Source organism: Maribacter sp. 1_MG-2023 (assembly GCF_030547005.1).
Lineage (GTDB): Bacteria > Bacteroidota > Bacteroidia > Flavobacteriales > Flavobacteriaceae > Maribacter.
The window spans coordinates 1-57,671 of record NZ_JAUOPN010000019.1; the positions used below are offsets into that span (position 1 = coordinate 1).

General features: G+C 34.4%; 51 protein-coding genes and 1 pseudogene (1 of these 52 running past the window's edge). 20 read left to right on the forward strand and 32 right to left on the reverse strand.

Annotated features, from left to right (window positions below; translation table 11 throughout):
• The 4 genes and pseudogenes from Q4500_RS16685 to Q4500_RS16700 all read right to left on the reverse strand — a co-directional run.
• Window positions 1-1,400 (reverse strand): annotated as a pseudogene (locus Q4500_RS16685) (hypothetical protein); the annotation flags it as partial.
• 435 nt (window positions 1,401-1,835) lie between these two features.
• Window positions 1,836-3,689, reverse strand: a complete 1,854-nt coding sequence (yidC, locus tag Q4500_RS16690; RefSeq protein ID WP_303600728.1) for a membrane protein insertase YidC — start codon at window positions 3,687-3,689, stop codon at window positions 1,836-1,838.
• Window positions 3,690-3,758: 69 nt separating this feature from the next.
• The gene (locus Q4500_RS16695) at window positions 3,759-5,396 is read right to left on the reverse strand and encodes a CTP synthase (protein WP_303600729.1); all 1,638 of its coding nucleotides are present in this window, start codon (window positions 5,394-5,396) and stop codon (window positions 3,759-3,761) included.
• Window positions 5,397-5,446: 50 nt separating this feature from the next.
• Window positions 5,447-5,689: a DUF3820 family protein gene (locus tag Q4500_RS16700; protein ID WP_303600730.1), complete on the reverse strand. Its 243-nt coding sequence runs from the start codon at window positions 5,687-5,689 to the stop codon at window positions 5,447-5,449.
• A gap of 48 nt (window positions 5,690-5,737) precedes the next feature.
• Between Q4500_RS16700 and Q4500_RS16705 the strand changes: the two genes are divergently transcribed.
• Window positions 5,738-6,607 (forward strand): hydroxypyruvate isomerase family protein, encoded by an 870-nt coding sequence (locus tag Q4500_RS16705; RefSeq protein WP_303600731.1) that lies wholly within the window; start codon window positions 5,738-5,740, stop codon window positions 6,605-6,607.
• Between the two features lie 118 nt (window positions 6,608-6,725).
• Here the strand turns inward: Q4500_RS16705 and Q4500_RS16710 are convergent, their stop codons facing one another.
• The 4 genes from Q4500_RS16710 to guaA all read right to left on the reverse strand — a co-directional run bounded on the left by Q4500_RS16710 (window position 6,726) and on the right by guaA (window position 11,402).
• On the reverse strand, window positions 6,726-7,259 hold the full coding sequence (locus Q4500_RS16710; protein ID WP_303600732.1) for a DUF922 domain-containing protein: 534 nt from the start codon (window positions 7,257-7,259) through the stop codon (window positions 6,726-6,728).
• Complete coding sequence (locus tag Q4500_RS16715) at window positions 7,247-7,651, reverse strand: OsmC family protein (RefSeq protein WP_303600733.1); 405 nt, start codon at window positions 7,649-7,651, stop codon at window positions 7,247-7,249. Before Q4500_RS16715 ends, Q4500_RS16710 begins: the two co-directional genes overlap by 13 nt.
• On the reverse strand, window positions 7,652-9,802 hold the full coding sequence (locus tag Q4500_RS16720) for a LysM peptidoglycan-binding domain-containing protein (RefSeq protein ID WP_303600734.1): 2,151 nt from the start codon (window positions 9,800-9,802) through the stop codon (window positions 7,652-7,654).
• 67 nt (window positions 9,803-9,869) lie between these two features.
• Window positions 9,870-11,402 carry a glutamine-hydrolyzing GMP synthase gene (gene guaA, locus Q4500_RS16725; RefSeq protein ID WP_303600735.1) on the reverse strand — a complete coding sequence of 511 codons (1,533 nt, stop codon included), beginning with the start codon at window positions 11,400-11,402 and terminating at the stop codon, window positions 9,870-9,872.
• A 74-nt stretch (window positions 11,403-11,476) separates the two neighbouring features.
• Here guaA and Q4500_RS16730 point away from each other — a divergent pair, with 74 nt between their 5' ends.
• Together Q4500_RS16730 and Q4500_RS16735 are read left to right on the forward strand one after the other, a co-directional pair.
• Window positions 11,477-12,202: an SIMPL domain-containing protein gene (locus tag Q4500_RS16730; RefSeq protein WP_303600736.1), complete on the forward strand. Its 726-nt coding sequence runs from the start codon at window positions 11,477-11,479 to the stop codon at window positions 12,200-12,202.
• Between the two features lie 369 nt (window positions 12,203-12,571).
• Entirely contained in the window at window positions 12,572-13,117 is a 546-nt protein-coding gene (locus Q4500_RS16735) for a pyridoxamine 5'-phosphate oxidase family protein (protein WP_303600737.1), read from the forward strand.
• Here Q4500_RS16735 and Q4500_RS16740 read toward each other — a convergent pair.
• Together Q4500_RS16740 and bshC are read right to left on the reverse strand one after the other, a co-directional pair.
• A complete protein-coding gene (locus Q4500_RS16740) occupies window positions 13,114-14,487 on the reverse strand; it encodes a glycosyltransferase family 39 protein (protein WP_303600738.1) in 1,374 nt (457 codons plus the stop codon). The genes Q4500_RS16735 and Q4500_RS16740 overlap by 4 nt on opposite strands.
• Window positions 14,488-14,490: 3 nt before the next feature.
• The gene (bshC, locus tag Q4500_RS16745) at window positions 14,491-16,095 is read right to left on the reverse strand and encodes a bacillithiol biosynthesis cysteine-adding enzyme BshC (protein ID WP_303600739.1); all 1,605 of its coding nucleotides are present in this window, start codon (window positions 16,093-16,095) and stop codon (window positions 14,491-14,493) included.
• Between the two features lie 171 nt (window positions 16,096-16,266).
• Between bshC and Q4500_RS16750 the strand changes: the two genes are divergently transcribed.
• From Q4500_RS16750 to Q4500_RS16770, 5 genes are all read left to right on the forward strand, one after another.
• Window positions 16,267-18,720 (forward strand): M14 metallopeptidase family protein, encoded by a 2,454-nt coding sequence (locus Q4500_RS16750; RefSeq protein WP_303600740.1) that lies wholly within the window; start codon window positions 16,267-16,269, stop codon window positions 18,718-18,720.
• Window positions 18,721-18,728: 8 nt separating this feature from the next.
• Window positions 18,729-18,923, forward strand: coding sequence for a DUF4177 domain-containing protein (locus tag Q4500_RS16755; protein ID WP_303600741.1), 195 nt, complete (start codon window positions 18,729-18,731; stop codon window positions 18,921-18,923).
• A 275-nt stretch (window positions 18,924-19,198) separates the two neighbouring features.
• Window positions 19,199-21,523: a DUF2339 domain-containing protein gene (locus Q4500_RS16760; protein WP_303600742.1), complete on the forward strand. Its 2,325-nt coding sequence runs from the start codon at window positions 19,199-19,201 to the stop codon at window positions 21,521-21,523.
• Entirely contained in the window at window positions 21,507-22,733 is a 1,227-nt protein-coding gene (locus tag Q4500_RS16765) for a DUF3999 family protein (RefSeq protein WP_303600743.1), read from the forward strand. Before Q4500_RS16760 ends, Q4500_RS16765 begins: the two co-directional genes overlap by 17 nt.
• 218 nt (window positions 22,734-22,951) lie before the next feature.
• Window positions 22,952-23,767, forward strand: a complete 816-nt coding sequence (locus tag Q4500_RS16770) for a lipid A deacylase LpxR family protein (RefSeq protein ID WP_368389779.1) — start codon at window positions 22,952-22,954, stop codon at window positions 23,765-23,767.
• Between the two features lie 137 nt (window positions 23,768-23,904).
• Here the strand turns inward: Q4500_RS16770 and rimO are convergent, their stop codons facing one another.
• Entirely contained in the window at window positions 23,905-25,215 is a 1,311-nt protein-coding gene (rimO, locus tag Q4500_RS16775) for a 30S ribosomal protein S12 methylthiotransferase RimO (protein WP_303600744.1), read from the reverse strand.
• 51 nt (window positions 25,216-25,266) lie between these two features.
• On the opposite strand from rimO, the gene Q4500_RS16780 reads away from it, so the two are divergent.
• Together Q4500_RS16780 and Q4500_RS16785 are read left to right on the forward strand one after the other, a co-directional pair.
• Window positions 25,267-26,454: a serine hydrolase gene (locus Q4500_RS16780; protein ID WP_303600745.1), complete on the forward strand. Its 1,188-nt coding sequence runs from the start codon at window positions 25,267-25,269 to the stop codon at window positions 26,452-26,454.
• Window positions 26,455-26,537: 83 nt separating this feature from the next.
• Window positions 26,538-27,140: a nitroreductase family protein gene (locus Q4500_RS16785; protein ID WP_303600746.1), complete on the forward strand. Its 603-nt coding sequence runs from the start codon at window positions 26,538-26,540 to the stop codon at window positions 27,138-27,140.
• A gap of 9 nt (window positions 27,141-27,149) precedes the next feature.
• On the opposite strand, the gene Q4500_RS16790 is transcribed toward Q4500_RS16785, so the two are convergent.
• From Q4500_RS16790 to Q4500_RS16860, 15 genes are all read right to left on the reverse strand, one after another.
• Complete coding sequence (locus Q4500_RS16790; RefSeq protein WP_303600747.1) at window positions 27,150-27,995, reverse strand: metallophosphoesterase; 846 nt, start codon at window positions 27,993-27,995, stop codon at window positions 27,150-27,152.
• 15 nt (window positions 27,996-28,010) lie between these two features.
• Window positions 28,011-29,690, reverse strand: a complete 1,680-nt coding sequence (locus Q4500_RS16795) for an amidase family protein (protein ID WP_303600748.1) — start codon at window positions 29,688-29,690, stop codon at window positions 28,011-28,013.
• A 4-nt stretch (window positions 29,691-29,694) separates the two neighbouring features.
• A complete protein-coding gene (locus tag Q4500_RS16800) occupies window positions 29,695-30,519 on the reverse strand; it encodes a DUF2911 domain-containing protein (protein WP_303600749.1) in 825 nt (274 codons plus the stop codon).
• A gap of 59 nt (window positions 30,520-30,578) precedes the next feature.
• Entirely contained in the window at window positions 30,579-31,535 is a 957-nt protein-coding gene (ftsY, locus tag Q4500_RS16805) for a signal recognition particle-docking protein FtsY (protein WP_303600750.1), read from the reverse strand.
• An 87-nt stretch (window positions 31,536-31,622) separates the two neighbouring features.
• Window positions 31,623-31,775, reverse strand: a complete 153-nt coding sequence (locus Q4500_RS16810) for a DUF4295 domain-containing protein (RefSeq protein ID WP_071340023.1) — start codon at window positions 31,773-31,775, stop codon at window positions 31,623-31,625.
• 36 nt (window positions 31,776-31,811) lie between these two features.
• On the reverse strand, window positions 31,812-31,994 hold the full coding sequence (gene rpmG / locus Q4500_RS16815; RefSeq protein ID WP_027067805.1) for a 50S ribosomal protein L33: 183 nt from the start codon (window positions 31,992-31,994) through the stop codon (window positions 31,812-31,814).
• 21 nt (window positions 31,995-32,015) lie between these two features.
• Window positions 32,016-32,255 carry a 50S ribosomal protein L28 gene (gene rpmB / locus Q4500_RS16820; protein WP_027067806.1) on the reverse strand — a complete coding sequence of 80 codons (240 nt, stop codon included), beginning with the start codon at window positions 32,253-32,255 and terminating at the stop codon, window positions 32,016-32,018.
• Window positions 32,256-32,324: 69 nt separating this feature from the next.
• Window positions 32,325-33,575, reverse strand: a complete 1,251-nt coding sequence (locus Q4500_RS16825; protein WP_303600751.1) for a competence/damage-inducible protein A — start codon at window positions 33,573-33,575, stop codon at window positions 32,325-32,327.
• Window positions 33,575-33,913 carry an Hpt domain-containing protein gene (locus Q4500_RS16830; protein ID WP_303600752.1) on the reverse strand — a complete coding sequence of 113 codons (339 nt, stop codon included), beginning with the start codon at window positions 33,911-33,913 and terminating at the stop codon, window positions 33,575-33,577. Before Q4500_RS16830 ends, Q4500_RS16825 begins: the two co-directional genes overlap by 1 nt.
• Window positions 33,913-34,524 (reverse strand): fumarylacetoacetate hydrolase family protein, encoded by a 612-nt coding sequence (locus tag Q4500_RS16835; RefSeq protein WP_303600753.1) that lies wholly within the window; start codon window positions 34,522-34,524, stop codon window positions 33,913-33,915. Before Q4500_RS16835 ends, Q4500_RS16830 begins: the two co-directional genes overlap by 1 nt.
• 6 nt (window positions 34,525-34,530) lie before the next feature.
• The gene (locus tag Q4500_RS16840; protein ID WP_303600754.1) at window positions 34,531-35,445 is read right to left on the reverse strand and encodes a carboxypeptidase-like regulatory domain-containing protein; all 915 of its coding nucleotides are present in this window, start codon (window positions 35,443-35,445) and stop codon (window positions 34,531-34,533) included.
• Window position 35,446: 1 nt separating this feature from the next.
• Window positions 35,447-36,223 (reverse strand): 3'-5' exonuclease, encoded by a 777-nt coding sequence (locus Q4500_RS16845; RefSeq protein ID WP_299800851.1) that lies wholly within the window; start codon window positions 36,221-36,223, stop codon window positions 35,447-35,449.
• Window positions 36,224-36,460: 237 nt separating this feature from the next.
• The gene (locus Q4500_RS16850; protein WP_303600755.1) at window positions 36,461-37,885 is read right to left on the reverse strand and encodes a dihydrolipoamide acetyltransferase family protein; all 1,425 of its coding nucleotides are present in this window, start codon (window positions 37,883-37,885) and stop codon (window positions 36,461-36,463) included.
• Window positions 37,886-37,975: 90 nt separating this feature from the next.
• On the reverse strand, window positions 37,976-38,596 hold the full coding sequence (recR, locus tag Q4500_RS16855; protein WP_303600756.1) for a recombination mediator RecR: 621 nt from the start codon (window positions 38,594-38,596) through the stop codon (window positions 37,976-37,978).
• Window positions 38,597-38,704: 108 nt separating this feature from the next.
• Window positions 38,705-40,015, reverse strand: coding sequence for a M20/M25/M40 family metallo-hydrolase (locus Q4500_RS16860; protein ID WP_303600757.1), 1,311 nt, complete (start codon window positions 40,013-40,015; stop codon window positions 38,705-38,707).
• 173 nt (window positions 40,016-40,188) lie between these two features.
• Here Q4500_RS16860 and Q4500_RS16865 point away from each other — a divergent pair, with 173 nt between their 5' ends.
• The gene (locus Q4500_RS16865; RefSeq protein WP_303600758.1) at window positions 40,189-41,676 is read left to right on the forward strand and encodes a sodium:solute symporter; all 1,488 of its coding nucleotides are present in this window, start codon (window positions 40,189-40,191) and stop codon (window positions 41,674-41,676) included.
• Here the strand turns inward: Q4500_RS16865 and Q4500_RS16870 are convergent.
• From Q4500_RS16870 to Q4500_RS16885, 4 genes are all read right to left on the reverse strand, one after another.
• A complete protein-coding gene (locus tag Q4500_RS16870; protein ID WP_303600759.1) occupies window positions 41,673-42,032 on the reverse strand; it encodes a CoA-binding protein in 360 nt (119 codons plus the stop codon). The genes Q4500_RS16865 and Q4500_RS16870 overlap by 4 nt on opposite strands.
• 393 nt (window positions 42,033-42,425) lie before the next feature.
• Entirely contained in the window at window positions 42,426-43,436 is a 1,011-nt protein-coding gene (locus Q4500_RS16875; RefSeq protein ID WP_303600760.1) for a 3-oxoacyl-ACP synthase III family protein, read from the reverse strand.
• Between the two features lie 114 nt (window positions 43,437-43,550).
• Window positions 43,551-44,864: an AarF/ABC1/UbiB kinase family protein gene (locus Q4500_RS16880; RefSeq protein WP_303600761.1), complete on the reverse strand. Its 1,314-nt coding sequence runs from the start codon at window positions 44,862-44,864 to the stop codon at window positions 43,551-43,553.
• Window positions 44,865-44,879: 15 nt separating this feature from the next.
• Window positions 44,880-45,533, reverse strand: coding sequence for a TetR family transcriptional regulator C-terminal domain-containing protein (locus Q4500_RS16885; protein WP_303600762.1), 654 nt, complete (start codon window positions 45,531-45,533; stop codon window positions 44,880-44,882).
• A 370-nt stretch (window positions 45,534-45,903) separates the two neighbouring features.
• On the opposite strand from Q4500_RS16885, the gene htpG reads away from it, so the two are divergent.
• The 5 genes from htpG (at window position 45,904) to Q4500_RS16910 (ending at window position 52,288) form a co-directional block, all read left to right on the forward strand.
• The gene (htpG, locus tag Q4500_RS16890; protein WP_303600763.1) at window positions 45,904-47,793 is read left to right on the forward strand and encodes a molecular chaperone HtpG; all 1,890 of its coding nucleotides are present in this window, start codon (window positions 45,904-45,906) and stop codon (window positions 47,791-47,793) included.
• A gap of 94 nt (window positions 47,794-47,887) precedes the next feature.
• Window positions 47,888-49,306: a hypothetical protein gene (locus tag Q4500_RS16895; protein ID WP_303600764.1), complete on the forward strand. Its 1,419-nt coding sequence runs from the start codon at window positions 47,888-47,890 to the stop codon at window positions 49,304-49,306.
• 154 nt (window positions 49,307-49,460) lie between these two features.
• Entirely contained in the window at window positions 49,461-50,093 is a 633-nt protein-coding gene (locus Q4500_RS16900; protein ID WP_303600765.1) for an MOSC domain-containing protein, read from the forward strand.
• A 19-nt stretch (window positions 50,094-50,112) separates the two neighbouring features.
• On the forward strand, window positions 50,113-51,906 hold the full coding sequence (locus tag Q4500_RS16905) for a DUF885 family protein (RefSeq protein ID WP_303600766.1): 1,794 nt from the start codon (window positions 50,113-50,115) through the stop codon (window positions 51,904-51,906).
• Window positions 51,907-51,928: 22 nt separating this feature from the next.
• Window positions 51,929-52,288, forward strand: coding sequence for a MauE/DoxX family redox-associated membrane protein (locus Q4500_RS16910; protein WP_303600767.1), 360 nt, complete (start codon window positions 51,929-51,931; stop codon window positions 52,286-52,288).
• A 52-nt stretch (window positions 52,289-52,340) separates the two neighbouring features.
• Here Q4500_RS16910 and Q4500_RS16915 read toward each other — a convergent pair whose 3' ends face one another.
• A complete protein-coding gene (locus Q4500_RS16915) occupies window positions 52,341-52,925 on the reverse strand; it encodes a hypothetical protein (protein ID WP_303600768.1) in 585 nt (194 codons plus the stop codon).
• A gap of 215 nt (window positions 52,926-53,140) precedes the next feature.
• Here Q4500_RS16915 and Q4500_RS16920 point away from each other — a divergent pair, with 215 nt between their 5' ends.
• A complete protein-coding gene (locus Q4500_RS16920) occupies window positions 53,141-54,013 on the forward strand; it encodes an AraC family transcriptional regulator (protein ID WP_303600769.1) in 873 nt (290 codons plus the stop codon).
• A gap of 160 nt (window positions 54,014-54,173) precedes the next feature.
• A complete protein-coding gene (locus Q4500_RS16925; protein WP_303600770.1) occupies window positions 54,174-54,509 on the forward strand; it encodes a TIGR03643 family protein in 336 nt (111 codons plus the stop codon).
• Here the strand turns inward: Q4500_RS16925 and Q4500_RS16930 are convergent.
• Window positions 54,452-55,225, reverse strand: a complete 774-nt coding sequence (locus Q4500_RS16930; RefSeq protein ID WP_303600771.1) for a S1/P1 nuclease — start codon at window positions 55,223-55,225, stop codon at window positions 54,452-54,454. The genes Q4500_RS16925 and Q4500_RS16930 overlap by 58 nt on opposite strands.
• 88 nt (window positions 55,226-55,313) lie before the next feature.
• Between Q4500_RS16930 and Q4500_RS16935 the strand changes: the two genes are divergently transcribed.
• Both Q4500_RS16935 and Q4500_RS16940 read left to right on the forward strand, forming a co-directional pair.
• On the forward strand, window positions 55,314-57,572 hold the full coding sequence (locus Q4500_RS16935) for a transglycosylase domain-containing protein (RefSeq protein ID WP_303600772.1): 2,259 nt from the start codon (window positions 55,314-55,316) through the stop codon (window positions 57,570-57,572).
• Window positions 57,573-57,658: 86 nt separating this feature from the next.
• Window positions 57,659-57,671, forward strand: the 5' end (the start) of a protein-coding gene (locus tag Q4500_RS16940) for an SPFH domain-containing protein (RefSeq protein ID WP_303600773.1). Its footprint extends 839 nt past the window's final position; 13 of the gene's 852 nt are visible here — the first part of the coding sequence; its start codon is at window positions 57,659-57,661; its stop codon lies off the right edge, out of view.

Below are 57,671 nucleotides of genomic sequence, written 5' to 3' on the forward strand. Positions count from 1 at the left end.
GGTGTAAAGGTGTATTCCGTGGTCTGCGTATTATCAAGTGCCGGTGACCATGTTCCTTCTATCCCATTAGTGGAAGTCGTTGGAAGTGCGGCTAATGTTTCGCCCTCACATATTGCAGCGACAGGGTCGAAGGTCGGAACTACTTTATCCCCGACCTCAATGGTCAAGCTAGTCGTTTCGGCACACTCGCCATCCACCGGTGTAAAGGTGTATTCCGTGGTCTGTGTATTATCAAGTGCAGGTGACCATGTTCCTTCTATCCCATTAGTGGAAGTAGTAGGAAGTGCCGCCAATACTTCGCCCTCACATATCGCTGCTATCGCATCGAATGTTGGGCTAACTGATTCTGTTATATTTATTACAATTGTTGCAGAAGGTCTACAATTAGCATCTGTTAAATCCGAATCATTAGTATCTAGAATGGCATAAGCATAATATGTACCAGGATCTAAATTAGAAATACCTTCAGTAGAAGTAGCTGTACCCCCAGTTGGAGAAACTATTGCTCCTATCTGCGTACCACCTACATAAGGATTAGATTGTTGACTGGTGAAATATACGAACCTAATATCTATATTATCAACATTTGAATTAACGGATAATATTTGTCCTTGTTCATCTTCACAAGTTGTTATATCTAGAGATTCATCAGATAATGTGGGACAGATAAAGCAAATAGGTGTTGTTATACTGGTTGAAGTTGTACAACCTTCGGCATCGGTGACGGTAACATTATAAGTAGTTTCATTATCTAAGTCAACTAAGTCTTCGGACATTGCATTAAATTCACCAGGTCCTGACCAAGAATAAGATAAAGGTGCTGCTCCCCCACTTACAACTAAATCTACATCGCTTAAATTATTAGAATTACATGATGCCGTAGCTACTGCATTTAAAGGGGGAACAATATTAATAACTGGGTTTGCATAACAGTATTTACCATTCGGATTATTTTGAGGTGTAACAGGACTTTCCCCATTTGCAGCTGTCCAAACTAAAAGAATATTATCAAGAACTAATTGACTTCCACATGTAAAGGTAACTTCACCATAATCCAATACTTGTTGATTACCTGACTGTTCACTGTTCTTAAGAACTGGACCAGATGACCTAGCAATTTTACAAACTGCCACCGAACCATCTGGTCGTGTTTCGGTTAAATCTGCAAAAACACCAAGGAATCTATCGCCACTATTTGTATTGTGATTAATGGAAATGGAAAAATTAGCAGTTATTTCATCACCAGATATACAACTATTACATACTTCGCCAGTATCGAGGAATGCCCCAACAATTTGAATATCATTCGCTGGACATTGGCCAGGAGTGTATTCCGAATTTAATCTCAAATCTTGTTGATCAAAAGGGTCTGGGTCTTGTGGGCAAAATGATTGCGCCACAGCACTAAGAGATGTAAAAAGTAAAAAAGTAAAAAAAAGTAAAGTTTTTCTAAATGAAAAAAAAGTAAAGTTCCCCATGGTATAGTATTTATTGATTTAAATACCATATCATAAAAGATTTCGATGTTATAAATAAGATGTGGGGTTCTTAATTATATAAGCATCTTTCAACAATAAGAAATATATGAACGTGGTCGATAAAAAGATTTTATTTAATTTTTCATCAGAAGGATTGTATTAAAACTGAAAAATTAACCAATGACCCTTACTTTCTTATTTTCAAAACATCATATCAATATCTTAATTTTTTAACATTATTTTAAATAAAACATAATTTATTCGATAAAATACACAGATAATCCACAAAAAACAGAAAAGCCCTTTCAATTTTGAAAGGGCTTTTCTGTTTATACTTTATAAGTAAAAGAAGTTTTATTATTTTTTCTTCTGTGTTTCTGCTTGTTCCATCATCTCACGCATCTTCTTTTGAAACTTGTTCTCTTTCTTCGGTTTCTTCTTGTTCTCTTGTATCTGGGCATGAATTTTATCATTATCGAGAATAACATTCTTAATGACCAACATGATACCTATTGTAATGGTATTAGAAACAAAGTAATACAAACTCAATCCACTCGCATAGTTATTGAAGAAGATCAACATCATGAAAGGCATTAGGTACATGATAAACTTCATGTTCGGCATACCTGGTTGTGTTGGCATGTTCTGACCTGTTGTCATCATCATGTAAAAGAATATAGCGATAGATGCTAATATTGGAAACAAACTAACGTGGTCACCATAGAAAGGAATAGAGAATCCTTCTGGGAATTGATAAACCGTATCAAAAGAAGAAAGGTCATCTGCCCATAAAAATGATTTCTGACGTAGCGCAAATGATGTTGGGAAAAACATAAAAAGTGCATAGAAAATAGGCATTTGTATTACCGCAGGTATACAACCACTCATGGGGCTTACCCCTGCCTTACCATACAGTTTCATGGTTTCTTGCTGCTTTTTCATCGCATTGTCTTTGTACTTCTCCCCTAGCTCTGTGATCTCTGGCTTTAACACCTTCATTTTAGCTTGAGATAAATACGACTTATACGTTACAGGTGACATTGCCAAACGAACTAATATTGTCATAATTATAATCGCTATACCGTAAGGAAAATAACTACTAATCAATCCGTAAAAAGGTGTAAACACATAACGGTTGATCCAACCGAAAATACCCCATCCAAAAGGAATAGAATCTACCAGGCCTAAATCTTCATATTTAGATAAAGTATCAACATCTGTAGGACCAAAATACCAGTGTAAATCTTTAGATATTTCTCCACCTTCCAATTCTACTGGTAAAGCAGATGCATATTCTTTAGTAAAACCAAAAGTTCTACTTTCCTCTTCTACTAAATTAACAGAAGTAAGATCACCACCTTTAAAAGGCTCATCTGCTGCTAGAATACTACTAAAAAAATGTTGTCTGTATGAAATCCATTTTATATCTTCTTCAGTTTCCTCGTCATCACTTCCTTCAGAAAGCTTACTTATTTTACCATCTTCATGATTATAAGTTAAACGCGTATACCTGTTCTCGTACTCTATACTTTTTGAGTGGCGTATCCCTTTTAATTTCCAATCTAAGGTTACTGGCTTACTTGTGCTAATAACATTATCCAAACCTTTTGACTTGATCGTAAAATCTACCAAATAATCGTTCGGTTTAATAACATATCTATATTCAAGATATTGATTACTAGATATCTTTGCTTTCAATGATAATACCTTATTACCATTGTCTTCTGTCATTGTAGGCTCAAAATATAAATCTTGAGTATTCAACACTCTATTATCAGATGTAGAGAAATCTAAACCAAAAGAGGCATTACCATCTTTTACCAAATACACTGGTACAGAATCATAAGTAACGAATTGTTTCATTTTCGCCTCTACTATCTGTCCACCTTTATTGCTGATTCTTAATAAAAGAACACCATTCTCTAATGTAGTAATATCATTAGAAGGTTTTGTAAAACCAAATGCACCAAGTTTACCTTGGTAATTGGCAACTGCAGTTGAATCTTGTAAATCTAACTGAGGTACATCATTAATAACAGTTTCTGTTTCTGAATTTTCTGATGCCTTCGCAGCCTCTACTTGTTCTTGCTTTGCCTTTTCTGCCTCTAACTCTTCTGGAGTTGGTTGATTTTGGTAAAACATGAAGATCAGTATTCCAAAAATAAGCACGAAGCCAATTATGGATTGTACATCAAATTTCTTTTCTTCCATGTGGTATTTCTAATTAATTGGGAATATTTTGAATTTTTAAGAAAGCAAATATATGTCCAAATATGGGGTTTATGCCAATGTGGCATTAGTTTGTGACTTTTTATGCTCTAAAGCCGCCTTAACGAAGCCCACAAATAAAGGATGCGGATTAGCTACAGTACTCTTATACTCTGGGTGATACTGCACGCCAATAAACCAAGGATGGTCTTTTGCCTCTACAATCTCAACCAAATTAGTCTCTTTATTGAAACCTGTTGCCATAAGACCTGCATTCTCTAATTGCTCTAAATAAGCATTGTTGAATTCATACCTATGACGATGACGCTCAGATATTTGAGAAGCACCGTTGTACATTTCTTTAACCAAACTACCATCTTTCAAATCACAGTCCCACGCACCTAAACGCATAGTACCACCTTTATCGGTTATGGTCTTTTGCTCTTCCATAATGCTAATTACAGGATCAGGTGTGTTTTCATCCATCTCTGTAGAATTTGCATTTGTAAGTCCTAATACATCACGCGAATATTCAATAACCGCCATTTGCATACCTAGACAGATACCCAAAAACGGAATTTTATTAACTCGTGCGTATTCAACAGCTTTCACTTTACCTTCAATACCACGTTCACCAAAACCTGGTGCTACCAAAATAGCATCCAATTCTTTTAATTTACTTTCGTAGTTGGCAGCTGTAATATATTCTGAATGAACAGACTTTACATTTACCTTCACTTCATTCGCAGCACCGGCATGTATAAATGACTCTAAAATAGATTTATAAGAATCTTGTAATTCTACATATTTACCTACTAAGCCAATAGTTACTTCATTTTTTGGGTTCTTATGTCTTTCCAAAAACTCGTTCCAACGACCTAAGTCTGGTGCTACATTATTTGGCAATGCCAATTTCTGCAAGGTTACCGTATCCAAACCTTCTTCTTGCATTAATAATGGCACATCGTAAATAGTAGATGCATCAATACTTTGTATAACCGCTTCGCGCTTTACGTTACAGAAAAGGGCTAGTTTATCTTTTATATCGTTAGAAATCTCATGCTCTGTTCTACATACCAATATATCGGCTTTTATACCGCTTTCCATCAATGTTTTTACAGAATGTTGTGTAGGTTTAGTCTTTAATTCACCTGCAGCAGACAAATAAGGCACTAGGGTTAAATGAATAACAATAGCATTGTTATCACCAAGTTCCCAAAGAAGTTGACGAACCGCTTCTATATATGGTAACGATTCAATATCACCTACAGTACCACCAATTTCAGTAATAACGATATCATATTCACCGCTTTTACCTAAAACCTGAACACGCTCTTTTATTTCGTTTGTAATGTGAGGAACAACTTGTACGGTCTTACCTAAAAATTCTCCTCTACGTTCTTTTTCTATAACGCTTTGGTAAATTCTACCCGTAGTAACATTGTTGGCCTGAGAGGTACGAACATTTAAAAAACGCTCGTAATGACCTAAATCGAGATCTGTTTCTGCACCGTCATCAGTTACATAACATTCGCCATGCTCGTAAGGGTTTAAGGTTCCTGGATCAACATTAATGTAAGGATCCAGTTTCTGAATGGTTGTTTTGTAGCCGCGAGATTGCAGTAATTTCGCCAAAGATGCAGCAATGATGCCTTTTCCTAGTGATGAAGTAACGCCTCCCGTAACGAAGATGTATTTGGTTTGTGCCATGTATCGAATTCTATGTTACGGGACACAAAGTTACAAATTGAGGTTAGAACTTAACGGGTTTCTTTAGGAAAATGTTTTTGTATTTTTCGAATTATCGATTCTAAGCCGTTTGTTTTGATTTCTAACATAGAACGCAATAAATCTCCCAATTTACCATCAGGAAATCCTTTTTGATTAAACCATACCAAATATGGCTCTGGTAAATCGATTAGATACTTACCCTTATACTTACCAAATGGCATTCGGTAATGCGCCAATTCTATTAACTTCCCCTTATCTGGATTAATTTCCATTTTTAAATGTAAAAAAATTATCTTTAAGAATTCAACAAATCAAACAACATGAAAAGAAGAAATTTTATTGAAACCTCAGCGGCTGCCTCTGTCGGATTCTTAACTACTTCAGCAGCAACGGCAAGCGATAAAAACCTTGAAACTGATGCTAAATTAAAGTACAATATTAACCATAGTGTTTGTTATTGGTGCTATGGAAGCATCCCTTTTGAAGATTTTCTTAAAAATTTAGTAGAATTAGATATTAGATCAATTGATTTAGTAGGACCAGATGAATTTCCACTTCTTAAGAAATACAATATTCACGCTTCTATGTGCTGGGGTGCAGGTATGGGTATAGAAAAAGGTTTTAATGATATTTCTTTACACGAAGAGTTAATTGCCGATTACGAGCGCGTAATACCATTAGTGGCAGAAGCAGGTTATACTAACTTAATCTGTTTTAGCGGAAATAGAAACGGAATGAACGATTTAGTCGGATTACGAAATTGCGCCTTAGGTTTAAAAAAACTTATGCCTTTGGCTGAAAAGCACGGCGTAGTTTTACAGATGGAACTTCTTAATAGTAAGGTAAATCATAAAGATTATATGTGCGACACCTCTGAATGGGGCGTATCTCTTTGCCAAGCAATAGGTTCTGAACATTTTAAATTGCTTTATGATATTTATCACATGCAAATTATGGAAGGTGATATCATTAGAAATATTGAAGATTACCACCAGTATTACGGACACTACCATACTGGCGGAAACCCAGGTAGGCACGAGATAGATGAAACTCAAGAAATTTTCTACCCTGCAGTTATGAAGGCTATTCTAAAAACCGGATATACGGGACACGTAGCGCAAGAATTCGTACCCAGCTGGGATGATAAAATTGCTGCACTAAAACAAGGCGTTACTATTTGTGATGTGTAATTTTAACAAGAACTTTTCTTAATTCTAAAACATCAATTTGAGTGCAGTCTAAATACTCGAATCAATAAAAAAGCACTTCTTAGAGAAGTGCTTTTTTATTACCGAAAAATTTTAAGTCTTATTGTTTTAAAACATGTTCAATTTCTTTAACCCATCTTTCTTGAACGGGCAAATTTCTTGAGTAATTGGTTTCTGAATCGTACTTATTTTGAAAATCGTTCAGTTGGCGAATGGTAGCTTTATAGATATTACGAATCTCTTCTTTTACATTCTTAGTAAATTTTGTCCCTGCCAATTGCTTTCGCAATTTTCGTGCATAGAGCTCGGTAATATCAAAATGTAATTGCTCATGTAACAAGGTATCATCATTACATAGCTTAGGTTTGTACCACGACTTCGTCGGATAGAAATAGGCGAATACCTTATAATCTACCTGTAATTCGTTATTCTCGTAAAAAGTGGAAAAGCGATACGTAATACCACTTGCCGTAGTTGCCGCTGCTCTTGAAGTTATGGGAGCAGCACCTTTAAAATCACTCCAAGTAAATCTAAAATTAGGTTCCCAAGACACTACTTCTTGACTCTGAACATTAGAAATGGTCAGTAGTGCAAATAGAAATAATATTAAATGTGCCTTTTTTATAAGTCCCAATTAAAAGTGATTACTTTCTCTATATCTGGATGTAAACTATAGTGCACAGGGCAAGTATTTGCCGTATGCACTAAAATCTTTCTATTCTTATCTGAAATATCTTTTGGCAAATGAACTTCTACTTCTATTTTAGATATTCTTCTAGGTGAAGCAGCCATGTGCTTGGTAACAGATGCCGTAGTACCTTTTAAGTCTACTTCTAACCCGTTTGCCTTAATACCCATCATTGTTAACATACAACTAGCCAAACCTGTAGCAACAGTATCTGTCGGTGAAAATGCCTGACCTAAACCATTATTATCTACCGGTGCATCTGTAACGAAAGAATCATTCGATTTTAAATGAACACATTTAGTTCTTAAATCTCCGTTGTAGGTTACTTTTGATGTCATTTACTCTATTGTTTTAATTCTTAAATCATCCATCATCATAATGTACGAAGATTGATTATAATACCCTGCAACACCTTTTCTCTGGTAATTGAATTTATTACCGTTGTATTGAGTTTCACCGATAAATCTAGACACATCAATTAAACTGTTATTGTAAGCTAATTTCAACAAGAGGTCATAAGTAAGATCGAAACCTCTAACAGCATATTTATCTGGATCATCACCAAAACGTTTTCTGTAACGTTCAACAAATGAATTGTTTTTCACTGGACGATTTACCGAAGGATACGTAAACTTCAAATTCGATAAATGCGTATTTGAAATAACGTCATTTTCAAAAGCAGAATTCATATCTGTTGTAAACATGCGAACATTAACCTTGTCTTTACCTAATACAGGATCAAAAGCTGTATTATTGAATGAATTCAAAATAGATACCACACTGGCAATCAACTTATAATTATCAGATTCTACAAATACCCAATTCGAAACTTCATCTGAAAGTAGTGTTTGTAATTTATCTCTATTAATACCTATATTCTTCTCTTCTTCCTTTACTACAACTACTTTCGCCGTTGGAAATCGTTTTATAATAGCCTCTTTCTCCTTTTTATTATCCTCGTCTGCGATAATCAGAAGTGTCTCATCTTTATGGCTGGCTTCTACATAATCTAACATATGTTTCCACAATACTTCTTCTTCTGTATAAGAGAAGAAAACGTTATCTAAACTAATATCGCTCTTAGCATTTACCGGCGCCAACACTGGTACATTAAATTTAGATGCTTGCACAGCGGTTTCTTTAAGGGATGGCGCATCTAAAGGCCCGAAAACAGCACTATAATTACCTAACTGTTCCGCTTGCAGAATCTGCTTTGTTTTCGCTAAATCTAATTGATTATCAAAAGTCTTTATATCAATTGATACTCCCAATGATTTCATCGAGTCAATAGCTACCAAAGCACCCGAATACAGACCTAAGCTAACGGTCATATCTCTTCGCGCATTAATAGTTTTTTCTGAACTCTCCTTATTTTCTAAATTAACCTTATCCAACCTAAATGGTAATAAGAACAATATTTTTGGCGTAACACCAACATTTATACTATCTAATAAATTTACTTTATCTAGAACTAGAGCATTTCTCACCTCAAAATCACCAACTTTATCTTTTGGTAGTTTTAAAACCATACCTGCTTTTAGTCCGTCTTTCAAATCAGGATTCAAAGCAACCAATTCTGCCCAAGTCATTCCGAATTTTCTAGTTAATCGAAACTCATTTTGCTTTGGTTTAACCTCATAAAAAATATAGTTATCTGTATTTATTTCTCCTGTTTCAATTTTCTGTTCAGGAATACGAATAACCATACCTTCTTTTAATCCGCCACGTTCTGTAATTTCAGGATTTAAGCGAACAATCTCGTCTGACTTTACACCAAATTCTTTTTCTAAACGATAGAAATTCATTTTGGCAGGTACCGTATACGAAGTATATAATTGTGTTACCTGATTTTTAACTGTGCTACCTGCAATTTTAGGCATCAACAATTCATATCCTTCAGATAAATAATTATTAGCTGTAGATAACCCTGGGTTTAGTTCTAGCATTCTTTCAATGGTAATACCATATTTATGAGCTATACTCCACCTTGTTTCTTTTGCCGCAACAATGTACTTTTCTAAATCATCTTGATTACCAACTACTTCTTCAACTTTAGGAGCACGATACTTCGGAATACGCAAATCCATCTTCTTCTGAAGTGGTGAGGCATACAACTTCGGATTGTATTTTTTTAGCTCATCTTCAGTAATATTATACATCTGAGTAATGCCAAAAATTGTTTCCTTTTTCTTGACACGGTGCTCGGTATAACCAATAGGCTCTCTTGCCTTTACCGAATCTTGAACTACTCTATTGCTTACTTTTGTTGTTACCGTACTAGAAGTGGGTGTATTAGAAGTCGGCGCACTTGTTTGCTCAACTATCTTTTTACCAGGCACTACCAATATCGTATTCGACCTCAGTTTCTGACCTTCCTTAATTTCCTTATTATACTGTAATATACTTGCAGGTGAAACTCCGTACATTTTAGAAATGCTTTCTAAAGTTTCTCCTGATCTTACTTGATGGGTATTGAATTTTTGTGCCATTGCCGTGCAAGACACTAATAAACAAAATGACCCAATTAAGTAAATTTGATTAAACATGTATTTCATACTATTCCCATTCTATTGTTGCTGGTGGCTTTGAACTTATATCATATACGACACGATTCACCCCAGGGACTTTATTAATTATATCATTTGATGTTTTTTGTAGAAACTCATATGGCAAATTCACCCAATCGGCTGTCATACCATCTGTACTTTCTACTGCTCTAAGCGCTACACATTTTTCATACGTACGCTCATCACCCATTACACCAACACTATTTACAGGTAATAACATAGCACCTGCTTGCCATACTTTATCATAAAGATCCCATTTTTTTAATCCGTCTATAAAAATTGCATCTACTTCTTGTAAAATAGCTACTTTCTCAGGAGTGATATCTCCAAGAATACGAATTGCCAAACCAGGACCAGGAAAAGGATGTCTACCCAACAATGCCTTGTCGATACCCAAGCTAGCTCCTACTCTTCTTACCTCATCTTTAAATAACATCTTCAGCGGCTCTACCACTTTCAATTTCATATAATCTGGCAAACCACCTACATTATGGTGACTCTTTATGGTTTGTGACGGACCACCTGTTGCTGATACAGATTCGATAACATCTGGATAAATTGTACCCTGCGCCAACCATTTTGCATTTTCAACCAAATGCGATTCATCATCAAAAACTTCTATAAATACACGACCAATAGTTTTTCTTTTGGTTTCGGGATCGCTCTCACCAGCCAAATCATCCAAAAAACGTGCCGAAGCGTCTACACCCTTTACATTTAAGCCCATACCTTCGTATTGCTTCAATACATCACCAAACTCGTTCTTTCTTAAAAGACCGTTGTTTACGAATATACAATGAAGGTTTTTACCTATTGCTTTATGTAACAAAACTGCTGCTACGGTAGAATCTACTCCGCCAGATAATCCTAAAATCACCTTTTCATCACCAATTTTTTCTTTTAACTCTGCTACCGTTTTATCAACAAAAGCATCGGGAGTCCAAGTTTGTTCCATTCCGGCAATGTTAACCAAGAAGTTCTCCAAAACCTGTTTTCCATCCTTAGAATGATATACTTCTGGATGAAACTGAATTGCATAGGTCTCTTCCCCTTCAAACTTAAAAGCGGCATTTTCCACATCATGTGTACTTGCCAATAAGGTTGTATTCTCTGGCAAGTGCTTGATTGTATCTGCATGGCTCATCCATACTTGACTACCTGTATCAACTTTATCAAAAAATGGTTCGTTTTCCTTAATAAAGCTAAGATTGGCACGACCATACTCTCTTGTATTAGATTTTTCTACACTACCACCATGAAAATGCGCCAAATACTGAGCGCCATAACAAACGCCCAATAATGGTTTTTTACCGCGTATTTCAGACAGATCCGGGTGAACGGCATCTTCGCCCCTAACCGATAAAGGAGATCCAGAAAGAATCACCGCTTTATACTCAGAAAGGTCTTTTGGTAGTTTATTATAAGGTTTAATTTCGGAGAAAATATTCAGCTCACGTACGCGTCTTCCAATCAATTGGGTGTATTGTGAACCAAAATCTAGTATCAGGACTTTATTTTGCATGGGCAAAAATAGCAAATTGGCGGTTCTTGAAAAGGATCTTTTGTTATATTTAAACTCTATTTTAAATATTTTTCATGAAACACGTTAGTGCATTAATTTTTGGAGCTGCAATTGTTATCGCTGCATATTTTTTAGGCAACGCATATATACAAAGGGCGAACCCGCCACAAATGATATCCGTAACCGGTCTAGGCAATGAAAATTTCACCTCTGACCTTATTGTTTGGGAAGGTCAATTTTCTACAAACAGTACCGTATTAAAAACAGCTTTTGATCAATTAAACCGCGACAAAGAAGTTGTTCGCCAATATTTAACCTCAAAAGGTATTGATGCGAACAGTATAATTTTTAATAGTGTACAAACTACCGAAATGCGAGATAACCAATATGAAAATGGAAATTATGTTGGTAGTATTTTTAGAGGATATCAATTAATTCAAACTCTAAAAATAGAATCTGAAAACGTTGCATTGATAGAAGGTGTATCAAGAGAAATTACCGAGTTATTAAATAAAGGAGTACAATTCAACTCATCGCCACCAAGATATTACTACACCAAATTAGCCGACCTTAAAATTGAAATGATTTCGAAAGCTACCGAAGATGCTAGAATACGTGCTAAAAAAATAGCTGAAAATGCAGGTAGTAATTTAGGTGATTTGGTTTCTGCCAATATGGGTGTTTTTCAAATTACAGGGCAAAATTCTGGTGAAGATTATAGCTGGGGCGGTGCGTACAACACCTCATCTAAAAATAAAACAGCATCTATTACCATGCGCCTAGAATACAAGGTGAAGTAATAGTGTTACTTTGATCAATGTCATTTACTGATCTGGTAAAGAATATATTAAATATAAAAGCCCGGTAATCACCCCGGGCTTTTCAATCAACCAATTATCAAATCGAATACTTAAAAAATCTTTTTCATAACAATATGTATTCAAACACTAGGTCGTTACTTATCTTTTCACCTTACAATTTTTTTATAAAAAAAAGAAAGCTCAGGAACCACCCCGAGCTTTCACATAAATCAAAAACCAAATTCAAACCAAAGCTTAAAAATTGAACCTAATCAATTCTTTTTCACAGCTATTACTTATATAACAACCAGCTCATCATTTACCCTACTATAAAATTCATTTATTTTTACCTTTAGATAAATTAGCTGTATGATCAATTCATTTTTTAAAGAATTAAGTACTGAAATACACAACGGAGTAAATGAAAAAGGGCATCCGTTCAGATTCATTACCATGGCAACAGTCGGCAATGAAACTATCGCTCGTTTGCGTACTGTAGTGTTACGTGAGATTACCGAAGATTTACGCCTAACTATATATACTGATAGCCGCACACAGAAAATAAAACATATAAATGATAATAATCAGGTTAGTTTTTTATTATATCATCCTGAAAAAATGCTACAGTTAAAAGTTGAAGGTACTGCCCAAATGGTAACGGACACAGAAAGATTAAATACGACTTGGAAAACTATCCAGCCTAACAGCAGAAAAGACTACATTACCCAAACGACGCCAGGAAGCACTATTAAAAACCCAGATAATGTTGAATATATTGAAGATGAAAACTATTTCAGCATCATTGATATTAGACCTAAAAAGATTGAATATTTAAAACTTAAGCGACCTAATCATATTAGAGCCGTTTTTGTAAAAACCAATGATAAATGGAATGGGGAATTTCTTGTTCCTTAATTGATATAGAAATAAAGATTTTCCATATCCTTTCCAAAAACAATTAGACTATCTACAGGTGTGGTCTGTTTTACTTCGGGTGGGTTAATCGTTATTTCAACTTCCTTTTTATGTTTGAATTCTAAAGTTTTCAAGGAATAATCATCTGCAGAAATTATTGTTCGATCAGGATGTAACAATCGCACATTACCTGCATAGGTTACATTAGGAAGCACCCATTGATATTCATCATAATTCTTGCTTAACTTATTGGCAATAGGCTCAAAACCAAAATGAACAGATGAAGGTATATTCAATATTTTTTCTACTGGTGTTCTTACTGTTTGTATAAAAATTACAGCTATAAAAATCCTGAATCCAAATGAAACTAATTTCGTACTATTCTTAAAACTTATTGTCTCTATTAACAATACTATAAAAGGAATAAAAAGTGGTAATAACCATCTTGTTTCTACTTTCTGACTTTGAAAAACAAGAAAAAACAAGCCCAACACCAGTAACTGCGCCAAGAACATTTTTGAAAACCAGTTTAAATTTTGCTTATTTAAAGTTATCAATTTTGAGAAGTACCCGATACCAATTACCAATAGCAAAGGGAATGATAGCGCAAATAATCCTTTTACATAAATTAGAATCGGCATAAATGAAAATCCCGATTCAACTTCTTCTATTCCAATTTTCTCTTCAATACTAGAAGCTAAAAAAGTTTGAAATCCGTCAGGACCCAATAACCAATAGGCATGTGGCGCTACTAACAAACAAGAAAACAAAATAGTGAACAGCATTTTCGGGTTAAATACTATAGCTCTCAAATCTTTATCCCATAAAGAACCTAAGGCGAAGGTTACCAGAAAAAATGCATAATTGTATTTAGATAATAAACCTACACCCACGACAAAACCGAGTAATAGATAATTTAAAATCGATTTTCGTTGCATCAATAACTGTATACAATAGTAAGACGCTACTACACTTAAACACAATAGACTGGTATGTGAAAGCCTTCGGAACGTAAAGTCGATATATACAGGTATGAAAACCAATGCCAAAATTGCCAATTTAGATGTATCAAAATCTTTAATTCTTAGCTTAGAATATCGATACAACATAAGTAATGTGCCGGCAAACAAAATCCCCCTAAGAATGGAAAATGATATTTTACCTACACCAAATATGGTATTGAAACCATACTGCAACCATGTATAAAGTGGTGGTTGATCATCATAACCCCAACGAAACCATTGCGAGTAATATGCCTGTTCAGCGTCTTCTAGCTCTAAGGCACTTTTAAAAAATGTAATGAAGGTTATGGCTAAAAATGATAAAAAAGCAAGTATGGTTATCATATTTAGAGATTTGTACTTGCCCATAATTTATTTTTGGGTAATAACCGTAAAACTTAAATCTAATGGATTTAAAGCTTCAAATAACATAGGCACTAAGTCTTCGCCATACGCTAAATAAAACTCAGAAAAATTTAACTGACGTTCTTGAAGTGACTGGTTTGGAAAAATTTCATTCTGCAGCTCTGTCATTCGAACTACGTGATCTTTCAATTTTCTTTTCTGCGCTTGCAACAATCTCTTTTCTAAAGCATCTAAGCCTTTTTTCTGCTTTACTTCTTGTGCTTTTACAGCACCTAGAAAAGATTTGTCGGTCTTTTCTGTTAGTACGTACAAATCTTTAAACTGCTCTTCTAGCAATTTCTTTTGTGGAGAAAAATCGATATCGATATTAGAAATTTCTCGAATCTTTTTATTGATAAGGCTATTCTGCTTTAAAAATATATCTGACTTAGAAATATTCATTCGCTCTAGCTTTTCGGCTTGTTTCTCGGTAATGATCAAAGCTGAATTTCTAACTAATAGAATAGGAAAAGGAACATTCATAGCTTCAAAAGCTGCCTTTAATTCTAACCAATACGCAATTTCTCCGCCTCCGCCTATGTAGCATAAGTTTGGTAATATTACTTCTTGATATAATGGTCTTGCAATTACATTAGGCGAAAACCGCTCTGGGTGAGCATTCATCTCTTCTATCAACTCTTCTTTAGTGAAAGAAATAGTTGTTTCATTTATTAAATACTTCTCTTTACTTTCTATAATTCTTTCGCGAATACCGTCTTTCAAATAGAAATAATTGATTTCACGCGGATTTACTTGTACCGGATAATCAGATGAAATATTTTCAATTTCTTTGATGGTTTCTAAAACTTTCTCGAACGCAGTTTGCTCAAAAATATCTTTCTTTATGTACGGCACTAGGGTCTTTTTTAAGTCGATATCATCACCGTCTACGATAACTAATCCGTAGTCCTTAAAAATTTCGTTTGCCAAAAACCGGGTTGCATCTGTTAAGTTATCATGTTTTAGATATGCGTTTTCAAACAACTCTTTTAGCTTCTTAGCATTGTTACTATCGCCAATGGTTTTTGAATATAGTGTAAAAACTTCTTCCAATCCTTCGGTAGGCAAATGCCCAACGGCACCAGACGCTTCTTTATTCCATTGAAATTTTAATCCCTTGAAATTAAAATAATTGATTTCGTCAAAATCGTGATCTTCTGTAGCCATCCAATATATAGGCACAAAATTACTATTTGGAAACTCTTTCTTTAACTGCTTCGTTAAATTGATGGTAGATATAATCTTGTATAAAAAATACAACGGACCAGTAAAAAGATTTAACTGATGCCCCGTAACTATAGTAAACGTGTGTTTTTCTTTTAAAAGTTCAATATTAGCCGCTGTACCTTTAGAAGTATCTGTGCTTTTATATTGATTCTGCATTGAAGAATACAGCACATTCCGTTGAGCTTGGGTAAAATACCTCCCTTTCTCTTCAATTTGTCCTTTAAATCCGTCAACATCGGGAAACCGATTGTATAATGGTTTTAATTTGGTGTCAGTAGCGACGTAATCGCAAATTAATTTCGAAAAATAGCCCGTTTTTTCTAAGGGCAAACAATCAATATCCATATAAAAAGTAAATACTTGGTAAATATAAAACCCTTTCGTTTTACATTTCCTAAATATAAGTTAATTACCGCTAGTATTAAATACCCGATTACTCGTCAAAATACAAGCTAAATCAACTACATTTTGCATTTATTTTAATAGATTTGACTGACTCTCAACACAAATAACTATATGAAACTAATTTTACGCTACGCATTACTTTTTATTCCACTTTTAAGTTTAGCTCAACTAAAATCTCCATCAGAATTTTTAGGTTATGACTTAGGCACACAATTTACAAGACACCATGAAGTTGTTGATTACTATCAATATTTAGCAGAGGCTGAACCGCAACGCATGACGCTTATTGAATATGGTAAAACCAATGAACGCAGACCGCTAATATTGGCAACCATTTCTACAAAAGAAAATATGCAAAATCTTGATAATATAAGAGAAGAGCATATGAAAGCCTTAAATGGCGAAGGCGCACCAGACAAAGCTATTGTATGGCTTAGCTACAATGTTCATGGTAATGAAAGTGTTAGTACCGAAGCCTCTATGCAAACCATTTATGATCTATTTACTAGCAAAAGTAGTTATCTAGAAAACACAGTCGTATTAATCGACCCTTGTATTAACCCAGATGGTAGAGATCGTTATGTAAACTGGTACAACCAATTTAAAAACTCACCAAATCAAGTTGACCCAAATAGCAAAGAGCACCATGAAAATTGGTGGAGCGGTCGTAGTAACCACTATATGTTTGATTTAAATAGAGATTGGGCTTGGCTTACACAATTAGAAAGTCAGCAACGTTTAAAGCAGTTTAATAAATGGTTGCCTCACGTGCATGTAGATTTTCATGAGCAAGGTGTCAACAACCCTTATTATTTTGCACCAGCTGCCGAACCTTTTCATGAAGTAATTACAGATTTTCAAAGAGAATTTCAAGAAACTATTGGTAAAAACCATGCTAAGTATTTTGATGAGAATGGATGGTTTTATTTTACAAAAGAAGTATTCGACTTACTATACCCAAGTTATGGTGACACCTACCCTACTTATAATGGTGGTATTGGTATGACTTATGAACAAGGGGGCGGAGGTCGTGGTGGTCTTGGTATTACTACCAGTATTGGAGATACGCTTACCTTAAAAGATAGAATTTCTCATCATCTAACTACTGGTTTGTCTACCGTAGAAGTGGCTTCAAAAAATGTATCTAAATTAAATGACGAGTTTAAGAAGTTTTACCTGAATAAAAATTTCAAATACAAAAGTTATGTATTGAATGGTAACCCAGATAAATTAGAAGTTTTAGCAAGTTTATTAGACAAGCATGAAATAAAATACCAAGCCGGTACCAATAGTACGGTTAAAGGTTACAGGTATGCAACTGGCAAAACAGGATCATTAAAAAGTACCGACCAAAGTTTGGTGATTTCATCAAATCAGCCAAAAAGTACTTTGGTAAAAGTACTTTTCGAACCTATGGCTAAACTAAGTGATTCTGTTACTTATGATATTACTGCATGGTCTTTACCCTATGCTTACGGATTAGATGCTATCGCGAGTGAAAGCAATTATAGTGGTTCTTCTGCTGCACCTAAAAAGCCAGAGCTTAAAAATGTAGATGCAAACAAATATGCTTATTTGGCGGACTGGAATAGCATGAAAGATGCTCAATTTTTGGCTGAATTATTACGTAATAAAGTACGTGTGCGTTATGCACACAAACCATTTACATTAGATGGTATTTCTCATGAACGTGGTACATTGATCATTACTAAAAGTGATAATAAACAGTTGAAGAATTTTAATGAAATTTTGACTACTGCATCTGCCAACCATTCTAAAGAATTAATTTCTACCAGTACTGGCTTCGTAGAAAGCGGTAAAGATTTTGGTTCAGGTTATGTTGATGTGATTCAGAATTTGAATATTGCAGTACTTTCTGGCAAGCCTACTTCTACCCTACGCTTTGGAGAAATATGGAACTTTTTTGAACAACAATTAAACTACCCTATTTCTGTATTGGATGAGGATTACTTTGGTCATGTTGAACTTGCCAAATATGATATTTTAATATTACCTGACGGTCGTAGTTATAACAGTTTCTTAAGCAAATACAATAAAGAAAAAATTAAAGATTGGGTAAAACATGGTGGTAAATTAATTGCTATGGGTGGTGCAATTGATGGTATTACAGCCTCGGATAAAGATTTTAAACTATCTGAAAAAGAAATACCAAAAGACTCTTCTACTACTATTGAATCTTTTGAAATTTCTGAAAGAGAGCAGATTAAATCAGCAATTACAGGAGCTATTTTTAAAGCAACGGTTGATAATACAAACCCTTTAGCATATGGGTATGACGACACATATTTCACCCTTAAACTAGGAGCCCGTTCTTATAATTATTTAGAAAACGGTAGCGCTGTTTATTTAAGTGAAGGGGCTAATGAACCTGTATCTGGATTCGCAGGTAGCGAGGCAAAGAAAAAAATTGCCGAAACCTTAATTTTTGGAACAGAAGATATGGGTCGCGGACAAGTAATATACATGGTAGACAATCCGCTTTTTAGAGGTTTTTGGGAAAATGGAAAACTATTTTTCGCTAACGCTTTATTTATGGTTAACTAGAAAACAGTATGAAAGAATATAAAGTTGAAACCCTGATATTTCGTTCTAAATTAACTTTTGATAGAAATTATTTAGCAAATTCATCAAATAAAGCAATTCAAGAAAAACTAGACGAGTATGCAAAAAATGGTTGGCGCTTAGTTTCTACCAATACTACAGAATATAGTATGGATATGTATGTTTATTTATATTTTGAAAAATAAATAAACTCGGGACAAAACCCTTAGGCATTAAATTAAAAGTTTAATTGAGATTTAGACGCAAGCTTCTGAACATTTAAATCTCGCTTCTCTAGTAAAATCATATTATTTAGATATCCCTGAAACAATTAAATTCGTTTCAGGGATATTTTATTTCATAGCTACACCAATCTTTCCCCAACATATTTAGATCTTTTACGTTTAAATTAGAAGACCCTAACCTTTTAGGTTAAAAACCACCACCAATGCCAAACAATCAAGATCAAATAAATAACCTTATGCAAAAGTTAGAACTGCTTTTAAAAAAGCAGCAAGACTTTAATATTGAGGTAAATGAAATTCGCAGAGATATTCAAATTCTTAGAAATACTCAGGCAATAAAATTCAACGAAGAAACTACCGAACAAACAACTAAATCTCAAGAAGTAAGTATTGAAAAAGAGGCTGTAATAATTGATAAAGCAGTTGAAATTGAAACTCCTACTCCTATAGAACTTACTTCTGTACAAGAAGAACCTAAAAAGGTTTTTGAAAAGAAAATAAAATTACCAAAGGGTAAATCTAATCTTGAAAAATTTATTGGTGAAAATCTGATTAATAAAATAGGTATACTTATTACCGTAATTGGTGTTGGAATTGGTGCAAAGTATTCTATCGAAAATAACTTAATTAGTCCGCTAACCAGAATTATACTTGGGTATTTGGTAGGTATAGGCTTATTAGGATTCGGATTTAAGTTAAAAGCAAAATACGTAAGCTACAGTGCTGTTCTAGTAAGTGGTGCTTTGGCTATTCTCTATTTCTTGACCTATATCGCTTACGACCTTTATGGGTTATTTCCGCAGATGGTAGCATTTGGTATTATGCTGTTATTTACCGTTTTTGGGGTTGTAGCCGCACTAAGTTACAACAAGCAAATTATTGCTCACATTGGTCTAGTAGGGGCTTACGCCGTACCTTTCCTCTTAAGTAATGATTCCGGCAATGTTACTGCTCTATTTAGTTATATCGCCTTAATTAATATCGGTCTCTTAGTTATTTCGTTTAAAAAGTATTGGAAAGCACTTTATTACGTAGCCTTTACATTCACCTGGCTTATTTATGGTACTTGGTACGCGCTATCAAGTTACGATGAAGATTTCACTATTGGTTTTGGCTTTTTAGCGTTATTCTTCACATTGTTTTACACTACATTTTTAGCGTTTAAATTGATAAAATCCGAAAAATTTCAAGTTGCTGATATTATTTTGATCATGCTGAATTCGTTCATATTTTACGGCTTTGGTATTGCATGGCTCTATGATTATGAAGGTGGAGAATATTATTTAGGTTTATTCACCCTATTGAATGCAATTATTCATTTTGTGATAACGGTAATTATCTTCAAAAGAAAATTAGCCGATCGAAAACTATTCTTCTTAACCTCTGGGTTTGTACTTACGTTTATTACCATAGCGGTACCTGTTCAATTAGATGGCAATTGGGTAACGTTATTTTGGGCATTTGAAGCCGCACTATTATTTTGGATCGGGCGCACCAAAAAAGTCAAATTCTATGAATACCTTTCCTATATTTTGGTTGCTCTAGCATTCTTAAGCTTAACAATGGACTGGGCAGAAAGGTACTCGTATATGAATACCACAGACGAATGGAGTCTTATATTAAACACTACGTTTTTGACTTCGATACTTTGCGTTGCTGTCTTCGGATTCATGAATTGGATTCAAACAAAATTCAGCACTGAAAAACCTTCAATAGTTCAACAGATAATGACATTTGGTATTCCTGCTTTATTAGTAAGCACTCTCTACTTTGCCTTCTATCTTGAAATTGAACAGTATTGGAACAATGCCTTTCAGTTATCTAAAATAGAAATATCAAGTACCCCTGGCGCTTACCCTGAATATAATTACAACCTTAATGATCTTGAAGAGATTTGGTTAATTCTATATACCATGTTTTTTATTAGTGTTTTAAGTTTCGTAAATATTATTAAAATTAAAAACAAGATATTAGGAATTGTGGCCTTAGGCTCCGCGCTTTTAATAACTTTAATATTCCTTACTATCGGACTTTACACCTTAAGCGAGCTTCGTGAAAATTACCTTACTCAACAGCTGACAGAATTTTATAATGTAGGAGCTTATAATATTTACATGCGTTATATTTCATTTGCATTTCTTACATTCCTTCTATTCGCCATTTACAAATTAGCACAACAAGAGTATCTAAAATTCAATTATAAAATTCCGTTTGAAATTCTAATGCATACCACAATTATATGGGTGACAAGTAGCGAATTGTTAAATTGGATGGATATATCTGGATCTGAACAATCTTATAAACTAGGGCTTAGTATTCTTTGGGGTATATATGCGCTATTACTGATCGCTTTAGGTATTTGGAAAAAGAAAAAATACCTGCGAATTGGTGCTATAATACTATTTTCAATTACGTTAATTAAGTTGTTCTTTTATGATATTTCATCATTAAATACTATTTCTAAGACAATCGTATTTGTATCATTGGGTATCTTATTATTGATTATTTCATTTCTTTACAACAAATACAAATACATTATTTCAGATGAGACTGAACAATAGCTTTTTAACAATACTTGCCTTTTTAACGATTTCAGTTTGTTTTGGACAGATGGATTCCTATTCTAAAAAAATAGCGCTCAAAGGTATCGACAGTCAATGGCATACTATTGAAGTACCAAACAACGTATTTGAAGATGTAAATACCAACATGAGCGATATTCGCGTTTATGGGGTTACCGCTACCGATACTATTGAAGCGCCATACCTGCATAAAGTTTCAAAAGCTGAAAATTCGAATTCAGAGATATCTTTCAACCTAATAAATAGCGTTAATAATTCTAAAGGTTATTTTTATACTTATGAGCTACCCCAAAAAGAAACTATTAATGAGATTCTACTAAACATAGAAGATCCTAATTTTAATTGGGAAATTACACTTGAAGGTAGTCAACATCAGAAACAATGGTTTACTATTCTAGAAGACTATCGTATTTTATCTATCAACAATGACCAGACAAATTATTCGTTTACTACATTAAAGTTTCCAGATGCTAGCTTTAGATATTACAGAGTATTAATAAAGAGTAAAGAAAAGCCGAATCTAACATCTGTACATATTACTAAAAAGGCTAAAAAGGCAGCAACTTATCGCAATTATGAGGTTAGTGATTTCCAAATTTCTAAAGAAGACAAAAAAACGATTATAGACATTGATTTAAAAAACCGTGTACCCCTTAACTTACTAGAGTTTACGGTCGATGATAAAATCGATTACTACAGGTCAATTTCCATTCAGTATTTGGTTGATAGCGTAAAGACTGAAAAAGGATATTATCACAATTACAGACCTTTAGCTACAAAAACCCTTTCTTCAATGGAAGATAACAGCTTTCAATTACCTGGTACATTAGCACAAAAACTCCGAGTTATTATTTTAAACAATGATAATCAACCTTTAAAAATATCTGCTGTAAATCTTAAAGGGTATGTGCATACATTGACCACTCGTTTTACAGAACCAGCTACCTATTTTTTAGTTTACGGCAAGCCGAATGATAATTTCCCCAATTATGATATATCAAAAACTACGATTTCTTTACCTGAGAATATTACAAAACTAGATTTTGGTAGCGTAGTAGAATTTCCTAAACCAGAAATTGAAACAACCAATCCTCTTTTCGAAAATAAGTGGTGGTTGTGGGTTATTATTGGCGTAGTAATCGCATTGCTAGGATATTTCACCATTGGTATGATGAAGAAGGAGCTTTAGTTGTTTTTATCAAGCGATGTACTTTCTAAAGTGGACACAACTGATTCCTAAAATCAAGTATCAACAAGTTACTCAACTAAGTTCAAACATATCTCTCTGATCTGGGAATCAACAACTAAACCATTGTTATATAAATTATAATATGATGTAAAGGTCGTTGATCTAATTTAACACACAAATTGGTAAAACCTTCATAAAATTTCATCGTAAGTAGTGTGATGAAAAATTACATTCTATTACTATACCTACTTCCAACGGTTCTTTTAAGTCAAAAAATAGACCATCTTGCCTCCTTTAGAGATATGGGTAGTGAAAGCTATTTCCGATTTAATTATGACAATGATTTCTTCGCTGCATCAGATAAAAATTACACCCAAGGCTATAGTTTTGAGTATGCGAATCGAAGCTTAAAGAAAAATCCAATGAACTATCTTTTCATCAATCCAAAAGCTAAGTACTTCACTTACGGATTGGCATTAGAGCATATTGGCTATACGCCTAGCGATTTTGTTAGTCCCGATATTCAAATTGATGATAGACCCTTTGCTGCTGCTATATACATTAAGAGTTTTGTAATTGCAACAGACACCGTTTCTAAATCAAGATTATCTCAATCATTAAGTCTGGGGATTATTGGTCCCGGTGCATTTGGCAGAGAAATGCAAACAGCAATTCATAAACTTATCGAAAACAAATCTCCAGGTGGATGGGACAATCAAATTCAGAACGATTTAGTGTTGAACTATAAAATTGGCTATGAGAAACAAATTTTAAATTATAAAAATTTAGGAACTATACAAGCAATAACTTCGCTACAACTAGGGACCTTATTTACAAATGCATCGGTCGGATTTAATTCTACTGTCGGACTAATAGATCATCCGTTTTCTAGAAATGGTACACATTCGAAGATTAAATTTTACACTTTTGCACAGCCCACAGTTAATATAGTTGGTTTTGATGCCACCTTGCAAGGCGGCATTTTTACAAATGACAATCCTTATACAATTTCTTCAAAAAATATAGAAAGGTAAACCGCACAAATCGACTACGGACTCATACTCAAATACAGAAAACTGTATTTAGAATATACCCGAACAACGATTACCAAAGAATTCACCTCTGGTAATTCTGCCAATTGGGGCGGTTTTAAAGCAGGATTTCTATTTAATTAGATGATAACAACAGGTTCACCGTAAAGGTCAAAGTCCGCCGCTTCTGTAATCTTAATATTTACAAACTCACCTTGCTTCACATAATGCTTAGCTGCATCTATTAAAACCTCGTTATCAACATCGGGAGAATCAAATTCTGTTCTTCCAATAAAGTAGTTACCTTCTTTACGATCTATAATACAACGAAAAGTCTCCCCTACTTTCTTCTGGTTCAATTCCCAAGAAATTTGAGATTGAATTTCCATGATGATGTTAGCACGCTCTTGTTTAACTTCTTCTGGCACATCGTCTTCTAATGAAAATGCATGTGTGTTTTCTTCATGACTATACGTAAAGCAACCTAAACGCTCAAAACGCATGGCAACTACCCAGTTTTTAAGAATCTCAAAATCTTCTTCAGTTTCACCAGGGTAACCAACAATCAAAGTGGTTCTAATGGTCATTTCTGGTACTGCAGCTCTAAACTCCTTTAACAACTTGGTTGTTTTAGCTTCTGTGGTACCACGACGCATACTTTTAAGAATACGGTCAGATATGTGTTGTAATGGAATATCTAAATAGTTACAAACCTTTGGTTCTCTATTCATTACATCTAACACATCCATCGGAAAACCTGCAGGAAATGCATAATGTAAACGTATCCACTCAATACCTTCTACCTTTACCAAAGCTTCTAAAAGCTCGGCAAGATTTCTTTTCTTATAAAGATCCAACCCATAATACGTAAGATCTTGGGCAATCAATATTAATTCTTTCACTCCTTTGGCAGCTAACTTTTCAGCTTCGGTTACCAAATCTTCAATCGGTGTACTCTTGTGCTTACCACGCATTAGAGGAATTGCACAGAACGAACAAGGTCTATCACAACCTTCAGCGATTTTTAAATACGCATAGTTCTTTGGTGTTGTCGTTAAACGCTCACCAATTAACTCGTGTTTATAATCTGCCCCTAGTGCTTTCAATAAACCTGGCAACTCACTGGTACCAAAGTATTCGTCCACATTAGGAATCTCTTTCTGTAAATCTGGCTTGTAACGCTCACTTAAGCAACCAGTAACAAAAACTTTATCTACCGTACCATCTTCTTTCTTTTGAACATATTCTAAAATGGTATTAACACTTTCTTCTTTTGCATTAGCAATAAAGCCACAGGTGTTAATTACAACAATGTTTCCTTCTTCTTCATGTACAACTTCTTTGTCGTTAGCCTTTAGCTGACCCATGAGTACTTCAGAATCATATACATTCTTTGAACAACCTAGAGTTACTACGTTGATTTTGTTCTTCTTAAGGGTTTTTGTCCTCATAATTTAAATTGGGGTGCAAAAATACGATTTGGGTACTTAAAAACGTTAGATATGGACAAATTTACTTGTAATCTTTATTTGATTGCAGTTTATCAATACCCAAATCTTAAATTAACCATGAAATTCTCCCAATATTTCAGGCTATTTGCCCTATCATTAATTGTAGCTTCATGCTCCAGTGATTCTGAACCTACCTCAGAAACTGGCAAAAGTGGCGTACCACCCGAGGTGGCACCAATACCTACAGAAACTTATTTTCCTCCAATTTCAAGATCTAACGAGTGGGAAACCATATCTATGGAAACCTTAGGATGGAACGAAGACCAGGTAAGCAACTTATATTTCTTTTTAGAAAATAATAACACCGACGCTTTTATTATTCTGAAGGATGGCAGAATAGTAATCGAAAAATACTTTGGCGATTTTAAGTCTGATGATAATCATGCATGGAATTCAGCCGGAAAAAATTTAACGGCAATGCTTACAGGTATTGCTCAAGAAGAGGAATATCTCAAAATTACAGATTCTACGTCTACTTATTTAGGTGAGGGCTGGTCAAGCATGCCTCTAGAACAAGAACTGAATATTACCATAAAAAATCAATTGACGATGACTACTGGTCTAGATTATACGGTGGATGATATTTTTTGCACTGATTTAGAATGTCTATCATATTTGAATGATCCTAGTACTTTTTGGTATTATCATAATGCACCTTATACGTTATTAGATGATGTCATTGCCAACGCGACCGACACGGATTTTAATTCTTATTTTTCTAAAAAGATCAAAGAACCAATTGGCATGCAAGGCTTATTTATTAAAGTAGGCTATAATAATGTATTCTTTAGTTCTGCAAGAAGTATGGCTCGTTTCGGAATTTTAAACTTAAATCAAGGTAATTGGGACGGAACCTTGATTCTATCTGACCAGAGTTACTTTAACGCCATGATAAATAGCTCTCAAGATTTAAATCTTTCTTACGGATACCTGTATTGGTTAAATGGTAAAAGTAGTTTTAGACTACCGAGTACCGTTGAAGAGTTTACCGGCAGCTTAATACCCAATGCACCTGCAGATATGTATGCAGGCTTAGGGTTAAATGACCAAAAACTATATATGGTGCCAAGCTTAGATTTGGTAGTTGTACGATTAGGTGGTGCCAGTAACGAAGAACTTTTAGGTCCTTCTAATTTCGATAATGAAATATGGGAGCTAATCAATGCTATAATCGAATAGTTTTTCTATCTAATTAAACACATCTTATATTCGTAGTCTACACTTAGCAAATAAGTATTCTTACTTTTGTATAAAATTTTAAAATGGATTTTAGAAGTATTGCAGAAAAAAGATACACTACCCAAAAATATGATGTTTCTAGAAAAATCTCAAATTCAGAAATTGAAGATTTAAAACACATTTTAAAATTAAGTCCGTCTTCTATTAATAGCCAACCCTGGTTATTCACATTCGTTTCTAATGAACAGGTAAAAAATGACTTAGCTGATGCTTCATATTCTAATGCCCCTAAAATAAAAAATGCCAGTCATTTGGTCGTTTTTAGCGTAATGGATAACCTTGAAGAGTTTGAAAAACGTGTTGAAGAAAATTTACTTGAAAACTCTATTAAGTTTTATAAACAATACATAAAAACGCAATCAAAAGAGAAAACGGTTAACTGGTTATCTCATCAAGTTTATATTACGTTAGGATTCTTTTTGGCCGCATGTGCGTCTATGGAAATAGACTCCACTCCTATGGAAGGTATTGACGTTGCAAAATATAAGAACATACTTAATATTAAAGATCACAAGGTTTTATTTTCAGTAGCAATAGGCTACCGTGATGAACATGATAACACACAACCGAATTTAATAGGTAAATCTAGATTGGCTGAAGATACCGTGATTCAATCAATTGATTAGTCTAAGGTTTTAAACTTTTTTCATCAATTCAAATACCGTAATTTCTGGTCTTACATTAAAACGAACTTGACGCAAACAACCCAATGCACTATTAATATACAAGGTTCTTCCGTCTTTTAAATCTTTTATACCAGCATCGTAATTTTTATTTTTTACCGGTAATATTAATGCAGGTAGAAAAGGTGGTTTTACTTGCCCGCCATGTGTATGACCAGAAAGTATCCAACCATTAAAATTATTCCAAACAGGAAGATCACATACATCCGGATTGTGACATAGGGTAATATTTGCTTTCTCAGGATTATATTTTGCTGTAGCTTTTTCAGGATAAAAATTACTTCCCCAAAAATCATCCATCCCCAAAAAATTGAGTCCGTTTATTTCTATTGCATCATTACGCAACATGGTTACCCCTACATCTTCTAAACTCTTCGTGATTTTTTGCGCGACATCATCTTCTACAAAATCGATTCCGTAGTCGTGATTACCCAATATACCAATGGTACCCAAAGCACCTTTAACCACAGATTTCAATACCTCTTGCAACTGGTTTAGTTGTTCATTGTCTTCATAGGTTACGTAGTCACCGGTATACACCACAAAATCAGGATTTAATTCTTGGGCTTCTTTAAATGAATCTATGATGTATTGATAATCAAAAGAATTGCCAATATGCACATCACTTATTTGCATTACCGTTTTACCGACGAGTGAATCTGGTAAATTCTTTAAAGGCATTTTCAAATACACAAACTGCATCCAAAAAGGTTCTATTTGCCAACTGTACAATCCTGTTACCAAACCTAACCCAGCTACCCACTGAAAAGTCTTTTTGACAAAGCTCCTTCTTTTCATTTTAAGTAATTAAATTTAGTTTTGGTAGTCTTTAGGCGTCACGCGTTTATGAAAATTATCTTCATATGATTTTCCCAGCCTTAACAGATGCGCTTCTGAAAACTGTTTTCCAATAAAGGTTAAGCTTATTGGCTCACCAGACACTTTATACCCCATAGGTATTGTCAAAGCAGGGTATTTGGCAACTGCCGCATAACCTGCGTGGTAATTATTAATAGATAAAACAGCATCTAGCTTGTACTTATCCATCGCTGTATCGAAGAAAGTTCGTCCATTTTTTTCAAGATTAGATTTTATTTCTTCCAACTTGGCAGTTGTGGTAGTATCTGATAATATACCTTCAAATAGTGCTTGCCCGTACGGAATTCTAATCAACGAATCTGCATTATTAAATGTCACCGCATCTGCAATTGAAGTAATTTTCACCAAATCAGGCTTGGTTTTTTCTTTTAGATACGACTTTAAATCATTTCGCATATCAATATTGAGGATACTCAAAAAACCGTTCATATCAACTTCTGGTGGTGTAAACTCAATTATTGTTGCGCCAGCTTCTTTTAAATCTTCAACGGTATGTTTATAAATACTGTCGGTCTCCATCAGATCTTTGATAGCACCCAATCTCATTTCTGAAAAAGGTATTGGATGTAAGCCTGCAGATAAAACTCCCAAAAAATTATCTTCAACAGATGCAGGGTCTGACTCATCATAACCAAACATGGCAGAAAGCAAAATAGCATTGTCCTTCACATTTTTAGTCATGGGTCCTGGAGTATCCAATGTACTTGAAATAGGTACGATGCCTGACCTACTCAATAAACCTATGGTCGGTTTTAAACCTACCACAGAATTCAGACTACTAGGTGACAAAATAGAACCAGAAGTTTCTGTACCTACTGCAGCAACAGCATAATTTGCAGCTACCGCCGTACCACTACCAGAACTTGAACCGCCTGTTTCAAAGACTCTTCTCCCGTAAGGATTCAGAGTTTGACCACCATAGGCACTATACCCTACCGGGCAACCTGAACATAAAAAATACGCCCATTCACTTAAATTAACTTTACCTAAAATTAAAGCTCCGTTCTTTTTTAATTGCTGAACGATAAACGAATCGTCAACTTTATTATCCATTAGCGCAATTGAACCTGCAGTAGTTTTCATGCCCATGGCATTAATGTTGTCTTTCAACAAAATAGGCATACCATAAATTGGATGTTGCGTTTGAGCCGCTATTCCCTTTTCATTTTCCCTATCTAATTCTCGCGCTTGCTCAACCACATCTTTATTAAGGGCTATTATGGTATTTAAAGTTGTCTCATTATTCAACTCATACTTATAAATGCGGTATAAATAAAACAATACCAGATTTTCATATGTTAGCCTACCTTCTTTGATATGATTTCGAATAACAAAAATATCTTGCTCCAAAATCATAGGAAGCATCTCTTTATATGTCGGATCTGTTAGATTAGAAACTTCTTCATACAAGGGCATAAAGACTTCATTCTTATCTAACACTTTAGATTGAATCAACTTGTATTGCATGCGACCTTTTTCGTGATCTGCATTTTCAGCAACTTCTATAGAATCGTTATACGGTGTCCAAAGAATTACTTCCTCTTTCTTAGCTTCTTGCTCTTTTTTACAAGCACTCAACAAAATAATGACTAATAATAAAACATGCTTTTTCATACTTTTATTTATATGTTGATTGAAGAGTTTTCCACCTGCGGATATCATTTTGGTTTAAGCGTACAAATTCATCCTTACCTTCCTTTTCGGCTAATTCAATGGATATTATAGATGCTTTTATTGCTGCTTCATATTTATTTAAATCTGCCAAAATCAAAGATCGTACTCTATAAAAGTAATAGGTATCTCCACCCATGCTAATAGCACTATCAATATAACCGAGGGCTTCTTTAGGTTTTAATCCTTGCTCTTGATAATAACGTGCTATTTGGTAATAGGTTTGTGCAGTTGGAGTATTTAATAATTGAGCATTAATCTGCTCTTGAAAAATAGATTTCGTATCAAATTGAATGGGGATTGATATTTCTGTATTTCCCCAATTCCAATTCATAATAGCTCCGTTGTGATCAATATCATCAAACGAAATTAGAAAAGTCTCTTGAAAATCTTGTTTTTGAATTGGTTTAACGTGAATACGTAATGCATCTTCTTCTGTATTATACTTTGCCCTGCCATCTCCCCAATGTGTAGTATTGTTATGAAAAACTATTTGCCATTCTTCTTCCTCAGGAAAAGCATACAAAGCATAAGTACCTTTAACGAGCTTTTGACCCTCAACAACAACATCTGTGCTGAAAATGATTTTGGTAGATTCATTAGCCCCTACTCGCCAAATACGACCATAAGGTACTAAACCACATTCACCATTTGATCCATTGCCAAACAAAACTCGACCCTTAGCAGATGGTCTTGAATATTCTATAGTAATTTTTAAGAGCCCTACTTCTTGCTCAATCTTAGAAAACGGACTAGCTTTTGGGTGGTTCATTTGCCCCCAACTCAGATTACATAATAAAAGAGGAAGTATGAACCAGCCGTATCTCAATTTTAAATTTTAAAGAATGAATCTACAAACTCGTGCTTATTGAATGCCTGTAAATCTTCGATACCTTCACCTACACCAATATACTTCACTGGAATTTTGAATTGATCAGAAATTCCGATAACAACACCACCTTTTGCCGTTCCATCTAATTTGGTGATAGCTAAGGCAGTTACTTCCGTAGCTTTTGTAAACTGTTTTGCCTGTTCAAATGCATTTTGCCCAGTAGAACCATCTAACACCAATAATACTTCATGCGGCGTATCTTCAACTACCTTCTGCATTACACGTTTAACCTTGGTCAACTCATTCATTAGGTTCACCTTATTATGCAAACGCCCAGCCGTATCTATAATAACTACATCGGCATCTTGGGTAACGGCAGAACTCAAAGTGTCAAAGGCAACAGAAGCAGGATCACTACCCATTTGTTGTTTTACTATAGGCACATCCACACGATCAGCCCATACTTGTAATTGATCTATTGCAGCCGCTCTAAATGTATCGGCTGCACCAAGAACTACTTTTAAACCTTGATTTTTAAAACGATAAGCCAACTTCCCAATAGTTGTTGTCTTACCAACACCATTTACACCAACGACCATTATTACGTATGGCTTTTTATCTTCTGGTATTTGAATATCGCCAGTGTCACTATCGTTAGTCTCTGAAAGTAGACCAGCTATTTCAGCTCTTAAAATAGTATTAAGCTCATCGGTACCAACATACTTATCGCGAGCAACCCTTGCCTCTATTCTTTGTATAATCTTTAAGGTAGTATCTACACCAACATCTGAAGAAACCAATACTTCTTCAAGATTATCTAAAACGTCATCATCTACCTTAGACTTACCAGCAACCGCTTTACCTAACTTCGAAAAGAAGCTGGTTTTAGTTTTTTCTAAACCTTTATCTAAGGTTTCTTTTTTCTGAGAAGAAAATATTTTTTTAAATAAGCTCATTGTTCATCCTATGGTTAGTCAAATATAAAAAATTAAAAAGCCCCTTTCGTATGAAAGGGGCTCAATAACAACTAAAAGTTGTATTTCTTATTTCTTGGCAATCCAAGCATCTACCAATTCTGGTGGCATAACTTGTTCTACAAAAACGTAAGCACCTGATTTTGGTGACTTAACCATTTTTATAGCTTTTGTCAATCTTTTAGAACTTGTCTGTAAACTTGCTACGGTCTTCTTAGCCATGTCTTATGTTTTTAGTGATTCCTTAAAAAAAAGAATCTATTTAATTTCTTTATGAAGGGTCATTCTCTTAAGAATAGGATTGAATTTTTTAATTTCCAATCTCTCTGGAGTATTCTTCTTATTTTTTGTTGTGATATATCTTGAAGTACCTGGTTGACCAGATTCTTTATGCTCTGTGCATTCTAATATAACTTGTATTCTATTACCTTTCTTTGCCATCTTAATGCTCTATTTTCCAGATTACTTAATAACGAATCCTTTTGCTTTTGCTTCTTTCAAAACAGCAGATATTCCTTTTTTATTGATACTCTTTAAAGCTCTTGTAGAAACTTTAATAGTAATCCAACGGTCTTCTTCAGGAATGTAGAAACGCTTTTTAGATAGATTTACATCAAATCTTCTTCTCGTTTTATTAATTGAAAACGAAACATTGTTTCCAAACATCGCCTTCTTCCCCGTAATTTCACATACTTTTGACATCGTGCTGACTTTTTCTTTTAAACAGGGTGCAAATTTATATCTTTTTTATCGTTCCAACAACAATAAAGATCACATTTTTAAAATTTCTTTTTGAAGAAGCTCAAAAGCCTTATTTACAGACTTTTCCACAACCCTCTCGCGAGTGCTTCCCATTTGAAATTCTTGTACAAATTTCGACTTCGGTCCATCGATCGCTATAAATACCGTTCCTACCTCTGCATTTGAATCTCCTTTTGTAGGTCCTGCATTACCAGTTGTAGCTATTGCATAATCGGTTTTTAGCAATTCTTTTGCTCCTTTCGCCATTGCAGTTGCTACTTCTGCACTAACCACTGAATGTTTATCAACTAACTCTTTAGATACCTTTAAAACATTAATTTTAGCTTCGGTGGCATAACTGACCACAGAACCTTTAAAATAATTAGAAGCACCAGGAATCGACGTAATTTTCTCTGCGATTTTGCCTCCTGTAAAACTCTCTGCCGTAGACAAAGTTAAATTTTTATCGGTCAATAATTTAGCTACAATCTCTTCTAAACTCTCATCATCTTCGAGCCCGAATATAATATCATTGATTAGCGGATATAATTTATCACATTCCGCATCCATTGCAGCCGCCAATTCTTCATAATCAGCCGCTTTACCAGACAATCGCAACCTTACCTTACCCAAATTGGGCAAATAGGCTAATTTAATATTAGAAGACAGGTTATCTTCCCAATCTTCAATACGCTTTGCAATTGCACTTTCTCCCATACCATAAGTAACTATTGTTCTATGGATAATATGTGGTCTTTTATAATAAGCTGCCAATTTAGGAATCACAGATTCCGTCATTAGGTGTTTCATTTCAAAAGGCACACCGGGCATTGAGATGAATGTTACTTCATTTTCCCTAATTAACATACCAGGGGCAGTACCATTCGCATTATGCAATACTTCTGCCCTACTCGGTACCAAAGCTTGCATTCGATTAATATCTGATATTGGAGTATTACTAATGTATTTCGCAAACAATTCTTCTACATGTGCCAATACTTCGGCATTCTCTACAAGCTCATCATTGAAGAACTCACATAGGGTATGTTTGGTAATATCATCTTTTGTAGGACCTAAACCGCCCGTGATAATCACAACATCTACGCGTTCTGAAGCATCTTTAAAAGCTTTCAGTAAATGTGTACGCTCATCTTGAATAGAGGTAATTTGATAAACTGAAATACCAATCTTATTTAACTCTTTACCAATAAATGCAGAGTTGGTATCAATTACTTGACCAATGAGAATTTCATCGCCAATGGTAATAATTTCTACAAGCATTATAACTGGAAGTCATTTTTTAATTCTGCCACAACCTGAGCGATATCGGTCTTCAGCATTGGAAATCTCTTTTCAATCTCTGCCATATTAGCTTCTTGCTTACCTAAAGTTTCTAACTCCAAGGCTATGGCACGTGTTTGCTCCATTCCGAGCAAATCTACGTTTGGCTTTATTTTATGCGCAAGTTTATATACTTGATCATGGTCTTTTTCTTGAAGAGCTTTTTCTAAAGATTCTAAATCTTCAGGTACTTCTTCCAAAAAAACAGAAATAACAGAATTTATAAAATCCTGATCCCCCTCTGCCATCTCATTAATCTTATCCAGGTTATAAATCATCACTTAATTTTTATGGTAAAAAGCTCTTTGTCTTCCAAACTACCCGTAAGATAGTCATTTGGACTTATTTTCCCAACACCGGCAGGTGTTCCAGTAAAAATAATGTCTCCTTTTTTCAACATAAAGAACGTTGAAACATAAGCAATTATTTCATCTATCTTCCAAAGCATAAAACTGGTATTACCTTCTTGAACGATCTCATCGTTCTTTAACAGCTTAAAATTAAGGTTATTAATATCTTTAAAATCAGTTTTTGGAAGCCACTCTCCTATCACTGCAGCACCATCAAATCCTTTAGCTTTTTCCCAAGGCAGCCCCTTTTCTTTTAATTTAGATTGTAAATCTCTTGCCGTAAAATCTATACCCAACCCTATTTCATCATAATAGGTAGGTGCAAACTCTTTACTAATATGCTTACCTACTTTTTTGATTTTCACCAAAACCTCCACTTCATAATGTACATTATCAGAAAATTCGGGTATATAAAAATCTTGTTGTTTTGGTAATACTGATGAATCTGGTTTTATAAAAACTACCGGCTCTTCTGGTCTTACATTCTTAAGCTCATCGATATGTGCAGTATAATTTCTGCCAATACATATAATTTTCATATTACCTTATTTTTTCTTTGACAATTTAAGACTGATCGCTGGTATTAAATTTTCATTGTTACCTGGCGCTTTTATTGCAAAATCTGTCCATTCGCCCATACCATAAACCATCGTTTTAAAGTTTTGATTCTTTTGATATACAGCGGCGAAGGTAGGTGCAAAGCGGTCTTCTACAACGTTCTTGTTTGTAATTGCATGTCTAAAGGTATTCGTATACCAATTATAAGGTAGAAATATCCATTCTAATCCAATATAGACCCCTTCATCTGGCATTCTAATGCCCATGCTTGAAAGATCAATAGAAACATAATCCTCATTCTTAGAACTCTCTAAAATGATACTCTTACGAATTAAATCATGATCGGGCTTCTTGGTCTTTTTATCCACATCATATACTCTTAGTCTAAATTTTGACGAAGCTCTTTTGAACTTGCTATTCTGCTGCACATGAATGGTTATTTTCTCTATATATTTTTTAGCTGCCCCTATGTTAGGAAAATACAATGCCAGTACCCATGGGGTTTCTGCAGAAGAGAATCCACTTTTAATACTATAAGAACTCACAGGATTCAACACCTGAGAATCTCCTAAACTCTGAGAAACTACCACTTCTTCAAGCTCGAAGGTTTCTTCTTTCATGTATATTTTCTTCTTTTCAGAAATAACCCTGGCAGACATTATGGTGTCTTTAAAGCCTAATGCTGAAATATGTACATCGCGTTCCAAATACGATTCAGGGACATCTATATAAAAATACCCTTCTTCATCACTTGATGTTCCCTTTAAAGTTTTAAGAAAACTTATGTTGGCATATGGTACTGCAGTTTTTGATTTGTCATCATATACATGACCTTCGACTAAAACTTCTTGAGCATGACCAACACCCAATATCAATAAAAACAATACTAAACAAATTCGCATTTTAACCTAATTTATTATTGAGTTTGCTCAGTTTTATTTGAGTAAGAATCTTTTTTGTGTACAATGGAAAATCAGCATTTAGCATCCAACCAAAATATCCTGGTTCTTTTTCTAAAACGGCATGTACTTTTTTGCCTTTATGCTTACCAAAAGAGAATACTTCTTCTCCTTCTTCATCCATAGCTATAAAACCTGCAAAATCTACAGATTGCTTTCTTCTAGAGAATTCAGATAGTTTTTTGATATTATTTTCAAGATCAGGATACCTATCTAACTGAGAAAGCAACACTTCGTAAGTAGCATTGGTATCTGCCGCCGCACTATGGGCATCCAAAAGATCTTTATCGCAATAGAATTTATATGCTGCTTCTAACGTACGTTTTTCCATCTTATGAAAAATGGTCTGCACATCTACAGATACCGTATTTTTCATATCAAAATCTATATCTGAGCGCAATAATTCTTCTGCCAATAAGGGAATATCGAATCGGTCAGAATTGAATCCACCTAAATCACTATCCTTTATAATCTTATAAATTTCTTTTGAAAGTTCTTTGAATGTTGGTTCATTAGCAACCTTTTCATTAGTAATACCATGAACGGCAATTACCTCTTCTGGTATTACCATTTCAGGATTAACCAACCACGTTTTACTCTCTTTATTACCGTTAGGGTAAACTTTTAATATCGCAATTTCTACAATACGATCTTTTGCTACATTGATCCCAGTTGTCTCTAAATCAAAGAAGCAAATAGGTCTGGTAAGCTTTAATTCCATAAGTGTTCAACTTTTAACAAAGATACCCTTTCGTTTTTTAGACACATAAAATTACCCTTGATAATTTTTTACTGTGAAATATAAAAACAAAGATATCTTCATAAACCTTTACGCAACCAGCATATCAATTCACCTTTGTAGTACTTTCTAAACCATTAAAAATCAATATGATACATAAAAAAAATCCAACAATACAAAGCGTATTGTTGGACTTTTAAATATTTAAGTTTTATAAATCTAAACTTCTCTGTTAACATCCCAACCTTCTAGATAGTCTGCAACAGCTTTCGCGAACATACTACCTAATGCACCATTGACAACCCTATGGTCATAACTGTGAGATAAGTACATTTTACTACGAATAGCGATCACATCTCCTTCTGATGTTTCTATTACCGAAGGAATCTTTCTAATTGCACCAAGAGCTAAAATACCTACTTGCGGCTGATTAATTATTGGGGTTCCAAATACACTACCAAAGGTACCTACATTAGTAACCGTATACGTACCGCCTTGTACCTCATCTGGTTTTAAGGCATTGTTTCTAGAACGATTTGCCAAGTCGTTTACAACTTTAGCAATACCTGTAAGGTTCAATTGGTCTGCATTCTTTATAACAGGAACTATTAGGTTACCATCTGGTAATGCAGCAGCCATACCTATATTAATATTTTTCTTTTTAATAACTGTATCGCCATCTACAGAAATATTCATCATCGGATATTTCTTTAGCGCCTTGGCAACAGCCTCCATAAAAATTGGTGTGAACGTAAATTTCTCCCCTTCACTTTTAAAGAATGCATCTTTTATCTTATTACGCCACGTAACAATATTGGTTACATCGACTTCTATAAAACTTTGAACGTGTGCAGATGTCGAAATACTATCGTTCATATGCTTGGCAATCAACTTGCCCATTCTCGTCATTGGTATTACCTCATCACCACGAGAAACCTGCATTTTAGGCTTTTCAAGTGCCGGAGTATTTACTCTGGAAACTGGCGGTGCCGAGTTTACAACTACTGTAGGTTCTGGTTCAGCCACTTTTACAGGAGTTGCAACTGGTTGTGGCGCTTCTACCTTGTCTTGAATTACTACTCTTTCTGGCGCGGCAACTTGCTGAGCAGGCTTACTAGCTCCGTTTTTAACGTAGTTTAAAATATCATCTTTAGTAACTCTGCCATCTTTCCCTGTTCCAGAAATAGTCTCAAGAACCTCAAAAGAAATACCTTCTTCTTTTGCTATGTTTTTAACCAATGGTGAATAGAATCGATCAGAATCTCCATTTAACCGAACGGTAGATGTTTCTGCTCTCGCATGCATAACCGCTGATTCTGCTACAGCAACCATTTCTTCTAGAACCGGTTCTGGCTCCTCAACTACATTAGATGTGCTCGAAGCATCACTTACCTCTACATCACCGCCAACCTGAATAATTGCAACTGTTTGCCCTACTTTGACAATATCATCTACATCAAAGCATTTTTCAATTAAAACGCCATCAACCTCACTCGGCACTTCACTATCAACCTTATCTGTAGCAATTTCAAAAATGGCTTCGTCCATTTCAATCGTATCACCTACCTCTTTTAACCATGACGTCAATGTTGCTTCTGCAACACTCTCTCCCATACGTGGTAGTTTCAATTCAAATTTTGACATATCGATAATTTAAAGCTTGTTTTGTTTATATTTTTTGCAAAAATAATAAAATAAATACCTTTTTATTGACATTTACATGAAATTCAAGAACTAATCTTGCCTCAAAGAGCCTTCAAACGGTACTCTATTCAAAATACTTCGACCCAAAGTAACCTCATCTGCATACTCCAATTCATCACCAACGGCAATTCCTCTGGCTATTGTAGAGGTTTTAACATCCACCCCTTCTATCTGTCTGAAGATATAAAAATTGGTAGTATCACCTTCCATGGTAGAACTCAACGCAAAAATCAACTCCTTTATTACGCCTTTTCTCACTTTATCTACCAAGGTTCCTATTTTCAAATTCTGTGGACCAATGCCTTCCATAGGCGATATTTTACCACCAAGAACATGGTACTTTCCTCTAAATTGACCTGTATTTTCAATTGCCATGACATCTCTAATATCTTCAACAACACAAACTAATGCACTATCTCTTTTAGGGTTGGCACATATTTCGCACATTGTAGTATCTGAAATATTATGGCAATTTTCACAAAACTGAATTTTACCTCTTAAATCTACCAAAGATGTAGAAAGATTTTCTGTACGTTGCTCTGGCTGCTTTAATAAATGTAATACCAAACGTAATGCAGTACGCTTACCAATACCTGGTAATTGCGAAACTTCATACACTGCGTTTTCCAATAATTTAGATGAGAAATCCATAAGTTTTTGTCGGTATAAATTTACAACTAAACTTGAAAATCAACTCTTACGGTTTTCATAAAATTATTTAACATTTGAAAAATACTGGAAAGATTTTATAAATAATCGCTATTTTACGTAACCAGCTTCAATAACAGTAAGCAACATTGCCAATTTAATAGCTTCTGCACCATTTTCATTAAGCCACCATTCATGAAGTGAATGTGCACCACCGCCAATACCACCTCTACCAATGGTGATTGCTGGTATACCCATAGAAATAGGAATATTACTATTTGTAGAACCTCTAGTAAGACTTGGTTTATATCCAAATAAATTGGTAGCACTAATGGCACGCTGCACTAAAGGAGTGTCTAATGAAAGCTCGCCTGATGGTCTATCACCAATTTTTATAAGCTCTAATGATATTTCATCATCAATACCTGTATTATTATATGCCTTTAAAGCAGTTTCCATAGATTCTTTAAAAATAGCTTCTACTTCTTTTAATCGACCACTATCAACAGACCTCATATCAACTTCCATCCAAGATTCAAAAGGAATAGAATTAACCGAAGTTCCACCTCCTATTCTACCTATATTAAAACTTGTCTTCGCTCCTTCATCAGTAAATGCCTTAGCATTTTCAGTAAACTCTTTTATTGCCAAACCAAGCGCATGATGCGGATTTGCCAATCCGAATGCACCCCATGAATGTCCTCCTTTTCCTTTAAACAGCGCTTTATACCTTACAGAACCTAACCCTGCATTATTCACTCTACCAACCGTACCGCCATCTATAGATATCCATGAATCAATTTTTTGAGCTCCTTCTCTGAACAAATGCTTAACTCCACGTAAATCTCCTAATCCTTCTTCACCAACAGAACCAACGAACCAAACATCAGCCTCAGTACTGACATCAGCTTTCTTCATAGCTTTAAAAATAGCTAGCAACATTACTAAACCTCTTGTATCATCTCCAACGCCAGGTGCAACCAAGGTATCTCCTTTCTTTACTACTTTTACATCGGTCCCTTCTGGGAATACGGTATCTAAATGAGCATCTAAAACAACTATTTTACCCCCAACCGTTCCTTTTCTTATTGCTACAACATTACCTACATCATCAATTGAAACTTCATCTAAACCTGCTTCCATAAACATTTCCTTAAATGCTTCTGCCCTCTCAGCTTCCATAAAAGGTGGAGCCGGAATTTCTGTTAACGCAATCAAATCACGTTCTGTTTCATTCTCAATAGCATCTATAATCTCAAAAGCATTTTTTATTTTTTTATCTTTCAAAAGCTTACCGACTGCCTTATCAATTTTCTTGTCCGCAACTACACTCTCTTGACCACTTAACACATTACTTAATAGCAAGCCGAAAATCAGTAAACCTAAAAAGATTTTATTTTTCAAAAGATGCCCCTTATTCATAATTATTTTTATTTAGAATTTGATATTCGAAAAGGTATCAAAATTAAATCGGTAATAAAATGTAAACCACCTTTATCAGTTCTTAATTAAAGTATTCTCAAATTAAGCTCCAAGATTTTAAGTTATCTCACAAGCTCCTTTAACTTTTTGTAATTTGCCGCAAATTTTACACCATGAACGCCTCACATATTTTACTTTTAATCTCTGGCTACTTTGTTTTGCTGTTGATTATTTCATATTTCACCGGCAAAAATGATTCTAACGAAGATTTTTTTAAGGCAGGTAAACAGTCACCATGGTATTTAGTTGCATTTGGTATGGTGGGAGCCTCTTTATCTGGTGTTACCTTTATTTCTGTACCAGGTTGGGTAAAGGCTTCTGAATTTAGTTACATGCAAGTTGTTTTTGGGTACTTTTTAGGCTACATGGTTACCGCGTTTGTACTGCTTCCTATTTATTACAAGCAGAATGTAACCTCTATTTATCAGTATTTAGATGATAGATTTGGCTTTGTAAGTTATAAAGTGGGCGCTATTTCATTTTTCATCTCAAGAGTTCTTGGCGCTGCTTTTCGTTTATTTCTAGTAGCTATTGTTCTGCAGCAATTCGTATTCGATGCTTGGAACGTTCCTTTTGAAATTACAGTTATTCTATCCATATTACTAATTTGGATTTATACTTTTAAAGGCGGAATAAAAACAATTGTTTGGACCGATACCTTGCAAACTTTGTTTATGTTGGTATCTGTGGGATTATCCATTTATTTTATATTGGATAAAATGGACTGGACTTTCATGGAGTTTCTAAACTCACCCGAATTAGGTCAGTACAGTAAGACCTTTTTTACTGACCATCTTTCTTCTAAAAATCATTTGATAAAATCGTTTTTAGGCGGAATGTTCATTACTATTTGCATGACGGGACTTGATCAAGATATGATGCAGAAGAACTTGACGTGCAGAAACTTAGGTGAAGCTCAAAAAAATATGGTCAGCTTTAGTATTGTATTGGTTGTTGTTACTTTCGTTTTCATGCTTCTTGGTGCATTGCTATTTATTTATGCAGACGCACACAATATAGCGCTACCACTTATGGACGGATCACCGAAGTCTGATCTATTATTTCCAGAGATAGCATTAAACAGCGGCTTAGGTATAACCGTTGCAGTTACGTTTATGCTCGGTTTAATCGCCGCGGCATATAGTAGTGCAGACAGCGCACTTACCTCGTTAACCACATCGTTTTGTATCGATTTTCTTAATACCGAAAAGAAATCTGAACATGTAGCAAAAAAGACCCGTAGAATTACACATATTGGTATGAGCGTTCTGTTAATTCTCGTAGTCATCTCTTTTAAATATATATTGGATAAAAATGTAATTGACGGATTATTAACCGTAGCCTCATATACCTACGGACCGCTGCTAGGATTATTTTCTTTCGGAATTTTCACAAAACATCAAGTAAAAGATAAATATGTATGGATTGTTGCGCTTGTTTGTGTGTCGATAATTCTCATTTTAGCGAAGTTACCAAGTGACTATTTTGGTGGTTATATCTTCGGATATGAGCTTTTACCGTTGAATGGTCTGCTAACCTTTGTAGGATTATGGCTCATTCGTAAAAAAAATACCAATGCCAATATTAACGGTATTACTTAATACTGACCTGTACTTAAAAGCACCAAAGTACATGCAATATCAACCTCTATACCACTATTTTCCAGTAGTTTATATAATTTCGGATTTTCTGTTCCTGGATTAAAAATCACTCTTTTTGGAGCTAAATAAATTATACTATTAAAATATTCTTCTTGTCTTTTTGGATTTATATATAGGGTAATTGTATGAATATCACTAATTTTGTCTAAATTATTGCTGATATTGACTCCTGAAACCTCACCTTCTCTTAATCCATAAGCTAAGGTTTCAACCCCCGAATCAACCAGTCTATGTATCGCTAAATTGCTATATCGATTTGGTTTTAAGGAGGCTCCGAACACTAGGGTCTTTTTCATGATAAAATAATGTTAAAAATTATATAAACTGTAACTAATCGGACAATATTTCGTCTATTAGTAAAGTTAAATACTCTACGAGTATAAAAAAATTGTTGGTAACGCTATATGTTTATAGTTAATGGTTAGTGTTTAGTATAGCCTATCAGCATTTGAAGCCCGGCTTCCAATTCATTTTGGAATGTTCGGGTTTCTTCTTTTAAAAGCTTTTCTAAACCTCCTGTTTACTTTAAATTATATTGAAAATGAGAAATTAGCTATAATTAGTAACAATCGAACCTTAACTGCGTCTATTACTTTATATAGGGATATTTAATATTGAAGATTGGTTGGTTTTTTCTTATTGAATAAATCTATATAGCACCCATAGCAAAAACTATGGGTGCTTTATTTTTACCATCTAATGATGACACTGCCCCAGGTAAAACCACTACCAAATGCAGCTAAAACTACTAAGTCTCCACTTTTCACTTTACCTTCTTCCCATGCTTCTGTAAGCGCTATCGGAATAGATGCGGCTGTAGTATTACCATATTTCATAATATTATTGAAAACCTGGTCATCACTTAATTGAAATTTCTTTTGAATAAATTGAGATATTCTCAAGTTGGCTTGATGCGGAACCAACAAATCAATATCGGTCGCATTCAATTTATTTTTCTCCAAACCTTCTACAATAACCTCACTGAAACGAACAACTGCATTTTTAAATACAAATTGACCATTCATATGCGGATAATAAGATTCGTCATTAGGATCATTGTCCTCCATAATATCCGTTACCCATCTATTACCCATACCAGGTGCAATTAAAGAAAGTTCTTCTGCATGCTGACCTTCTGAATGTAGATGTGTTGACAATATACCTTTGGTAGTATCTTCTTCTCTGGTCAATACTGCCGCACCGGCACCATCACCAAAAATTACTGAAACTCCCCTACCCCTTGTAGTCATATCTAAGCCATGAGAGTGAAGTTCTGAACCTATAACAAGTACATTTTTGTACATACCTGTTTTTATATATTGATCTGCAATAGAGATAGCATACACAAAACCAGAACATTGGTTACGTACATCTAACGCACCAACAGTTTTAATACCTAAATCTCTTTGAACCAATACACCAGGACCAGGGAAATAATAATCGGGACTCAAAGTAGCAAAAACAATAAAATCAATATCGTCTTTATCAATACCGGCTCTTTCAATGGCAATTTTAGCTGCCTTAACACCCATGGTAGTAGTGGTGTCTCCATCACCTTTTACCACATGCCTTCTCTCTTTTATACCGGTACGTTCTTGGATCCAAGCATCATTTGTTTCCATTACCTTAGACAAATCATCGTTTGTCACTACGTTTTCAGGTACATAATGACCTAAGCCAATTATTTTTGAATTATACATAGTAATATTTTAATCCTGATAAAGTTCAGGTTGAATTAGTGTTGCAATATAAACAACTATTAAGAAATTTTTTTAAAAATATAACAATCATCTATTATAAGAATGAGTGTGAAATTATTTATTCAAATATTTCTTGTAATCGTTTACTTTAATATTTGCCTTTAAATCATGAAGAAGATTGTAAAGACCAAAGAAGGTACGGTTCATATACAAAAAGTGCTTTGAACCTCTATTTCCATTCATTTTTCTAATTTGCTTATCAGAAGAGAATTGTTCACCTAACGCCGCTATTTCACTCCAAAAAACCTCATTGCCAAAATCAAAATCTTCATTGTGAAATGGTGATGTAAATAAACTTAGCAATTGATGAAATATTGATTTAAAAAATAATATTTCCTCTGATGCATCTGTAGTCATCAGTATTTCAAGCTCATATAACTTTTCGGTAAACTTCTCATCATTTGAAATCACCTCTGGTCTTGCCAATTCAAAATACGGTACATAAAAGGAATCTGGCACTTCTTTAATGCAACCAAAATCGATAGCAATAAGCTCTTCAATATCATTCACCAAGAAATTACCTGGGTGCGGATCGGCATGTACTTTTCTTAAGCCGTGAATTTGAAACATGTAGAAATCCCACAATGCCTGACCTAACTTATCTCCTGTTGCCTGAGAAAAATCTGTTTTTGTAAATTCACTCAAGTGTTTACCGGTCATCCAATCCATCGTAATAATACGTGAACTAGATAGTTCTGTATAATACTTTGGAAAATTGATATTTGGTATTACCGCACATGCTTCGGTAATCTCTTTACTTTGTGCTACTTCTAAAATATAATCTGTCTCTTCTACCAGTTTATTTTCAACTTCCTTAAAATATTTATCTGAATCTTTGCCTTGAAGATTGAACATACGAATAGCAATAGGCTTCACAATCGCCAAATCGCTACTTATACTTTGTGCTACACCTGGGTACTGAATTTTTATCGCTAAATTTTTACCGTCTTTAGTAGCTTTATGTACCTGACCTATACTAGCGGCATTTATAGAATCTTTATCGAATGTATCAAAAACTTCCTCTGGGTATTTATCCAAATACTTTTTAAAAGTCTTTCTAACTAATGGTGCCGATAAAGGGGGAACTGAAAATTGTGAAAGTGAAAACTTTTCTACATAAGCATTAGGTAGTAAATTTTTCTCCATACTCAACATCTGGGCAACCTTAAGTGCACTACCCTTCAATGATTTTAACCCATCATATATATCTGCGGCATTATCTTCGTTCAATTCGTCTTTAGTCGTGTCTGGATTTATAATTTTCTTGCCCAAATACTTGGCATAATTACCACCAATCTTAGCTCCAGTTTTCACCAGCTTGCTTGCACGCTCTATTTTTCCGGTAGGTATTTTATCAAGTGTTTTCAAATCGTAGGGGTTAGATTAGGCAAAGGTTTCCTTGTAAAGAAATTTCCCGAAGTCTAGAATATTCTCTAAAGGTGTGTTATCAAACACATCGAAAATGGTGTTTACAGATTTTTCAATAGCTACATCTGTTTTTTCAAATGCTGCAGAATCATCCGATTTCCAAAAATTCATTAAAAACATAGTCTGCAACCATGCCCCCTCTGAAAACAATTGCGGATTGTGTTTCGTGATTTTTAAATTCTTGTCTGCATTTCCATCTGCAATCAAGCCCTTAGAAAACTCCTTAATATTTTTTCTAAGTCCTTTTAACTGTTCCATATTTTTAAACGGACCAGAAGCGCTATCCATTATAAATAAGATATAGCTTCTATTCAATGTCAATACTTCAAAGAAGGTATAGAAAAACGTAAGCATCTTTTCTCTATTGGTAAAATCTTGATACTCTTTATTTTTCTCTATCACACTAACTGTGTTGATATAAAATGTATTCCAAATACCTTTCTTGATGGCATCTATTGATCCAAAATGAAGATAAAAATCTGATTCTTTAATAGCATTTACTTTACAAAATTTATAAACTGTTTTAGGTAACTTCTCGTTTTCTAAAACGTAGTCCATAAACATTGTTATAATAGTCTCTTTTGTTACTTTTTTAGCTTTTGCAGGCATATCAAATTATTTTTATATAAGGTACGATGCAGATTTCATAGTTAGAAGCTTTCATGAAACATTAGCTTTTATTTAGCAAAAACGTGCTATTTAAAAATAGCACGTTTTCAAAACAACCTAACCAATAAATAATCAACATGTGATTATGCTTAAAATTCTTTCTCATAGCACTTTTTCATAATCACAATACAAATATACATTATGTTTAACCTTTTTTAATATTTCATAAACAAAAATATATGTTAAACTTTTAAAGGCAGTAAACTGTCAGTTTGTCACAATAAGCTATTGTGGTATTTTTTTTGACCATTAGCAACGAACAAACATTATTAATAATGGCCGCACTAACTGTGGCATAAAAAATATAAAAATGGCAACAGGTAAAATTAATGTGTCCGTAGACAACATTTTTCCACTGATCAAGAAGTTCTTGTACAGTGATCACGAGATTTTTCTAAGAGAGTTGATTTCGAATGCAACCGATGCAACCTTAAAAATGAAGCACTTGACCACTATTGGTGAGGCAAAGGTTGAATATGGCAACCCTATTATAGAGGTTAAAGTAGACAAAGAAGGTAAGAAGCTACATATCATTGACCAAGGTCTAGGTATGACAGAAGAAGAAGTAAAGAAGTATATTAATGAAGTAGCTTTTTCTGGTGCTGAAGAGTTCTTGAACAAATATGAAGACTCTGCGAAGGACTCAGGAATTATTGGTCATTTTGGACTTGGATTCTATTCTGCGTTTATGGTTGCCCATAAAGTAGAGATTATCACCAAGAGTTTTAAAGATGAGCCAGCGGTTCATTGGTCATGTGACGGTTCTCCAGAATTTATCATGGAACCAGCAGAAAAAGAAACGCGTGGTACGGAAATCATTCTTCATATCGCAGATGATTCTACCGAGTTTTTAGAAGATGGCAAAATAAACGAGCTTTTAAGTAAGTATAACAAGTTCATGCCTATTCCGATCAAATTTGGAATGAGGACTGAAACCTTACCAAAACCTGAAGGTGCAAAAGAAGAAGATCCTGCACCTACGAAAGAGGTTGATAATATCATTAACAACCCTAACCCAGCATGGACAAAGCAACCTGCAGATTTAAAGCCAGAAGACTATAAGAGTTTTTACAGAGAGCTTTACCCAATGCAGTTCGAAGAGCCTTTATTTCATATTCATTTAAACGTAGATTATCCTTTTAACCTTACTGGTATTCTATATTTCCCAAAACTTTCTAACGATTTAAATCAGCAGAAAGATAAAATTCAATTGTATCAAAATCAGGTATTCGTAACTGATAATGTTGAAGGTATCGTACCAGAATTTTTGACCATGTTACGTGGTGTTATAGATTCTCCCGATATTCCGCTAAACGTATCTCGTTCGTATTTACAGGCTGATGGTGCGGTAAAGAAAATATCTTCTTACATCACTAGAAAGGTGGCTGATAAAATGAACTCGCTGTTCAAAAATGATCGTGCCGAGTTTGAAGCGAAGTGGAACGATATTAAAATCGTTATTGAATACGGAATGCTTTCTGAAGATAAGTTCTTTGACAAAGCAGATAAGTTTGCACTTTACCCAACCGTAGATGGTTCTTACTTTACGTTTGAAGAATTGCAAGAGAAAATAAAAGATACACAGACAGACAAAGACGGAAAAACAGTTATTCTTTACGCATCTGACAAAGAAGCACAACACAGTTATATTGAAACTGCAAAGGCTAAAGGTTACGAAGTATTGTTATTAGATTCGCCTATCATCGGTCACTTAATGCAGAAGCTAGAAAGCTCTAAAGAGAATATTTCTTTTGCACGTGTAGATGCTGATCATATTGACAAATTGATCCAAAAGGAAGAAACTCAAATCTCTAAATTATCTGAAGAAGAAAAAGAGACCTTGAAGAAAGAATTGGAAGAAGCTATAACTGATAAAAGCTTTACAGTTCAACTAGAAGCTATGGATAGTGATTCTTCTCCGTTCACAATTACTGAACCTGAGTTTATGCGTCGTATGAAAGAAATGCAACAGACCGGCGGTGGCGGTGGTATGTTCGGTATGGGTTCTATGCCAGACATGTATAACTTAATTGTAAACACAAATCACCCACTGGTTAGTGAGTTTTTAAATACAAAGACTGCGAAGAAAAAAGAGCGATTGATCAATCAATCACTGGACTTGGCGAAGTTATCTAAAGGCTTACTTAAAGGTAAAGCTTTAACAGATTTCATTAAGCGTAGCTACGAGATGGTAAAGTAATTTCCATTTCCTATAATCTTAAGAAAAGCCACTACATTTTTTGTAGTGGCTTTTTTTGTTAAATGTTGTTATCTTTCTTGAAATAATCAAAACAATGAATAACAACCATAGCTCTACTTCTTTCAAAAAATTATTAGACAAGCTACAGACTGAAAGTTGGCAACTTGAACTCATAATATCAGGTTTTGCAATATATGGGTTATGGCAATCACAAGATTTTTTACAAATTGAATATTTAAAAGCCTTAAAGCAAGATGACGAAATTTATAAATTCTTGCTTGGGCCTACTATTAATGGTGTTTATATACTGATGATTGTTCTTTTAATTCATGTTATTCTAAGAGGGTTGTGGATCGGCACCTTAGGCTTACGTTATGTTTCTGGGGAAATTGACTATAAAGAACTTGGTTACACCGATAAATTCACAAATTTCCTTCAAGTTAAAGTAGGTTCTTTTGACCGATATATCTCTAGACTTGAAAACATTTGTAGTTCTCTATTTGCTTTAGCCTTTTTAATGGTTTTTTATTTTTTATCCTATTTTTTAATAATGGGTATTTTTCAATTATTAGTTTATCTAATTTTCATGACCGATTGGTTTTCAAAAACCACATCTATAATCTTAATGTGCTTAATTGGAATACCGTATGCTATTTGCATTTTATTTTTAGTGATTGATTTTCTAGGTATGGGAATTTTGAAAAAAAATGATATGACCGCTAAGTTATATTATCCCATTTATAAAGTTTTCAATATTATTTCACTCTCTTTTATTTATCGTCCTTTAGTTTATAATTTTTTAGATCAAAAAAAAGCTAGATGGGTTGCTATATATATTCTACCCTTTTATTTCGTGATTTCGCTATTTTTTGGTTTAACTGGAAATCAAAATTCAAATTTTCAAATTATTAATCAGGCTTCATCTAGTACGTTTATCAATAAATTAAATTACGAAGATCAATTAATCGAAAAAGAAGATATGATTGACTTTATTTCCATCTCATCTAAAGTAATTGACAAGCCTTACATGAAAATATTTGTTGGTTTCAATAATTTCATTGAAGATGCAATTATTGAAACCGATACCACATTGAAACCAGAGAATGATAAAAGAGGATTTACTTTTCAACCAGAAAAAATGTTTCAAAGTATGGGGTTAACAAATGATCCTGAAAAAGCAGTACTAAAAAAGCAGCAAAAATTTTTGAATGTAATGAACCGGATTTTTAAAATAAAAATTGATACTATGTTTTTTGAAAAAGAATTTATTCTGACAAATAATAAAAATGATAGATTCGGATTTGAAACTTATATAGATTTAGAGGGTTTAGAAAAAGGCAAACACCTTGTTAGGGTAATTGGACCTGCTAACAAAAAACAAAAAGGAACAAAAACGGAAATAGATACGTTAAAAACCATCTCTTTCTGGTACTTTCCAGAAAACAGTACTACTCCAAATGTTCAAAATACTGGCATATTACTAGACACTTTGACAACTAATCAATACAAATAGTCTAATTACTAAATTTAGAAATTAGCAAATATGAAGCATAAAAATCTATAGTTAATCATTTACATAAGCTGTTTTCAACCAATTTAATAACAGTTTGGTCAACTTTAGGTAAACCTTTTATTATAAATACTAGTGCTTTTTTTATCTTCACCACATGAAGGTGATTTCAACGAACATAGGAGATGCAGTAACTTTTGAATGGAACGGCGCCACAGAGCAAACCGGTATCTTCAAATACCCAACTTCTAAAAGTTTATTTCTAACTAAAAATGACGTTAAAGATGACACTGTAATAGACCGTGTTCACCATGGTGGCACCAACAAAGCATGCTATCTTTTCTCTGCCGACTATTATGATTATTGGAAGAATCTTTACCCAGATTTAGAATGGGATTGGGGCATGTTCGGAGAAAACCTAACCGTAGAAGGTCTTGATGAATCTAAAATTCGTGTAGGCGACATTTACAAACTAGGTAAAGCGCTGGTACAAGTTTCTCAGCCACGTGAACCTTGTTATAAACTAGGCATCCGTTTTGGAACGCAAAAAATACTTAAAGAATTTATCACTCATAATCACCCAGGTACCTACGTAAAAATACTAGAAGAAGGTCTTGTATCTGCCGGTGATGAAATGATATTAGTGGAACAATCTATAAATACTTTCACCTCCCAACAATTTTATGAATTGATGTTCGCAAAAGAAAAATCAAAAGATTTGCTAGAACTGTTCATGACCAACGAAGCTGTACCGCAATACAAAAAGGACAGATTCATGAAATACCTATAATATTTTAATACTCAATTTAATGAAAAAGCTAATTATACTACTTGCCCTAACTGCTGGGCTGCATACTCAGGCTCAACTAACGACGAACGCAGAGGTTTCAACCAACCCAACTATTCACAATATTGGTTTCATCACGCTGTTGGCGCATTATTATGATGACGGGTTAAAATTGAATCCGTTAGCCGCTACTTTTCAAGGTGATAATAGATATAATGATACCTTACCAAATTTTCTTTCTGATAGTTACAAGAATGAACTGGTCAACTATTACCAAACCTATTTAGAAAAAGCGGAGAAATTTGACAATGCGCAACTTTCTGAAAGTGAGCTAATGTCTAAAGCTATATTAAAATGGGAATGCGAAGTAAATTTAGAGGGACTAGCTTTTGAACAGTATACGCCAATAGACCAAATGTGGTCCATGAATTTAATGATGGGTCAATTAGCTGGTGGCACAAGTGCGCAACCCTTCAAGACTACCGAAGATTATATAAACTGGAGCAAGCGTTTAGAAGATTATGAAGTCTGGTTACACTCAGCCAAATCTAAAATGCAAGAAGGTATCAAATCTAAAAACGTATTACCTAAATCGCTTATCAAAAAAGTATTACCTCAACTAGCCAGTGTTGCTAACACCGAACTTGAAGACAACTTGTTCTACAGTCCGATTAAAAACTTCCCTGCAGATTTTTCCGACTCAGATAAACAACGATTAACCGAAGTTTATACAAATGTAATTACCAATAAAATAATTCCTGCGTACAAAGAACTTCATGATTTTATGGCTACCGAATATTTAAATGCCGGTAGAGAAACTAGTGGTATACAAGGAATACCAAATGGCGATGAGTATTACGCACATCAAATAAAATTGTACACTACAACTAATATGACTGCTTCAGAAATCCATGAAATTGGATTAAAAGAAGTAGCTAGAATTAGCGCTGAAATGGAAGCTGTTAAAAAGCAAGTAGGTTTTAATGGTGACCTAAAAGCGTTCTTTAATGAGGTTCGTAACAAAAAGGAACTGATGCCCAACAAAGACCCACAAGAGGTTATCGATAATTTTAATGACATCCACAAAAGAATGATGCCTAAGGTAAATGCTTTATTTAGCAAACAACCTACAACTCCTTTTGAAGTAAGACGAACAGAGGCTTTTAGAGAAGCTTCTGCCAGTGCAGAATACAACCCTGGTTCTTTAGATGGTACCAGACCTGGAATATTTTATGTTCCTATACCAGACGTTACCGCTTACAACACCTACTCTGATGAAGATTTATTTTTGCATGAAGCAATCCCGGGGCACCACTTTCAAATTTCGCTGACACAAGAAAATGAAAATTTACCCGAGTTCAGAAAAACACTTTGGTATAGCGCATATGGTGAAGGTTGGGCTTTGTACACAGAATCTTTAGGTAAAGAGCTAGGTTTGTACACTGACCCATACCAATATTTTGGAATGCTAGGGGCAGAAATGCACCGTGCAGTTCGTTTGGTCGTAGATACAGGTTTACATTCCAAAGGATGGTCTAGAGAAAAAGCAATTCAATATTCTTTAGATAACGAAGCAGAATCTGAGGCTAGTATTACCGCAGAAATAGAAAGATATATGGCAAATCCTGGTCAGGCACTATCCTATAAAATTGGTCAGCTAAAAATCATGGAACTTCGTGCTAAGGCTGAAGCTAACCTTGGTAAAGATTTTGACATTAAAGTATTTCATGAGAAAGTTTTAGAAGTAGGTTGCGTACCGTTAGCATTACTTGAAGAAAAAATCATGAATTGGATTTCCGCAAACACCAAAGCTTAACATATTAAACTTTAAAATACCTATGACTTATCCGTGGCACTTATATGTATTGGGCGCAATCTATATTTTTGCGGGCTTTATGCATTTTATAAAACCTAAGATATATCTTAGAATTATGCCACGCTACTTACCTGCTCACAAAGCTTTGGTTCTGCTAAGTGGTGTAGCAGAGATTGTTTTGGGTATTGGTCTATTTTTTAAAGAGACCAAAAACTTTTCCATTTATGGCATTATTGCTATGCTAGCCGTATTCTTATTGGTGCACTTTTATATGTTGTCTAGCGAAAAGGCAAGTGCAGGATTACCAAAGTGGGCACTTTTACTGAGATTGCCAATACAATTTGCTTTAATGTATTGGGCTTTTATGTACTTAAAATTATAGCAAAAAAAAAGGGGACGCTCCCGTCCCCTTCTTAAAATCAACTTAAATCAACTTAATTAACAACAAACTCTTCAGTATATGTTTTACCTGCAGACTTCACGGTTACCGTGTAAGTACCTGGGAAAGCATCTGTGAAATTGAATGCTTTCTCAACAATCATTTCATCTGCTACTTCTTGTGTAAATACTGTTCTACTTTCTGTATCGTAAATCTTGATAGATAAATCTGCTTTATCTAAGTTCAAATAGTTCATGAAGATCATATTATCAGTCTTTCTAAAGAAAGGCTTGATCTCTTCATCAGATTCTACGATTTTCACATTATCGTTATCTAAAACGATTGTATATGAATATGCTGTCATATTATCATCGGCAGATAAGAAGTAAACTCCATCTGTCAAATCTTTAAGGTTTAATTTCTTGCTAAACTGACCTTCGGTCATTTTTTCTGAATAAATAACATTTAAATCAGAATCCATTAACTTAACCTGTACACCATTAATAGATGCATCCATAGTTAAAACCACACTCTTGGCTTTACCCGCAGATAATAGGTTTAATTTTGGCTCTCTTGCCATGCCTGCTACTGTAGCTAACATAAAGGCAACAACTGTTGTGAATTTTACTAGGTTTTTCATAATATAAATTATTTAAGGGTTAATGATAATTTACACTACAAACATACAGCCGTTATAAAACTCTCACTACATCATATTTTCCCTATTTGTGTGCTATTTTAACCACTTCATATATCGATTACTACCCTATGGTTAAGATTCCACATATTTTAGTTAATTTTGCAAAGAACATACAAATTAGAAGGTTTAATTTTATAGTATAATCCCCTAATATCATGGTAAAACAAAAACCTACATTCGAAGCTATTAAGCCAGATTTCGGTCATTCTTTTACTTATCAAAAGTTTGATGAACATCGATTGAATAAAAATAATCTTTGGCACTACCACCCAGAACTTGAGTTAGTCTATGTAAATGGTGGCTCTGGTAAAAGACAAATTGGTAGTCATGTATCGTACTATACGAACGGTGACCTTATACTAATAGGTAGTAATTTACCTCATTGCGGCTTTACAGATGCCCTTACCGGTAATACTAGTGAAACGGTTGTTCAAATGAAGTTAGATTTCTTAGGACCAGACTTCTTTAGCCTTCCCGAGATGAAGAAAATTGCAAGCTTGTTTAATAGCGCTAGTGGCGGAATTGCTTTTTCTGGGAAGACAAAACGAAAAATAGGAGACAAAATGGAGGTTTTAGAATATCAGACCGATTTTCAAAGGCTACTTTCTATCCTTAATATATTGAATGAATTAGGAAATTCAGAAGATATTCGATTATTGAATGCAGAGGGGTTTTCATTTACTACCGATGTAAAAGATAATGACCGAATTAACATCGTATTCAATCACGTTAAAAATAACTTTAGAGAAGAACTTACGCTAGAAGAGATATCTTCTATGGTGAGTATGACCATACCATCTTTCTGTAGGTACTTTAAAAAGATTACGAATAAAACGTACATACAATTCGTTAACGAATATCGTTTAGTACACGCCTCTAAACTTTTGGCAGAAAAACCAATGAGTATAACAGAGGTTTGTTTTGAATGCGGATTCAATAACTTCTCTCACTTTAATAAATCATTCAAAGCATTTACCGGTCAAAATCCTTCGGAGTACCGTAATGAACTAAAGAATGTTTTGGTGTAAAAGTTATACCTTATATATAACATCAAAATTTTAAAGCTTCCGGATGGTGTATTCCACCCCCATTTAGAAGCTTTCTTTTTTTGCTCTATTCGTTTTGAGTTATAAAAAAACGGATACGTGTTGTTTTCTATTTATCACCATGTATTATCTTTATACCGTTATGATTAAAGAATTTACAGAAAGAGAATTAGATCGTATTATTGAGATGGCATGGGAAGACCGTACGCCATTTGAAGCCATTACTTTTCAATTTGGTATTAGCGAACAAGAGACTATCGAAGTCATGCGTCGCGAAATGAAACCAAGTAGTTTTAGAATGTGGCGCAAACGTGTTCAAGGTCGCGCCACAAAACATGCTAAATTAAGATCCGATGAAATGGACCGATTTAGATGTTCTAGACAACGCAACATTACAGGAAATAAATATCTAAACGATAATTATTTAAATGCCTCGTTCAATACTGCAGCAAGGCGAACTCCGCCTTTTTGTAATTGATTTGCAGCAGTATCCCACCAATCATAACTATAACGGTAGCTTAGTTTTTCACCTGGCTCTACCGATGCATAAACTTTCTCTGCCAATAGATGAGATTCTTCTACCCAGTCAAGCAAACTTCCGCTTTGTAGAAATTTAATTTGCTCTTTAGACATTTCAGGGTATTCAGTAGCGAGTTCTGTAAAACTCATTCCGTTTTCGTTGATCATATTAGAATCCCACACTCTATGTAAGTTGGTACCACTACCAAACCATTGTAGTTGAATATCGTTACCTCCTTTATCCTCTCCTCTGCCTACATGCATAGGTTGGTGTAAATCTCCAATTAAATGAACCAAAAATTTTAGATAGAAGGCTTTATCCTCTTTACTGCTGTTTTCGTCTTTTATAATTTCTAAACATGTATTAACCCCTTGTACCAAATCGCCATATTCATTCTTCTCTATTTCTGCATAGGTTTTGCCAAAAGGAATATTCACGTAATGCCACGCACTGAATTTGCGATAGGCCCGGTCAGATTTTATTTCATCGCCAAAATTGGCAACAGCAGCCAAACTCTCCCCTTCCAACAAACTTTCAATGGCACGTTTTGCCTTTTTACTTAAATGTTGCTCAGCAACTTCACCAACAACTCTATGCCCAGTTTTTGACCAATACATATCATTCGCAAAGGTGAAATTCGTTACCAAAAACAATAAAATAATACAATTTTTCATCACTATAATTTTATCCAAAAATAGTACAACATATTTTAAGGTATTGTTAAAACTTGGTAAGATTAAATTTATATCTGAACTTGCACATATGAAGAGGAAGACGAGAAAATCATCTAAACGAAAATTAAGCATTCGTAAAATAATCGGCTTAGGCATACTAAGTCTTTTCGTATTATTTATCATATTTATAGGTAGTGTCAACATAGGTTTATGGGGTAAAATTCCCTCTAAAAAAGAACTCTCTAATTTTCAATATCAAATGGCATCTGAAGTTTATTCGGCAGATAGTGTATTGATCGGAAAATATTATTTGTATGACCGGCAACCAGTTACTTTTACCGATTTTCCAAAAGATTTAATACACGCATTAATTGCCATGGAAGATGAGCGTTTTTACGAACACTCTGGTGTAGACATTAGAAGTTTAATTAGAGTCGGTTTCAAAACTGTTCTTTTGGGCGACAACTCTTCTGGCGGCGGTAGTACGCTTACGCAACAGTTAGCTAAAAATCTCTACCCTAGAAAAGAGCGAAATAAAACCAATATAGTAGTCGACAAGGTGAAAGAAATGATTATCGCCAAAAGACTAGAGAAGATTTTCACTAAAGACGAGATTCTTACCAATTACCTAAATACCGTTTCTTTTGGTGATAACACCTTTGGTATTGAAAGCGCCGCTCTTAAGTTTTTCAACTCTAGTACTAAAGATATAACCGCTACCCAAGCCGCTACTTTGGTAGGTATGCTAAAAGCTACTTATGGCTATAACCCAAGAATATTTCCTTATAAAAGTTTGGGCAGACGTAATTTGGTATTACGTGCTATGTATAACAATGATTTCATCTCAGAAGAACAGGTAGCACAATACTCTCAAGAAGGTCTTAATTTAGACTATAGAGAGTTCGATTACAATGCCGGAATTGCACCTTACTTCAGAGAAGAGGTTCGTAAAGAAATGCTGCTTTGGATTGCCGAGCAAAATGATCATACCGATTATAACATCTATACATCGGGATTAAAAATTTACACTACACTAAACTACAAAATGCAAAAATTGGCTGAAGAAGCCATGGTACAACATATGACGAAACTGCAAAATAGTTTCGAAAAAAGTTACGGTTCTAACGCACCTTGGTTAAAAGATAAAAAGTTAATGGAAAAAATAGCCAAGCGAACACCTACATATAAAAGACTGCAGAGTTCTGGTTTGTCGCATGCGCAAATTATAGATAGCTTATCTAAAGACAAACAAAAAAGGACTTTCAAATCGTGGCAAGAAGATGAAGAAACAACCGCGAGTACTATGGATAGTATTCAACATTATACCAAATTCTTAAATACGGGTTCTTTAGCTGTAGACCCTAGTAATGGTGATATCTTGGTATGGATCGGCGGTATTAATTTTGAACAATATAAGTATGATCATATTTCGCAAAGCAAACGCCAAGTCGGTTCTACATTCAAACCCATTGTGTACACAACTGCTGTGGAACAAGGTGTTTCGCCATGTACTTATTTCTCTGCCGAAGAAATTGAATATGATAATCTAAAAGGTTGGTCACCTTCTAATTCTGGCAATAAAAACGAAGCTTACCTCAACTATTCTATGGAAGAAGGCCTGAGCAATTCTATCAATACCATTGCTGTAAAAGTATTGGAACAAGCCGGTATTGGCAATGTTTTAGATATGGCAAAAAGCATGGGTATAGAAGATAAATTGCCCAATGAAGCTTCGATTGCTCTAGGTACAGGTGAAATCAAAATCATCGATTTGGCACAAGCTTACACCAGTTATGCAAATAATGGCAATCATATTCAACCAAATTTGATCAAAAGCATTTCTAATCATAAAGACTCCGTTTTAGCTGAATTTAAGCCCAAATTGAACGAAAAAGTCGCTTTTTCTAAAGAAACTAGTCAGATAATGATTGAAATGATGAAATCTACTGTCAATTCTGGAACGGCAGCTAGACTTAGAAATACATACGGACTCAAAAATGACATTGCCGGTAAAACAGGTACTACCCAAAATAATAAAGATGCTTGGTTTGTTGCCCTGACCCCAAAGTTGGTTCACATAACTTGGGTGGGTCTTGATCAACATGAAATCGGATTCAGTAATACGAATATAGGGCAAGGTGCAAATGCCGCTCTACCCCTATTTGCACTATGGATGCAAGAGTTGAACAAAGACAAAGGTTTTGATAAATACACAAAAACCAGTTTTAAAAAACCTTCATCTTCCGTGTTAGAAGCATTGAATTGTGACCCCGTAAAACGCGACGGATTCTTTAAGCGTCTCTTTAAAAATCCGAATAAAAAGAAGAACAAAAAGTTTAATGGATAATCTATTTTTTAATCAAATTTGACCTCGATCGTAATTTGTATTATTTAATTTGATATATTTATGATATCATTTTAATATCATAAATTATGAAAGTAGAGA

Coding starts and splice junctions, on each gene's coding strand:
- Q4500_RS16925 (WP_303600770.1), top strand. CDS start 54,174: ATGATTAAAGAATTTACAGAAAGAGAATTAGATCGTATTATTGAGATG.
- Q4500_RS16885 (WP_303600762.1), bottom strand. CDS start 45,533: ATGCCTGCAAAAGCTAAAAAAGTAACAAAAGAGACTATTATAACAATG.
- Q4500_RS16850 (WP_303600755.1), bottom strand. CDS start 37,885: ATGTCAAAATTTGAATTGAAACTACCACGTATGGGAGAGAGTGTTGCA.
- Q4500_RS16910 (WP_303600767.1), top strand. CDS start 51,929: ATGACTTATCCGTGGCACTTATATGTATTGGGCGCAATCTATATTTTT.
- Q4500_RS16695 (WP_303600729.1), bottom strand. CDS start 5,396: ATGGCACAAACCAAATACATCTTCGTTACGGGAGGCGTTACTTCATCA.
- Q4500_RS16790 (WP_303600747.1), bottom strand. CDS start 27,995: ATGAAAAGAAGGAGCTTTGTCAAAAAGACTTTTCAGTGGGTAGCTGGG.
- Q4500_RS16795 (WP_303600748.1), bottom strand. CDS start 29,690: ATGAAAAAGCATGTTTTATTATTAGTCATTATTTTGTTGAGTGCTTGT.
- Q4500_RS16920 (WP_303600769.1), top strand. CDS start 53,141: ATGGTAAAACAAAAACCTACATTCGAAGCTATTAAGCCAGATTTCGGT.
- ftsY (WP_303600750.1), bottom strand. CDS start 31,535: ATGAGCTTATTTAAAAAAATATTTTCTTCTCAGAAAAAAGAAACCTTA.
- Q4500_RS16860 (WP_303600757.1), bottom strand. CDS start 40,015: ATGAATAAGGGGCATCTTTTGAAAAATAAAATCTTTTTAGGTTTACTG.
- yidC (WP_303600728.1), bottom strand. CDS start 3,689: ATGGAAGAAAAGAAATTTGATGTACAATCCATAATTGGCTTCGTGCTT.
- Q4500_RS16825 (WP_303600751.1), bottom strand. CDS start 33,575: ATGCTTGTAGAAATTATTACCATTGGCGATGAAATTCTCATTGGTCAA.
- Q4500_RS16930 (WP_303600771.1), bottom strand. CDS start 55,225: ATGAAAAATTGTATTATTTTATTGTTTTTGGTAACGAATTTCACCTTT.
- guaA (WP_303600735.1), bottom strand. CDS start 11,402: ATGCAAAATAAAGTCCTGATACTAGATTTTGGTTCACAATACACCCAA.
- rpmG (WP_027067805.1), bottom strand. CDS start 31,994: ATGGCAAAGAAAGGTAATAGAATACAAGTTATATTAGAATGCACAGAG.
- Q4500_RS16810 (WP_071340023.1), bottom strand. CDS start 31,775: ATGGCTAAGAAGACCGTAGCAAGTTTACAGACAAGTTCTAAAAGATTG.
- Q4500_RS16720 (WP_303600734.1), bottom strand. CDS start 9,802: ATGGCACAAAAATTCAATACCCATCAAGTAAGATCAGGAGAAACTTTA.
- Q4500_RS16900 (WP_303600765.1), top strand. CDS start 49,461: ATGAAGGTGATTTCAACGAACATAGGAGATGCAGTAACTTTTGAATGG.
- Q4500_RS16770 (WP_368389779.1), top strand. CDS start 22,952: ATGAAAAATTACATTCTATTACTATACCTACTTCCAACGGTTCTTTTA.
- Q4500_RS16740 (WP_303600738.1), bottom strand. CDS start 14,487: ATGGGCAAGTACAAATCTCTAAATATGATAACCATACTTGCTTTTTTA.
- Q4500_RS16935 (WP_303600772.1), top strand. CDS start 55,314: ATGAAGAGGAAGACGAGAAAATCATCTAAACGAAAATTAAGCATTCGT.
- Q4500_RS16865 (WP_303600758.1), top strand. CDS start 40,189: ATGAACGCCTCACATATTTTACTTTTAATCTCTGGCTACTTTGTTTTG.
- Q4500_RS16780 (WP_303600745.1), top strand. CDS start 25,267: ATGGACAAATTTACTTGTAATCTTTATTTGATTGCAGTTTATCAATAC.
- Q4500_RS16765 (WP_303600743.1), top strand. CDS start 21,507: ATGAGACTGAACAATAGCTTTTTAACAATACTTGCCTTTTTAACGATT.
- rimO (WP_303600744.1), bottom strand. CDS start 25,215: ATGAGGACAAAAACCCTTAAGAAGAACAAAATCAACGTAGTAACTCTA.
- rpmB (WP_027067806.1), bottom strand. CDS start 32,255: ATGTCAAAAGTATGTGAAATTACGGGGAAGAAGGCGATGTTTGGAAAC.
- Q4500_RS16875 (WP_303600760.1), bottom strand. CDS start 43,436: ATGTATAATTCAAAAATAATTGGCTTAGGTCATTATGTACCTGAAAAC.
- Q4500_RS16915 (WP_303600768.1), bottom strand. CDS start 52,925: ATGAAAAACCTAGTAAAATTCACAACAGTTGTTGCCTTTATGTTAGCT.
- Q4500_RS16835 (WP_303600753.1), bottom strand. CDS start 34,524: ATGAAAATTATATGTATTGGCAGAAATTATACTGCACATATCGATGAG.
- Q4500_RS16715 (WP_303600733.1), bottom strand. CDS start 7,651: ATGACATCAAAAGTAACCTACAACGGAGATTTAAGAACTAAATGTGTT.
- Q4500_RS16800 (WP_303600749.1), bottom strand. CDS start 30,519: ATGAACCACCCAAAAGCTAGTCCGTTTTCTAAGATTGAGCAAGAAGTA.
- Q4500_RS16895 (WP_303600764.1), top strand. CDS start 47,888: ATGAATAACAACCATAGCTCTACTTCTTTCAAAAAATTATTAGACAAG.
- Q4500_RS16830 (WP_303600752.1), bottom strand. CDS start 33,913: ATGATTTATAACCTGGATAAGATTAATGAGATGGCAGAGGGGGATCAG.
- Q4500_RS16705 (WP_303600731.1), top strand. CDS start 5,738: ATGAAAAGAAGAAATTTTATTGAAACCTCAGCGGCTGCCTCTGTCGGA.
- Q4500_RS16845 (WP_299800851.1), bottom strand. CDS start 36,223: ATGGAATTAAAGCTTACCAGACCTATTTGCTTCTTTGATTTAGAGACA.
- Q4500_RS16905 (WP_303600766.1), top strand. CDS start 50,113: ATGAAAAAGCTAATTATACTACTTGCCCTAACTGCTGGGCTGCATACT.
- htpG (WP_303600763.1), top strand. CDS start 45,904: ATGGCAACAGGTAAAATTAATGTGTCCGTAGACAACATTTTTCCACTG.
- bshC (WP_303600739.1), bottom strand. CDS start 16,095: ATGGATATTGATTGTTTGCCCTTAGAAAAAACGGGCTATTTTTCGAAA.
- Q4500_RS16760 (WP_303600742.1), top strand. CDS start 19,199: ATGCAAAAGTTAGAACTGCTTTTAAAAAAGCAGCAAGACTTTAATATT.
- Q4500_RS16755 (WP_303600741.1), top strand. CDS start 18,729: ATGAAAGAATATAAAGTTGAAACCCTGATATTTCGTTCTAAATTAACT.
- Q4500_RS16870 (WP_303600759.1), bottom strand. CDS start 42,032: ATGAAAAAGACCCTAGTGTTCGGAGCCTCCTTAAAACCAAATCGATAT.
- Q4500_RS16785 (WP_303600746.1), top strand. CDS start 26,538: ATGGATTTTAGAAGTATTGCAGAAAAAAGATACACTACCCAAAAATAT.
- recR (WP_303600756.1), bottom strand. CDS start 38,596: ATGGATTTCTCATCTAAATTATTGGAAAACGCAGTGTATGAAGTTTCG.
- Q4500_RS16750 (WP_303600740.1), top strand. CDS start 16,267: ATGAAACTAATTTTACGCTACGCATTACTTTTTATTCCACTTTTAAGT.
- Q4500_RS16735 (WP_303600737.1), top strand. CDS start 12,572: ATGATCAATTCATTTTTTAAAGAATTAAGTACTGAAATACACAACGGA.
- Q4500_RS16730 (WP_303600736.1), top strand. CDS start 11,477: ATGAAACACGTTAGTGCATTAATTTTTGGAGCTGCAATTGTTATCGCT.
- Q4500_RS16840 (WP_303600754.1), bottom strand. CDS start 35,445: ATGCGAATTTGTTTAGTATTGTTTTTATTGATATTGGGTGTTGGTCAT.
- Q4500_RS16700 (WP_303600730.1), bottom strand. CDS start 5,689: ATGGAAATTAATCCAGATAAGGGGAAGTTAATAGAATTGGCGCATTAC.